Origin of the sequence: Promicromonospora sp. NPDC060271 (genome assembly GCF_042726755.1) — a bacterium.
Classification (GTDB): Bacteria; Actinomycetota; Actinomycetes; order Actinomycetales; family Cellulomonadaceae; genus Promicromonospora.
Genome location: NZ_JBHXBG010000004.1, coordinates 1 through 56225, shown reverse-complemented (window position 1 = coordinate 56225; position 56225 = coordinate 1). Strand labels below are relative to the sequence as shown.

Sequence of the window (56225 nt, the reverse complement as noted above, 5' to 3'; positions counted from 1 at the left end):
GGTGGTCTGGGACGGCTCCGGCACGACGAACGGTCTCTGCACCTCGGTGCTGCGGAACGGAGGCCCGTCGAACCGGATCTCCATGAGCCGGGTGCCCGGCCAGCTCATGCGCATCTCCAGCTGGGCATGGCCCGCACTATCGAGAGGGACGAAGTGCTGGGCCTGGAAGACGCCTTCGGTGTTGCGATAACCGATGCTTGCGATGCCCCGCGGTGTTACGCCACTGGACGAGCTGACCGTGATGTCGATTCGGGCGGAGGTGTTCATGTACCAGCGCTCAGGCACACCTGTCACGGAAATCTCTGCCGGCAGCGGCTCCGAGTCCATGAGCATCCACGTCGAGTTCCCTGGGCCGGCGAGGGCGCGGAAGACCGAGTGGCCTGGTGGGAGCTGTGGCAGCTGCCGATTCGCGCCCCACGCGAGCAGGGACCCGTCATCCAGCAACGCGCTGCCGGTCTTTTTCCAGGTTCCGTCAGGCATATGCACCTCGCCGCTCGAGAGGCCGACGACAGACCGGCCCTGCGGCACTGCGACAGGTGCAGGAGCGTTGCCGAACCGGACGATCACGCCGTCGCTCTGGGTCGCGTAGCCGTGCTGACGTGAAGCGTCGACACCAACGAACCGAGTCCCGGCAGCCGGAGTCGTGACCCGTGCCGTCGTGTCGATCCCGTCCAGGCACGAGACGACGGCGCCGTCGGACCGCACGGCCATCCAGCTCCTGTTGTCGACGTTGACGGCTTCGTACGTCGTACCAGCAGGTGGCGTCAGTCCTTCGGGGCATGGTGTCGTGACGGACCGATGCATCTCGGCCACGAGATTGCCGTCCGAACGCACTGCGAGCGTCATCATGCCGCCGGAGTCGATTGCGAGATAGCGCATGCCGGCTGGAGGGCCCGCGAACTTCGGCATCGAGTGCGTGCTCAACCCTGTTCCGACGACAGACCCGTCCGAACGTAGAAGTGCTGCGGAAGGTTGACTCATCCCCGAGATGAGGGAGACCGCCGAGTAGCGCAAGCCTGCTGGAAGTTCGGGAATGGGGAGAGCGTTCCAACGCTCCTCCAGCGAGAGGGCAGTCACTTGTCCGTCGCTGCGCAGGGCAACAATCGCGGAATAATCCGCGTCAAGACCGGTATGTTCCACACCCTCCGGCAGTTCCCATGGCCGTGAGCCGTCGGTGCGCACGAGGCTTCCGGAGCTGGCCCACGGCATAATGCGTCCGCCTTGACCGGCAGGGGTGCCCTCCTGGACAAATTCCGTGCCGGCGATCTCGGTGCCCACGCCTGCCGCGACGGGTGTGCTCGCGAATTCTTGCGTGGCCCAGGCAGGTGCGGCACCAGCGGTTGTCGCGGAGAGCCCGAGCACCAGTCCGGCGACCGTCAGTGATCCGCAGGCTCGTTGAACAGTGCGTAGATATCGCCGAACTACTGGGGTCAGCATCGAGTTCTCCAGCCGAAAAGGGCGCACGGTCCGTGCGCGAGCGACACGTCGCGTGACTCTATCGACGAGATAGCCGCGTTCCCCTTGAAATCGGCGGATCTCGGTCGTTATCACCCGGACGAAGCGCTATCTGTCACCCTTCGTGCGCGCCGCTGTCCGACCGGCGACGTCCGTGCTCCGACGGCCTAGGCCGACCGCAGGACTTCCAACCGCCTCGGCTGCCCGACGCCGACGGTCCGCCCCGGCGGAAAGCGACCGCCCGCGCCCGGTATCACCGAACCCAGTACGCTCGGCCGTCGCGCGCCCGTGGCCCCGGGCAGCACCCCGGGCAGGCCGTACCAGGTGTGCCAGCCCAGCACGGCGAACGCCAGCGCCTCCTTCGCCTGGCTCGGCACGCCCAGCTTGTCGGATGTCCGGACGGCGACGCCCGGCAGCTCCGCCCGGAGCGCGGCCAGCAGAACCGGGTTGCGGGTGCCGCCACCCGAGGCGACGACCTCGGTGGCGGTGTGCCGGACGGCGTCCGCCACGGTGCGAGCGGTGAGCGCGACGAGGGTCGCGAGCAGGTCCTCCGGCGTCGGCGACGTGGGGCCGAGGCGAGCCAGCAGGTAGTCGAGGTGGAACAGCTCCTTGCCCGTCGACTTCGGCGCCGGGCGTGCGTAGTAGGGCTCGTCGAGCAGGCGTGCGAGGAGATCGGGGAGCACCCGTCCGCGGGCGGCGAGTGCGCCGTCGGCGTCGAAGGTGAGGCGGCCGTTGGTGACGTGGCATGTTGCGGCGTCCAGCAGGGCGCAGGCAGGGCCGGTGTCGAAGGCGACCGGGGCGCCGTCTGACGTGGGCACCACCGTCACGTTCGCGATGCCACCCAGGTTGAGGGCGACCGGCGAACCCGGGCGGCCCGCGAGCCACAGCGCGTCGAACAGGCCGACCAGGGGAGCACCTTGTCCACCCGCTGCGACGTCGCGCGTGCGGAGCCCCGAGACGACGGGGAGCCCGGTCGCCTCGGCGATCCAGGCGGCCTCACCGATCTGCAGGGTGCCGAGCACGCCACCGTCGTCGGCCACCCAGTGGAAGACGGTCTGCCCGTGCGACACGACCAGGTCGGCACGGCCGGCGCAGAGCTCGGCGACGGCACGCGCGGCGACGTCGGCGAAGGCCTGCCCGATCCCCGTGTCCAGCCTGCACACGGTCCCCAGCGTGGTGCCGGCCGGGGGAAGCGCCGCGACGAGCTCGGACCGAAGAGCCGGCGGGTAGGGCACCGAGAGGTGTCCGAGCGGCGTCAGCGTCAGCGTGTCGCCGGTGAGCCGGAGCTCGCACGCGGCGGCGTCCACCGCGTCGTGGGACGTGCCGGACATGAGCCCGACCACACGCAGAGCAGCCGATGTAACTCCAGGTGAAAACTGGTTTTCAGGCAACGGCTCCACCATCAGATCGACTCCTCCGGTCGGGTTTACGCCACTGTTAGCCCGTTGGTCTACTTTGCGTCACAATCTCCACCATGCTTGACGTCTCGATCGCCCCAGCTCCGGCGCCGGACGCGCCGTTCGAGGACCACATCGAATGGGCGCGCAACGCCCCTGCGACTCCTTCGACGCCCGCGGCGCTGTTCACCGACGGGCTTGCCGACACCCCTGTCGGCGACCGTCTCACGATCGACGCACCCGAGTGGGACTACCCTGCCCTCGCTCGCGAGCTCGTGCTCAGGTCCCGGGGTGCCGTGCTCGACATCGGCACCGGCAACGGCGACTTCTTCGCGGGCCTCGGTCCGCTCCCGAAGGGTTCGGCCGCCACGGAGACCGGCCCGGCCTTCCTCACCGCGCGCCGCCGCCTGGAACCGCTCGGCGTCGACGTGCGCCGGGCGGAGCCGTCCTGGAACGGCGACATGCTGCTGCCCTTCTTCGACGGCCAGTACAGCGTCGTGCTCAGCCGGTTCAGCACCATCGACCCCGACGAGGTAGGTCGCGTGCTGGAGCCCGGCGGCACGTTCGTCACCGAGCAGGTGGACACGCGCGACGGCATAGTCCTCAACCGGGCGCTCGGCGTGCCGCTCGGCTGGGACCCGGACGCCGTCACCGTCGACGTGGTCTCCGACGGGCTCGTCGCCTCCGGGCTGGAGATCGTCGAGGCCAAGGAGTACGTCGGCAGCCGCACGTTCACCGACCTGTCCTCTGTGCTCTGGTACCTGCGGAGCGCTGCATGGCAGGTTCCGGACCTCGCCGGCCTCAGCCCGTCCGCCGTCGCGCGGCACGAGGCAGGGCTGCGCGCGCTGCACATGCACTTCGCGACGGGCAACCAGCTCGTCGACGAGGCCCCGCGCATCCTGGTCACGGCCCGCCGACCGTTCTGAGCAGGCTCGTCACCGCCTCCGCCAGCGCTTCCGGTGGCACGTCCGTCCCGTGCCCGGGCAGGGTCACCCGACGTGCCGCCGGCAGCACCGCCGCCAACGACTCCGCCGCGCGCTTGACGGACACGGCGCTCGCGGCGCCGTCCGCCACCAGGACCCGCTGGGTGATCTCGTGCCACCGGCCCATGAGCGCCCGGTGGCCCAGGGTGATGCCGGCGAGTATCCGACCGTCGTAGGCGATGGTCGGGGCGATCGCCTCGAGGCCGGCCCACGAGGGCGACTTCCGCATGCGCGGCAGGAGTCCGCACGGCATGCCGACCACGTCGAGGAACAGCTCGACGGCGCTGCCGGGGTCGCCCACCTCGACGCAGATCTCGACCCCGGCGATCATCCGGGGATCGGTGGGCGGCTCGCCGCTCGCGATGTCGTACGTCGGCTCGTAGCAGAGCACGCCCGTGACGCCGGCCCCCAGGTCGGCCGCCGCACGCAGTGCGAGGAACGCGCCGGAGGAGATGCCGAGCAGCGCTGCCGGACCGGTCACCTCCAGGAGGGCGGCGATGTCGTCGACCTCCCGGTCGACGCTGTACGGGGGAGTGTCCCCGCTCCCGCCGCGCCCCCGCCGGTCGTAGCGCAGCGTCGTCGCCCGGTCGCCCAGTGCGGACGCCACGGCGAGCGTGACGGGCAGGCGGTGGGCGAGCACACCGTCGACCACCACTATCGCGGGCGCCAGACCGGGCGTCGGTCCGGTCAGGTCGTACGCGATGCGGGTGCCGTCTGCCGACGTCGTGAAGGAGTCGACGGTGGTGGTCGTCATGCAGGGCAGACGGATCGGCGCCCCAAAAGTCGTCGCCCCGCGGGTGCCCGAGGCTCTTGGTCTCATTCCTGGTTTCGCCGCGAGGAAAAAACCTGGGCGGCTGCCACTTCGAGGCGTAAGTTCGTGGGCACATGAGAAAGGAGGTGATCCGAGAAGTGATTTCACATCGGACCCATGAGGTGGTCGCGCGCTAGTCGCGTGACGCGCAAGCGTTTCGCGCCGACGCCGGTCGGGGGGCTCAGCACGGGGCCTTCCTGATCTGCCAGGCGCAACGGGACAAGGTGGCGAATTTCTCGCGACCACCGGAGCCCGCGGGTGCCGTGCCCTCGTCCAGCACGGCTGACATACGTCGCCCCGCGGGCTTTCCCGCGCCTCCGGCCGGGGAGAATGCTCGCGTGACTGCCTACCGCGTGATGACTGTCTGCACGGGAAACATCTGCAGGTCCCCGATGGCCGAGATCGTGCTCCGTGACCGTTTCGAGGCCGCCGGCCTCGGTGACTCCGTTGTCGTCGACTCCTCCGGTGTGAGCGACGAGGAGCACGGCAACCCGGTGGACCGGCGGGCCCGTGCGGTCCTGGCCGAGCACGGCTACCGCACGGGTGGCGGACACCGCGCGCGCCAGGTGACCGCCGCCGACGTCGCCTCGCGGGACCTGGTGCTCGCGATGACCACCTGGCATGCGCGCAGCCTGCGAGAGCTCGCCGGGCAGGGTGGCCCCGTGATCCGGATGTACCGCTCGTTCGACCCCGCGGCCGACGGGCTCGCCGAGAACGAGCTCGACATCGCCGACCCCTGGTACGGCGGTCCGCACGACTTCGAGGTCTGCCTCGCGCAGATCGAGGCGGCCGCGGACGGCGTCGTCGACTTCGTCCGGGCGGAGCTCGGCGTGCCCTCCGGCGCGTGACCGGCGGACGTTTCACCCCACCCCGCCCGGCCCGGTGACCGTCTGCCGATTACGGTGAGGGGATGACCTCCGCGTCGTCAGACCGGCTGGTCGTCCTCACCGGGGCCGACGGCCGCCTGGGTTCCAGGCTCGCCTTCCGCGTGGCAGCGGCGGGCGGTCGGCAGCGCCTGCTGGTCAGCGGGGAGGGCACGGCGCCCCGTCTGCCCGACGGCGCCCCGCTGCCGGAGGCCGAGGTCGTCGCCGTGCCGTCCGACGTGGATTCCAGGATCCTGACCAGCGCGTTCGCGCACGCCTACGCGGTCTTCCTGGTGCCAGGCAAGGAGCGTCCGGGGCGGGTCGACAAGCACCGCGCGGCGATCGACGCGGCGGTGCTCGCCGGGGTGCGGCACGTGGTCTACGTGTCTTCCGTCGGCGCGGGACCGGACGCCGTCTCGTCGGCCGCGCGCGACGACTGGCTGACCGAGGAGTACCTGCGCGGCACCGACCTCAGGTGGACGATGCTGCGGATCGCCATGTTCCACCGCACCCTCACCCTCGCGGTCTACGACGAGTCGTACGGATCGACGCGGGGCACGGTGCTCCGGGCACCGGCTGGAGACGGTCGGGTCGCCTCGGTGTCGCACGACGACGTGGCCGACGTCGCCACCGCCGTCCTCCTCGACGAGGACCCGAGACGCCACGCGGGCCGGACCTACCACGTGACGGGGCCGGAGGCGCTGAACCTCGACGAGGTGGCCGCGGTGCTGTCGAGCGCAGCGGGCCGCGCCGTCCGGTACGCGCCCCAGACCGTCGACCAGGCACGCGCCCTGTTCTACCGGTCGACCGCCGGCGAGGTGGAGGACTGGATCACGCAGTGCCAGGCGATCGAGGCGGGCGTTCTCGCGGCGGTGAGCCCGGACGTCAGGCTGCTCGCGGGACGGGCGGCGCAGTCGCTCGAGGCGTGGCTCGACGACTATCCGACGGAGTGGGCGCACCTGCGATTACCGTCGGTCAGATGACGAGCCTCTCCCTGGGTGTGGACGACGGAACGACGCCCGAGCAGGCGTGGGAGCCGGACGTGCTGCCGGGTTTCGAACGCCTGACGCTGCCCCTGCAGCCGGACGAGGAGGAGCCAGAGGTCGTGGCGACGCTGGTGCGCCGCATCCGGTCGTCGGCGGCCGAGTCACCGGGGGACCGGCACGGGGACGAGCCGCGCCGGGGCCTCCGCCGGGTAGGCGCCGACAACCCGCAGGTGGCACGACTCTGGGACGAGCTGTCCGAGCTGGGCCGGAGGCTCCACCTGGGTGGTGCGGGGCGCGGACACGCCGAAGCGCGGTCAGCGGCCGACGACGAGGCGCAGGCCGCCGTGCCCGATGCCGGTGTGGACGTGCTGTACGTGCACGGCTGGCTCGACTACTTCTTCCAGACCCATCTCGCGGACTTCTGGGAGTCGCTCGGAGTTCGGTTCCATGCCCTTGACCTGCGGCGCTACGGACGGAGCCTGCGCGAGGGGCAGACCCCTGGGTACGTGCGCAGCCTGACCACCTACGACGAGGACATCGAGGCCGCGCTCACCGCCATGGGGCACGGCCGGGGCGCGGCGCCCGAGCGCAAGCTGGTGCTCATGGGCCACTCGACGGGCGGGCTCACGGTCAGCCTGTGGACGGCGCACAACCAGGAGCGGGTGGCCGGGCTCGTGCTGAACTCGCCCTGGCTGGAGTTCCAGCCCCGCGAGGCGGTGCGCAAGATCATGGAGCCCGGCATCCGGGTGCAGTCCGCGCTCGTACCGCGCAGCCAGCTCGTCAACCTGGATCGTGGCCTGTACGCCCGAGCGATCTCCGCACGGTTCGACGGGGAGTGGGACTACGACGTCGCCTGGCGTCCCGACGCCGGCTGGCGTGCCACGCCGGCCTGGCTCGCGGCGATCTTCCGCGGTCAGGACCAGGTGGCGCGCGGGCTCGGCATCGAGGTGCCGGTCCTGGTGCTGCTCAGCACGCGCAGCACCATCCCGACGCGGTGGAGCGAGGACATGAAGAGCACGGACTCGGTCCTGGACGTGGTCGGGATCGCCCGCCGGGTACCCGACGTCGGCTCCCTCACCACCCTCGTCCGCATCGCCGGCGGCCTGCACGACGTGACCCTCTCCGCCGAGCCCGTCCGCGAGCATGTCTGGCGCGAGACGCGGCGCTGGTTCCGCGGCTACGTGGCTCCCAGCGACTGACGCCGAGGCCGCCTGTTCGTTCGGTTCCGCGGCCTCTGGCGAACCACGAGCCGTGGTGGGATCCTGGGGAGAAGGTGCCCACACCGCCGTCGGGCACGAGGGGCGATGCGCCATGACAACGCACCAGGAGACCCACCCCCGGGCTCGCCGGGGCGGGCCGTATCTCGTTCGCAGCGAGACCGCCACAGGGATCGCCGCGCTGATCCTCGGGATGCTCATCTCGCAGGGAGCCGCCGAGGGGGTGACGATCGCGGGCTGTCTCGTCATGGCCGCCGGAGCGCTGTTCGGCAGGTTCGGCGCTCGCTGGGGGCGCATGGCCGTGGTGGCAGGACTGGGCTTCGTCGCCGGTTCCGTGCCCTACTGGCTGGTGACCGCCGTGGTCATCGTGACGGCCTACGGCTTCTGACCGGTTGCGGTCCGGTCACCAGAACTTCCACCACGGACGGCTTTCCGACGTCGTCGGAGCGCGACGCGAGGCCGTCGGCGAATCGGACGACGCCGTCCGCCGTGCCGCACGCCGGGCCCGCCACCGCGCGACCTCATCGTCCACGTCCCTGGTGGGCGTGACGACGGGCGGTCCGCCCTGGAGCTGACGCCGGGCGTCGACGACCCGCGCGTTGAAGTCCGCGACGATCTCCCGGACCCGGACCTCCATCGCCTCGAGGTCCAGCTTGTCGTCCAGCTCGGCGTCGTCCTTGCGGAGCTGGGCGGACGGCAGCAGGCCCGTGATGTTCTCGCGCTCGATCAGGCCCTTGATCCACCAGTCGGGGTCGTGCGTCCCGGTCAGACCGGGGATCGGCTTGCCCTGCAGAGGTAGGTTGTCGAACTCGCCGCGGCGCATCGCCTGGTCGACCACCACGTCGACGTAGCGGGAGCGCTCCTCGACGGTCATGCTGCCGAGCGACCGCTTGCCTTCGTCGCGTTCGTCCGGGTCGGCGGTGCCGGGTGATCCTGCCGGATCCGCTGCGCTCCCGGCTTCCCGGTCCACGCGGTACTGCGCGGCTCGGCGGAGAGGGTCGTTGTCTGCGTCATCGCGCGATCCCGGCGCCATGTCAGCATGTTACAACTTTCACAAGCGGCCCGAAAGGCCGCTGATCGTTTCCTTGCCGCCCACACTCAGGTCAGGTGGACGTCCAGAGCGTCGACGAGCGCGCGCGAGTTCCTGATCATCGTCAACGTCTCCGCGCCGCTCAGGTAGGTCGTCCCGTAGTGAGCGTTGGACTTCTCGGCCAAGACGCGGGCGAGCTTCTTGGCCAGCTCACGGCCGTCAGGTTGGACCGTGGCGATGAGATTCTCCGCCTGCGCGTGGTCCTGTCCGATGGCGCAGCGCCCGAGCCGCGCACCGCAGATCGCATCGGACGCAGCGATCGCGGCCAGTGCCGCCAGCCCGCCGGCCACCTGCCGTTCGTCAGGCGCCTCGCCGAGGACCATCTCGCCCACCTCCTGATACTTGCGCGCCGTGGCGGCTCGTACGCGGACGTCGCCACCGGTCATTGGTCGCGTTCGGGGCTGCTGGCGGGGTGTCATCGATGCTCCTGGAGGTACGTGCGGATGTCCGGGCCGGACACGGCACGCGCATCCGAGCGGAAGGAGTCGACGATCGGGTCCGCGAGACGTACGGCGTCGTTCAGGCGTGCGGGCGTCGTGAGGTAGACCTGGACGGCTTGTCCGGTGGCCGCGCTGAGCTCGCTCCGGAGCTCGTCGGCCAGGTTCTCGGCGACGTCGTCCACCTCGTTGACGACGACCGCAAGGTCGACGTCTGAGTCCGGCCGGGCCTCGCCACGCGCGACGGAACCGAACACGGCCACCGTCACGGATAGAGGATCGTCGGGAATATGTTCCGCTATCACCGCGGTGACGCGCGACCGGAACTGGGTCCATGGGTCGAGCGCGCTGAAGGCCGCGTCGACAGCGGCGAATCCGAAATGCTCTCGGTTCAAGGTGTGGGTGGTCGCTGTCCCGACACGGGAGGACACGATGATTCCCTGGAGCGAAAGTCGGGAGAGCGCCAGTCGAATGCCGCTGGGAGAGCCCTTGCCAGCGACCTGGTGGACTTCCGCACCGGTCATCGGCGCACCCGCTCGCCACAGGACACGCAGAACGACAGGCTCGAGGCTCGATCCGAAGATGTGCTCCGGGTGGTTCCAGTCCACGATGCTCCTCCCGGCGGCATGGCCTGCACGTCCCACACAATTATATCGGCTACCGCACAATTGTGTTGGATCGCTCATAATTGTGTGGGACCGGTCTGAGGTCGGTCAGGCTGGCTCCGCCAATGGGCGGGGCGGTGGGTCATGATGGCCGCATGAAGGTCTCTCGCCGGTCACACGTGCCCCCGTTCGCCGTCATGGAGGTGCTCGCCGCCGCGAACGCGCGGCGTGCCACCGGGGCGGACGTGCTCAACCTCTGCGCGGGGGAGCCGTCCACCGGCGCGTCCGACGTCGTGCGGGAGCGTGCCATCGCGCTGCTGCGTGAGGGCACCCTCGGCTACACCGAGGCGATGGGCGTCCCCGCCCTGCGCGCGGAGATCGCCGGCCACTACAAGCGCTGGTACGACGTCGATCTCGACCCCGCGCGGATCGCCGTCACCACGGGCTCGAGCGGCGGGTTCGTGCTCGCGTTCCTCGCGGCGTTCGACGTCGGCGACCGCGTGGCCCTCGCCCGGCCCGGCTATCCCGCCTACAAGAACATCCTCTCGGCCCTTGGCTGCGAGGTCGTGGAACTCGATTGCGGCCCAGAGACCCGCTACCAGCCCACGGTGTCGCAGCTCAACGAGGCCTACTACGGCGGCGGGCTCGACGGCGTCATGGTCGCTTCGCCCGCCAACCCGACCGGCACGATGATCACGCCCGCCGAGCTGGCCGCGATCGCCGAGTGGTGCGCCGACCACGACGTGCGGCTGATCAGCGACGAGATCTATCACGGCATCGCCTACTCGGACGAGGTGGCGCAGGCGACGGCGGCGACGTTCGTCGGCCAGGGCGCGATCGTCGTGAACTCGTTCTCGAAGTACTGGGCGATGACCGGCTGGCGCCTCGGCTGGCTGGTGCTGCCCGACGAGCTGGTCGCGTCGGTCGACGCGCTCGCGGGCAACGTCGCGCTCTCGCCGCCCGCGCTCGCGCAGCAGGCCGGTATCGCCGCGTTCACGCCCGAGGGGTACGCGGCCGCGGCCGAGAACGTGGCCCGGTACGCGGCGTCGCGCACCCTGCTCCTGGAGCGGCTGGGCGAGCTCGGCTGGCGCCCCGTCGCACCGGCTGACGGCGCGTTCTACCTGTACGGGAACATCGCCGAGTTCGGCCTCGACTCGGTGACCTACTGCGCCCGCCTGCTCGCGGAGGCCGACGTCGCCATCACGCCCGGCACCGACTTCGACGGGGTGCGCGGCGGGGACTGGGTGCGGCTGTCGTTCGCGTCGTCGCTCGACACGGTGTCGCGTGCGGTGGACCGGATCGTGGCCTGGCACAAGACGCTCTGATCAGCCGCGCCGGCGCAGCACCTCCGGCAGGACCACCCACACGATCGCCAGCACCACGAGCACGCTCGCGCCGACGACGATGCCCTCGGTCCGCCCGACGACGACGTCGAACACCAGCAGGCTCGCGCCGGTCATCACGAGGGCGAGCACGGCGAGCGCTACCCGCGTGAGCCGGTCGGCCAGCGTGACGATGTGGCGCTTCATCTGCTGGCGGAACAGCGACCGGTGCACGCTGACGGGAGCCACGATGAGCGCCGTGGCGATCACCGAGGTCACGACCAGCGCCAGGTAGACCGTGCGCTGGTAGTCGTCGAGATCGGCGAACGTCGGCTGGAACGGGAGCGTGAGCAGAAACCCCGTGAGGATCTGCACGCCCGTCTGCATCACGCGTAGTTCCTGGAGCAGCTCGTTCCAGTTTCGATCAGCGCGTTCGTTCGGCGTTTCCTTGCGTCCGTCGGCTTCCACGACCCCATTGTCGCAACTGTCGGGTACGTCGCAGCGGATGGAAAAATTTCACCCCTTCACATCACTGCCTCCCGTTGGCCCTCAGGTTTCACCCGGGGGAACATGCGGCTGGGGCGGGACGCGTCCGCGTCCCCGGGATGAGGGGCCTGGGCTGATGAGAACCAAGATGCGTGTGCCGCTGAGCATGGCGCTCAGCGCGGTACTGATGATGACCGGCGTAGCTGCATCGAGCGGCGCCGTGACTCCTGACGGTGCGGCTTCGCCCGGACCTTCCGCAGGGCAGAGCCAGTCCATGACCATGCGGGTGGCGGACGTCGTCGTCACCGCCAAGATCTCCCTGCCGCCGGGTTCGGAGGTGCAGGGCTCGATCCTCGGGACGCTCAGCATCACGCACAACGGCACGTCCGCATCGATGCGGTCGGGGCGCATGACGATGGTCGACCCGGACGACAGGACGCTCGTGGGCGCACAGTTCGCCGCTACCAGCGCTGCGAACACCTGGACCTCCAGGGTGCCCCTGTCCGCGGACGCGAAGCCGGGCATCTATCAGGTCAGCGTGACCGCGGAGATCGCGGTCACCACGTCCAACGGCAGTGTGGTCAACGTGCCGATCCGCACCGAGAACCCGGCCCTGGTGCCGTTCCGGGCGCAGCGGAACATCCCAGCGATCTGGACGTCTCCGTCGAGCGCGCCCGCCGGCTCCACGATCTCGGTCTCGGGCGCCGCGAACATGCGGAGCCTGGGCACCGGCGAGTACCACCCGGCTACCGGTCAGCAGGTGAAGGTGTACTTCGACCCGACCGGTGACGCACCGGAGACGCTGCAGGCCACCCTCACCACCGACTCACGGGGCTTCTTCACGACGCGCCGGACGCCGGTCGGGTCCGGCAAGTGGCGGGCCGAGATGCCGATGACCGATGCGGGCGCGAAGACGGTGTGGACGATCACCTACTCGTCGCGGGAGCGCACCACGACGCTGCGCCAGGGTCAGGTCAGCGCTACCCAGAACGGCTACACCGCGGGTGACCACCTGATGACGCACGACGTCGTCGTCGGCCTGGCCCCTGTGTCGCGGCGGGTCGACGTCGGCAGCCTCGGCTTCACCGTCGGCGGCAAGTCGGGCTTCGTGAGCGCCGACAGCCGCCGCGGCGAGGGCAGCTTCCCGGACGGGTACCACGTCGAGCGCGAGATGACGCACGCCGGTGTCGGCACCAGCGCCGTGAACCTCACCTTCAACCCGACCATGCCTGCCGGCATCTACGACATCGGCATCCGGGACGCGATGAAGGCCTGTTCCGCACCGGACTGGGACGCCAACGATGCCGCGAGCGGCATCAGCAACTGCACGCACGACGTCCTGGTTCAGGACGACACCGTCACGACGATCGTGGTGAAGCGGGCGAGCACCACCACCCTCGCGGCGTCGGAGACGTCGTTCACCGGGCCGAAGACCATCACGCTCAGCGGTGAGGTGCGCAAGGTTCAGCTCGTGAGCGGCGGCGGTGCCGCGGACAAGCCGGCGCCCAACACGTCGGTCGGTCTGTACTTCGACCCGGCAGGCTCGGAAGGGGCGACCCTCCAGAAGACCGTCACCACCGGCACGAACGGGACGTACTCGACGACGGCGCTGACGAGCACCTCGGGCACGTGGATCGCGAAGTACGCGGGCACCACCCTGCAGGCTCCGTCGCAGGCGACGGTGGCCATCACGGTCAACTAGGTCTTCCTGGCCGACGACGGACAGAGGTCCGCCTTCGCCAGATGGTCAGGCATGGGTTCTCACGCGAGTCCATGCCTGACCGTCTGGTGGGGGCGGACCTCTGTGCTGGAAGGATGTTCACCCGGCGTGAGGCTAGACCCAGACCAAGGAGAACCCCGTGAGCACTGATGTCCCGCAGCGGTTCGTGCTCGACCTGGCCGACCCTGCAGCCACCGACCTCGCGACGGCCGGCGGCAAGGGCTCGTCCCTGGCTTGCCTGGCTGCGGCCGGCCTACCGGTTCCCGAGGGCTTCCACGTCACCACCGGCGCCTACGGTGCGGCGGTAGTGGGCGCCCCGCAGCGGGCGATCGTCGAGGCCACGGCACAGGTGGACCCGGACCGGCCCGAGACCCACGAGGCCGCGGCCGCCCGCATCGCCGAGGTGTTCGCGGACCTGGAGGTCCCGACGGCGGTGGCCGACGCCGTCCGGGCCGGGTACTCGGGCCTGCGCGCCCAGGCCCGGAGCGGGCCCAGCGCGAGCGACCCGGCCGTCGCCGTGCGCTCCTCGGCGACGGCAGAGGACCTGCCGGGCATGTCGTTCGCCGGCCAGCAGGACTCGTACCTCAACATCCGCGGCGAGGAGGCGCTGCTGCGCGCGGTACGGGACTGCTGGGCCTCCCTGTGGACGGCGCGTGCCATCGGCTACCGCGCGAGGCACGACATCCCGGCCGAGGAGGTGAGTCTCGCGGTGGTGGTGCAGCAGATGGTCCTGGCTGACGCCGCGGGCATCCTGTTCACCGTCGACCCGATGACCGGATCGCGCGACTGGGTGGTGATCAACGCGGCGTGGGGGCTGGGGGAGGCCGTCGTCGGCGGGCAGGTCAACCCCGACACCTTCCTGGTGGCGCGGGTGGGCGATGCCGTCCGGGCCACGGTGAGCGACAAGGAGGTGCGCACGGTGCGGACCGACGACGGGACCCGGAACGAGCCGGTTCCGGACGAGCTGCGGCGTCGCCCGTCGCTCACCGACGGGCAGGCCGCCGACCTCGCCGCGATCGGTGTCCGCATCGAGGAGCTGTACGAGGTGCCGGTGGACGTCGAGTGGGCGGTGAGTCACGGCCGGCCGTTCGTCCTGCAGGCGCGACCTGTCACGGGCGCCGCAGGCCGCCGGCCGGTCACCGAGGTGTGGAACGACAGCCTGCTCGGGGACTACCTGTGGACGAACACCAACCTCGGCGAGGCGCTTCCGAGCGTGATGACGCCACTGACCTGGTCCCTCATGCAGATCTTCATGGCGAACGCGATGGCGGACGCCGGCCTCGGGTTCCCCGGGCACGGCAACATCGGTGGCCGGTTCTACCTGAACCTCAGCGCCACCGAGACTGTCGCTCGCGCACTCGGGATCCAGAAGACCGTCGACGCCGCACACCAGGAGGTCCTCGGGCGGAGGCCTGGCCAGGTGGAGATCCCTGTGATCCCCATGGGCCGCGGGGAGCTGGTGGGGCGGTTGCTGCCCATGGTCGCGCGCAACGTCGGCTCTCTGGTGCGGGACGTCCGGGCGGTCGAGGGATTCCTTCGCACCGCCGAGCAGGACGGAATCAACCTGCGGCACCGCGCGGCCACGGTGGACGACGCCGGCCGGCTGGCGTCGTTCTGGCGCGCGGAGCTCGGTCCGTACCTGGTCGAGTCGTCACGGGTGCTGCGTGGCGCGGGCCGGCGAGGCGGCGCCGGTCTGCTGACGCTGCGCCGGGACCTGAGGCCCCTCGTGGGTGACGCGGACACCGAGCTCCTCGCGTCGGGCCTGTCCGCCGGCCCGCAGGGGCTCGCGAGCATGGAGACCCTCGTCGGACTGCGCAAGGTGGCGCTCGGGGAGCTCGACGAGGAGACGTACGTGGCCCGCTACGGGCACCGGTGCGCCGACGAGTTCGAGGTCTCGGTCCCGCGCCCCGCAGAAGATCCCGACTGGCTCGCCCGGCAGCTCCGCGCGGCGGCCGAGACCGACGTCGACGCGCTGCTCGCCAGGCAGGAGCGCGCGCGAGCCGGTGCGTGGGAACGGCTGGAAGCCCGCTCGCCGCGCAGGGCGCGCGCCGTCCGCGGCAAGCTCGACCGGTGGGCCCGCACCGCACGGGACCGCGAGCGTGCCCGGTCCGAGGTGGTCCGAACGTTCTGGGCGCTGCGCACCTTCGCGGTGTGCGCCGGCGAGCTCACCGGCCTCGGCGACGACGTCTTCTTCCTGACGATCGACGAGCTGCTCGACGTGCTCGACTCCGCGGCGGGGCCGGGAACACCAGGGACCTCAGCAACCAAGAGGCGGGTGACGATCCGCCGGGCGACGTACGAGCAGTACCGCGCCCTGCCCGCCTATCCGGCGGTGATCCGGGGCCGGTTCGACCCGGTCCGGTGGGCGGCTGATCCGGCACGGCGGACCGACGTGTTCGACGAGCACGGCCAGGAGACCGCGCCCGACGACCGGGTCAGGGGCTTCCCCGGCGCCGCGGGGGTCGTCGAGGGGGTCGCCCGGGTGGTGGGTACCGTGGACGACGGCGACGCGCTGCGAGCCGGTGAGGTGCTGGTCACGTCGGTCACCAACGTCGGCTGGACGCCGCTCTTCCCACGTGCGGCGGCCGTCGTGACCGACGTCGGCGCGCCCCTCTCGCACGCCGCGATAGTCGCCCGCGAGCTGGGCATCCCGGCCGTCGTCGGGTGCGGCAACGCGACCATGCGGCTGCGTACCGGTGACCGGCTCCGGGTGGACGGCGAACGCGGGACCGTCGAGGTCCTCGAACCTGGTCAGAACACCGGCGCGCTCTCGGCGGACCCCCTGCACACCTTCTGATCGCTCGTGCCCTGAGGGGTCGCACATCCCGTACCCTCAGAGCACCGGTTCTGCGCAACTGTTCTGGAAGGAGTGTCGTGACCTCCCCAACGACTCCCAGCGAGCCACCGCTCGACGAGACACTGGAGCAAGTGCTTGCAGGGGGCGCCCGCCCGCCCGTCGGTCGATACCGGCTGGAGCTGGCGACCGGCCAGTGGGCATGGTCGGACGAGGTGTACGTGATGCACGGCTTCGAGCCCGGCCAGATCGTGCCGACGACGCCGCTGATGCTGTCCCACAAGCACCCTGACGACCGAGCGCGGGTCGACGGCCTGCTGCGCCGGGCCGCGGAGACCGGGCAGCCGTTCAGCTCGGTGCACCGCATCCGCGACGCCCAGGGCAAGACCCGCACGCTCGCCGTCACGGGCCAGGGCCGGCGCGACCCTGCGACGGGCCGGGTGACCGAGCTGTTCGGCTACTTCATCGACGTCACCGAGTCGCACCGCGAGGCGGCGGCACGCGACGCGACGGCGTCCATCCAGGCCTCTGCCGAGCGCCGGGCGGTCATCGAGCAGGCGAAGGGCGTGCTCATGGTGGTCTACGGCATCGACGAGGAGGCGGCGTTCGACCTGCTGCGGCAGGCCTCGAACCTGGCGAACATCGCGGTGCGAGACATCGCCTACTCCCTGGTGCACCTGTTCTCGGGGCCCGGAGTCACGGTGTTCCCGACCCGCGAGGCCATCGACGAGTTCCTGGAGAAACCGGTCCTGCCGGAGGATCTCTGACGCACGCCGGCCGAGCTGCCGTGGCCGCGGTGCGGTAGCGGCAGCGAGCTGGTTGGGCCCAAGATCGGGACGTGCGCATAGCCACGTTCAACGTCCAGCACGGCCTCGGCCCCGACGGCCGTGTCGACAACCACCGACTGGCCGACGCGGTCGCGGCGCTCGACGCCGACGTCGTCGGCCTGCAGGAGGTCGACCTGCGGCAGGCGCGGTCCGGTGGCGCGGACCAGGCGCGGCTCTGCGCGGAGGCCATGGGTGCCGTCGACCACCGGTTCCGGCCGGCGCTCGCCGGGCCGTTCCGGTATCCCGGCGTCCGGCGTCGTGCCCGCCGCGCGGAACGGCCGGACGTTCCCGGCTACGGCATCGCGCTGCTCTCCAAGTACCCCGTGCGGAGCTGGCACACAGTGCTCCTGCCGCCCGCCACCCCGTGGGTGTGGGGCCGGCTCCAGCTCGGCACGGACGAGCCCCGGGTGGCGCTCGCCGCCGAGATCGACGCCCCGTCGGGGCCGCTCACCGTCGTGTGCACCCACCTCAGCGTGTACCGGTTCCCCACGGTCACCTGGGCGGCCGGGATCGCACGGCGCACGGCCGGATACCGCAGCGGCACACCCGGGGAACGGCATGCGGAACGGCAGGTCGACCACCTCCGGCGTCGGCTCGCCGGGCTGCCCCGGCCGCTGGTGCTGCTGGGGGACTTCAACCTCCGCGGGTCGGTACCGGCCGATCGCACGGGCTGGCGTCCGCTCGCGACCGACGACACCTTTCCCCGGCACGATCCCCGGTTCCAGATCGACCACGTCTTGTGGGACGCCGGTGCGGACGCCCGCCAGCCGGCAGCGGTCGGCCGGGCGGTGGACACCGGGGTATCGGACCACCGGGCGCTCGTGGTGGACCTGTCGTTCACACCGCCGGCTGGGTAGCGGCCGATCCGGTCACCCGACGAAGACGCAGAACGGGTGGCCCATCGGGTCCGCGAAGACGTAGAGCGGTTCGTCCGGGTCGTCCGTCCGGTCGAGCAGCAGGGTGGCCCCGAGCGCGAGGGCGCGGTCACGCGCCTCGGTGAGCGCGGTGACGTCGGGCACCGTGGTGTCCAGGTGGAGCTGCTGCGGGATGTCGGGCTCCGGCCACGTCGACCTCGGCAGCTCGTCCACCTGCTGGAACGCGAGGGACACGCCGTCGTCGTTCCGCAGGACGAGCCAGTCCCTGCCGTTCGGGTCGGGTTGTCCGGTCGCCGGGGCCTCGTCGCCGGTGCGGTACGAGAGCCCGAAGAGCTGCCGGTAGAACTCGGCGAGGGCACGGGCGTCCGTGGTGTCGAGCACCACCGTGTTGATGCGCGGGTTCATCACGACAGCGCACCACATGTGGCGCCACCCGCAAGACGTCGCGAGGCCCGGCGCACGCGGCGCCGGGCCTCGGGGCGGATCCCAGGAGACAAGGACGGTCAGGCGGCCTCGGCGTACGCCCGGTGGCTGACGGCGGGCTGCGCCGCGGGCTCGCGGTCGTCCTGCGCGATGTCCTCGACGACCGTCAGGGTCGGTGCGCTCTGCGCCTTCCGCTTCTTCGCGCGGAGCATGGTCGTCACCGCGTGCACGCCGATCAGGATGGCGGCGATGTTCGCGGCGGCGGACGGCCAGACGCCGTTCGTCGCGGCGACCGTCAGCATGGTCACGCCGGCCAGCATGTTGGTGCCCTGGAACGCGAACGAGTCGGCGTTCCAACGCCCGCGGCTGACCATGGCGTAGGCCACGAGGCCGGCGACCGCGCCAACCCAGCCGAGAGCGGTGGCAACCATCATGAGGGTCATGGCGAATACTCCTGGTACTTGAGATCCGAAGAGGGATCGAAACGATTCGAGAGGGCGAGGAGTCCGTGCGCCGGAGTCCATCAGGGGGTGTGGCGCGGGGCCTGGGAGAACTGGGCACGACCGCCGCCACGACCAAGCATGAGCCAGATTTGCCTTCAGCACAATCGAACGTTCGTGACTCCGGGATGTAGCATTGCTACATGCCGACCGACCCGCGAAGACTCGCTTTTCTCCTCGCCGTGCACCGCGCGGGCGGAGTGCTCGCGGCCGCTGACCTCTTGCACGTCACGCCCTCCGCCGTCTCGCAGCAGATCTCCCGCCTGGAGGCCGAGGAGGGTGTCGACGTGCTGGACCGTGGGCCTCGTGGCGTAACTCTCACACCGGCCGGCCGGGTGCTGGCCGATGCGGCGGAGAGCATCGAGGCGGAGATGGTCCAGGCGCGCCAGGCCATCGCCGCCCTGGGCGGAGAGCTCACGGGCCGGGTGTCCGTCGGGTCCATCCAGACCGCCATCCGCACGGTGGTCGCGCCGATGCTCGTCTCGCTCGCCGAGCGCCACCCGCACATCGAGGTGGACGTGCAGGAGTACGACCCACCGGACGCGACGCGTCGCCTGCGTGCCGGCGACCTGGACGCGATAGTCCTGGAGCGCGACGTCGACGTCGACGCCCCTGCCCCGCGCGGCGCCCATGACGTCCCCCTGCTCGACGAACCGTGGCGGATCATCGTGCCGACCAGCCTGCCCGCGCCCGAGCGCATAGATGACCTCGCGGGGCTCATGTGGGTGGGCCCACAGGCCGGATCGGCCGCTGATCGCGCGCTCGGTCGTCTCGCCGCGCAGCTCGGCACGGCCTTCGAGACCCGCCACGCCTACAACGACTTCGACACGGCGATCTCGCTCGTCGCCGCGGGCCAGGGCGTCGCCATGCTGCCCGCGCTGGCCCTGCAGCAGGAGATACCCGACAGCGTCGCCGTGGTGGCGCTCGCCGGTCTCGGCTCGCGGCGCATGGTGGTGCGGCACCGCCAGAACCGGCACGAGCCCGGACCCGCGGTGGGGGCGGTCGTTGACGCAATGGTCGTGGCGGCACGCGAGATCGACCTGGGGTAGCCGGAGCCAGGGGAGGCCCAAGGTCGGCTGCCGACCTCGGCGCAGGCCTGCCGCGAGGTCCCGAGGGACCGTCCACGCCGCTACGATGAGCCCATAACTGAAGATCTTCAACGGTCCCGGGCCTCGACGAGCTCGATCACCAGGACCGTGCCGCCAGAACCGTGACGGGAGAGTCCGGCCGGGTGCGCCCCTCCGCCGTCCGGCAGAGAGGACCCGGAGAACCGGCGCCGAAGGAGCAATTTCCTCCCCGGGAATCTCTCAGGCCCCCGTACCGCCACGGTGAGGCAACTCTGGAAAGCGAGCCGCTCCGCCGTCAGGCAGAAGGGCTCCACCGACGGTGCAAGCCGGCGCGTCCCGCCCTCCTCCCGGATTCCGGGCGGAGAACGACGGACCGGCAAAACTCTCAGGTAGACGCACGCCCGGGTGGGCAGGGTGTCGGATGACAGAGCGGGGAGGGACCGCAGTCGTCCCCACGCCCCCGGACAGCCAGGAGCCCGCCGTGAGCACGCCTTACCACCCCGACGTCTTCGCCGACCGGCATCTCGGCCCTCGCGGCCGCGAGGTCAGCACCATGCTGGACCAGCTCGGCATCGACACCATGGACACCCTCGTCGACCGGGCCGTCCCCAAGGCGATCCGCAGCCAGGCGCCGCTGAACCTGCCCGCCGCCCGCACGGAGCCCGAGGTGCTCGCCCACCTGCGCGAGCTCGCCGGCAAGAACCAGGTCAAGACCCAGATGATCGGCCAGGGCTTCTACGGGACGCACACGCCCGCCGTCATCCGCCGGAACGTGCTCGAGTCGCCCGCCTGGTACACGGCCTACACGCCCTACCAGCCGGAGATCAGCCAGGGCCGGCTCGAGGCGCTGCTCAACTTCCAGACCGCCGTCGAGGACCTCACCGGGCTCGAGATCGCGAACGCCTCCCTGCTTGACGAGGCGAGCGCCGTCGCAGAGGCCGTCGCCCTGATGTGGCGGGCGTCGCGGGCCAAGGAGGGGTACGTCGTCCTCGACGCCGACCTGTTCGGGCAGTCGCTCGCGGTGGCGCGCGGTCGCGCCGAGGCGATCGGCCTTCCGGTGGTGGTGGCCGATCTCACCGACGGCCTGCGCGCGGGACTTCCGGCCGAGCTTCCGCCGGGTGAGCTGGTCGGCCTCGTGGTCCAGCAGACCGGCGCATCGGGCCGCGTGCTCGACGCGCGCGGCGTGATCGCCGAGGCCAAGGCGGCCGGTGCGCTCGTGACCGTCGCGACCGACCTGCTCGCCCTCACGCTCCTGGTCAGCCCTGGCGAGCTCGGCGCCGACATCTCGGTCGGTTCCGCGCAGCGCTTCGGCGTCCCCCTCTTCTACGGCGGGCCGCACGCCGCCTACATGGCGGTCAAGAAGGGTCTGGAACGGCAGCTCCCCGGCCGCCTCGTCGGTGTCTCGATCGACGTCGACGGCGCCCCCGGCTACCGCCTCGCCCTGGCTACCCGCGAGCAGCACATCCGCCGCGAGAAGGCCACGAGCAACATCTGCACGGCCCAGGCGCTGCTGGCCATCGTGGCCAGCATGTACGCGGTCTACCACGGCCCGGACGGTCTGAAGGCGATTGCCCAGCGCGTCCACCAGCACGCAGCGGACCTCGCGGAGACCCTGCACACGGCGGGCGTCGAGATCGAGCACGACACCTTCTTCGACACCATCCGCCTGAACACTCCGGGCAAGGCCCTCGAGATCGCGGCGGCAGCGGCCGACGCCGGCTACAACCTCTACGTCCCGGACGCCGACCACGTCCAGGTCAGCACGGACGAGACGACGACACCGGCGCACGTCGCGACGGTCGCCACCACCATCCTCACCACCCTGGGTCTGGACCCGGTGCCAACCGCAGAAGCCAACAAGGTGCAGGGAGCGTTCGCCGACTTCTCCGCGGAGGTCACCAGGACGACGCCGTACCTGACGCACCCGATCTTCCACACGCACCGCTCCGAGACCAGCATGCTCCGCTACCTGCGCAAGCTCTCCGACAAGGACCTTGCGCTCGACCGCACGATGATCCCGCTGGGCTCCTGCACCATGAAGCTCAACGCGACCGCCGAGATGGAGGCCATCTCCTGGCCCGGCTTCGCGGACATCCACCCGTACGCACCCGTCGACCAGACCCAAGGCTACGAGGAGCTCGTCCACGCGCTGGAGCAGCAGCTCGCCGAGATCACCGGCTACGCCGCCGTGTCCCTCCAGCCCAACGCGGGCAGCCAGGGCGAGTTCGCGGGCCTGCTCGCGATCAAGGGCTATCACGCGTCGCGCGGCGAGGAGGGGCGCGACATCGTGCTGATCCCGGCGTCGGCCCACGGCACGAACGCCGCCTCGGCGGCGCTCGCGGGCCTGCGGGTCGTGGTGGTGTCGACGGCGGACGACGGCGAGATCCTGCTCGACGACCTGCGCGCCAAGCTGGACCAGCACGGCCCCCAGGTGGCGGGCATCATGATCACGTACCCGTCGACGCACGGTGTCTACGAGGAGCACGTGCGCGAGGTCTGCGACCTGGTGCACGACGCGGGCGGCCAGGTGTACATCGACGGCGCCAACCTCAACGCGCTGGTGGGGCTCGCCCGGCCGGGTGAGTTCGGCGGCGACGTCTCGCACCTGAACCTGCACAAGACGTTCTGCATCCCGCACGGCGGCGGCGGCCCGGGCGTCGGCCCGGTAGCCGTGGCGGAGCACCTGGTGCCGTTCCTTCCCGGCGACCCGACGCCGGGGGTCTCGACCAGCGGTGCCGACAACGCGGCGGGCATCCCCGTGGCTTCGACGCGGTACGGCTCCGCCGGCATCCTCCCGATCTCCTACGCCTACGTCGCGCTCATGGGACCGGACGGGCTGACCGAGGCGACCAAGGCCGCCGTCCTCACCGCCAACTACGTGGCGAGCCGTCTCGACCCGTACTTCCCCGTGCTGTACACGGGCCCGAACGGGCTGGTGGCGCACGAGTGCATCCTCGACCTGCGCAAGATCACCGCCGAGACGGGCGTGACCGCGGAGGACGTCTCGAAGCGGCTCATGGACTACGGCTTCCACGCGCCCACCCTGGCGTTCCCGGTGCCCGGCACCCTCATGGTGGAGCCCACCGAGTCGGAGGACCTGGCGGAGCTGGACCGCTTCATCGCCGCGATGATCGCCATCCGCGGCGAGATCGACGCCGTCGGCGCGGGCACGTGGCCGCGCGACGACAACCCGCTGCACAACGCGCCGCACACGGCGGCGTCGCTCCTGACGGACGAGTGGACCAAGCCCTACTCGCGCGAGCTTGCCGCCTTCCCCGTGGCGAGCCTGCGGGCCACGAAGTACTGGCCGCCGGTGCGCCGCATCGACGGTGCCAAGGGCGACCGCAACCTGGTCTGCTCGTGCCCGCCGGTCGAGGCGTTCGCCGAGTGAGCTGTCAGACGACCCCGCACGTGTCAGACACCGAGGTCACACCGAGTGACCTGCATGTCTGACAACTCGCAGACGAGAGGAACTATCCATGGGTGAGGACCGGAAGACACCGCTGTTCGACGAGCATGTGGCGCTCGGCGCCTCGATGACGCCGTTCGGCGGCTGGCTCATGCCGCTGCGGTACACGTCCGACCTGGCCGAGCACCGCGCCGTGCGCGAGGCCGCCGGCCTCTTCGACCTGTCGCACATGGGCAACATCAACGTGACCGGTCCCGACGCCGCCACGTTCCTCGACCATGCGCTCGTCGGGTACATCTCCAAGGTCCGCGAGATGGGTGCGCGCTACTCGATGATCTGCGCCGAGGACGGCAGCGTGCTCGACGACCTGATCGTCTATCACGTCGCCCCCGGCGAGTACTCGGTCATCGCGAACGCGGCCAACGCGGAGCTCGTCCTCGCGAAGCTGCAGGAGCGCACCACCGGCTTCGACGTCGCGCTCAGGGACGTCCAGGCGGGCCAGGCGCTGATCGCGGTACAGGGCCCGCGAGCCGTCGAGACCATGCTCGCCACGGCGGGGCTCGCCGAGGACGCCGAGATCTCCGGCGGCACCGCGTTCGCCGACCTCAAGTACTACGCCTGCATGCGGATGCGTTTCGAGGGCGTCCCCGTGCTCGTTGGCCGCACCGGATACACGGGCGAGGACGGGTTCGAGATCTGGGTCCCGGCGGACCAGGCCGTCGCGCTCTGGCGCGCGCTGCTCGCGGCGGGCGAGCCGCTGGGCCTCGTCCCGGCGGGCCTGTCGGCGCGCGACTCGCTGCGGCTCGAGGCCGGCATGCCGCTCTACGGCCACGAGCTCGACACCACCACCACGCCCTTCGAGGCGGGGATGGGGCGCGTGGTGCGCCTCGACAAGGTGTCCGACGACGGTACGCCGCTCCCCTTCGTGGGCCGCGATGCCCTGGCCGCGCGCAAGGAGTCGGCGCCGGCCCGCGTGCTCGTCGGGCTGCGCGGTGAGGGCAGGCGCCCTGCGCGCGCCGACTACGACGTCGTGCTGAGGGCCGAGGGCACCACCCCGGGAGCGGTGGTAGGCAAGGTCACCTCCGGGGCGCCGTCGCCCACGCTCGGCTACCCGGTCGCGATGGCGTACGTGACGCCGGAGGTGTCGGCGGAGGGCACCGAGCTCGCCGTCGACGTCCGCGGACGGGCCGAACCGTTCGTGGTCGTGCCCATGCCGTTCTACCGTCGTCCCCACGACTGATCGAGTACTGAAACCCCCATCCCGCAAGGAGCTGTCATGGCTGACTTCCCCGAGAACCTGAAGTACACCACCGAGCACGAGTGGCTCGACGGTTCCACCCCCGCCGTCATCGGCGTGACCGACGTCGCCGCCGATGCGCTCGGTGACGTCGTCTACCTGGAGCTCCCCGAGGTGGGAGCCACCGTCGAGGCCGGAGCGGTGGTGGGCGAGATCGAGTCCACGAAGTCCGTGTCCGAGCTGTACTCGCCGGTCAGCGGCACCGTCACCGAGGTCAACACCGAGGCGGTGGAGAACCCCGAGATCGTGAACAAGGACCCGTACGGCAAGGGCTGGCTCTTCAAGGTCGAGGTGACCGGAGCGGGCGAGCTGCTCACCGCCGCGGAGTACGCCGCGCACACCGGAAGCTGACTTCCGCGGCCCCCGGAGGTCGCCGTCGAACCGCCCCTCAGGTCACCCTTGTGTGCATCTGGGGGGCGGCTTCGGTATCGGAACGGTAACAGTCGAAAAGTAGCGTCAGAACCGCGTCATGAACTCCATGCAGGGGGCTTAAGCCCATAGCAGCAACCGTAGGCCGGAACCCCAGAACCGGCCGCTGTGTGGAGGAAAACGACCATGAGCGTAATGACCCTTGACCACCGTGTGCCCAGCCTCACCCGCCGTGAGCGGGTAATCCTGGCGAACCTCACCGAGGACGCCACCCTCGAGCAGATCGCTCGACGCCTGTACGTCACCCGTAACACGGTGAAGACGCAGGTCCGTAGCGTCTACCGCAAGCTCGGCGTGTCCTCGCGTGCGGAGGCGATTGCCAAGGCGAACGAGTTCCAGCTCGCTGACTGACACACAGCACACCCGACGACGGCGCACTCCCCAGAGGCGCCGTCGTCGTTCTTTGTCCGTCCCCGGGTGGGAGACTGCTCCGCATGCAGGAGCCCCTCATCGACGTGGTCGCCGCCGCGATCGTGGACGACCTGAACCATCCCACCCGGCTGCTCGCCGCCCGCCGCTCTGCTCCGGCGGCGCTCGCCGGCCGCTGGGAGTTTCCCGGCGGCAAGCTGGAGCCGGGCGAGGACCATCTCTCCGCGCTGCACCGCGAGCTCGACGAGGAGCTGGGCGTGACGGTGGCCGTCGGTGCCGAGCTGCCAGGGCCGGACGGCGGCGTGTGGCCGATCACCAGCAAGCACCGCATGCGGGTCTGGTTCGCGCAGCTGCAGGACGGCGCGCCCGAACCGCTCGAGGACCACGACGAGCTGCGCTGGCTGACGGAGGCCGAGCTGGACGACGTCCCCTGGCTGGACGGGGACGTCCAGATCGTCACGGCCCTGCACGGGCACCTCGGGCCCGACGGGTCAGTGCGCGCCGGCTGAGACGTTCCTGCGGTTACGAGCCGCGGCGACCCGGTGCCCCAGGGGCACGAACGCGCCGTCCATCAGCACCGGCACCACATCGGTGGCGTCGACCTCTGTGGCGATCGTGACGTCGTCGGCGAACCCGGAGTCAAGGAGCTCGCGACCGCTCGCGGTCCCGCCCACCGTGTCCATGACGTCCTTGGTGCCCCGCCAGAGGGTCGTGGTCGCAGCGGTCTCGGGCGAGATGCTGACCTTGGGCAGCATCGTCGTGAGCCGCGCCGCGACCGCACCGACGGCCAGGTAGTCCTCGAGCGCGGGGCGCAGCGTGTCGTCGGGCCACCGCTCACCCACGGGGACCAGCACGACGTCGTGCTTCTCCGACGCGTCCAGGTGTGCCGCGGCGAGGCCGGCCACCGCCTTCGCGTTGCGCAGGCTGCCCGCGACGATGAGGGCGCCCCGGTTGGCGATGGTGTGGCAGATCTGCGCCGCGCCGGGCGAGGGGATGACGAGGCGTTCGGCGTCGAGGTCCTGCAGCGACGCGGGGGAGATGCTGATGCCGTCCTCCCACCGTGGTCCGGCGAGGGCTGCGCGCATGGTGCGCGCGAGCCGGGCCGCGCCCGCGGGATCGTGGTACGGGAACGGGTACACCCCGGCACCCTGCTCGCAGGCGACGGTGACAGCGGTGGAGAAGGAGAGCACGTCCACGACGACCACGAGCGACGCGCGCGCATCCGTGGCGGTGAGGGCGAGTGCGCCGGAGATGCCCCAGTCCGTGCGCACACGGGCAGGACGCTGGTCGAAGGCAGGGGACGTGTTTGCCACGAACGCATCGTAGTGTCACCCGAACTAGCCCATGTTTCGCGCTGAGCGAACACGGTTGCGGTTCGGGCGCTCTGCACACTCGCGGTGTCGGGTCATGGGCTGGCTGCGACCCTCCCCTCGGACGCTCCTTTCGAGGTCAGGGCCGTAACGACGGGCTTCGGAACCCTGGGCGAGCACACCGTCGCGCGTCGGCACGCCTGCCGAAATTTCCGGAGATGTCACCCGCCCGGACCTCGATGACGTCGCCGCTGCCATGGTCGCCCGACCCGATGGGCGCCGAGACGAGCCTGCCGAGGCCTGATCTGCGAGCCGGCCGTCAGCACGAGCCGACAGGGCGGTAGATTTGGCCCATGAGTGATTTCGAAGTGGCCCGTAGGCAGAAGCAGGAGCCCACGGCGACCCTGCTGGTACGCGCGATCGTGTGCTTCGCGCTCTTCCTCGGCGGGTTCGCGTTGATCGCCATCGGCGGGGCCGACCAGGGCGCATCGGCGCCGTACCTGTTCGTCGCCGGCATCCTCGCCGTCGGGCTGTCGTTCGGTCTGCCGATGATCGGTGCCACCGAGCGGTAAGCACGCCACAAGCAACGGAACCGAAGAGCGCCTGCCCGTGGTTCGGGCAGGCGCTCTCGTGCGTCGCCACGCTTTGTCACGCTCCAGGGCGTCGGCGAGACCCAGGTGCGCCGGTTCCCGGTCACCCTGGACGCCGACGGCGACACGTCCGTGGAGGTCCCGCTCCCCGAGCGCATCAGGCCCGGGTTCTATCACGTGGGCATCGAGTACACCGCGGCGGTCGAGCGGCCCGACGGACGGCTGGTCCTGCACCACGTCGACGTCGACCAGGCCAAGAAGATCTCGCTCCGGCGCGAGGTGCGCTTCCAGGGCGAGATCACGCATCCCACGGCGACCGACGGACGGCCGTCCCGGATCACCGCCCAGTTCACGTGGCTGCGCGTCAGCGCCGACGGCACCCCCTCGTGGAGCCCGGTGCGGAACACGACGGTGGGGCTGTACCACGACCCGGACGGCTCCCTCGAACGGGAGGAGGAGCCCGTGTTCGTGCGCACGCTCACCGTGGGCCCCGACGGCAAGATCTCCACGGTCGTGCCCGCTCGCGAGGGGGCGTGGGAGCTCCGGTACGCAGGGAGCGACCAAGCCGTCAGGAGGTACGGCGCGATCGCGCAGGGCAGCAATGGCGGAGGGTGCGGCTGCTGACCGCATGAGGCCTGGCGGCAGCTTCGCCGTCGGGGCCCGGAGACGTGCCCAAGGAGGGTCGCAGCCCCGCGCTGCGGCCCTCTTTTTGGCTTCTCCACTGGCCTCGCGGGCCGCCTCGGGACACGCTGTTACCCGTATGTCACAGGTTTGTTAGAACCCTTGACAGATTCAGGGGCAAGTGAAAACGTGACCTGCACCACGAACGAGCAGGACAAGCCCAAGGAGTAGCAATGGCGCAGTACAGGAGGCTCGGCGGGATCCTCGTGATCACGCTCGCCACGACGACCGGCCTGACGGCCTGCGGGTTCGGCGGCTCCCCGTCGGACGGCGGAGCGGAGGGCGGCGCGACCACGCTCGACCTGCTGGTCCCCAGCTACTCCGACGCATCCCAGGGCCTGTGGGAGGACGTGATCGCCGGGTTCGAGGACGCCAACCCGGACATCGACGTGAACCTGCAGGTCGAGTCGTGGGACAACCTCGAGTCGGTCATCGCCACCAAGATCCAGGGCGGCGAGGCCCCGGACATCTACAACGGCGGCCCCTTCGCCGGCTTCGCCGCTGACGAGCTGCTGTACCCGGTCGAGGACGTCACCTCCGACGAGACCTACGCCGACTTCCAGCCCACGTTCCTGGAGAACGCCGCGGTGGGCGACACCACGTACGGCCTGCCCTGGATCGCCTCGGCCCGTGCGCTGTTCGTCAACGACGCGCTCCTCGAGGAGGCGGGCGCCGAGGTCCCCGCCACGTGGGACGAGCTGCTCGAGTCCGCGACGAAGGTCTCCGAGCTCGGCGGCGGTGTGGCCGGCTACGGCATGCCGCTCGGTTCCGAGGAGGCGCAGGCCGAGGCGGCCGTGTGGCTCTGGGGCGGTGGCGGCACCTTCGGTGACTCCGAGGCCATCACCATCGACACCCCGGAGAACGTCGCCGGCGCCGAGTTCATCAAGAAGATGATCGACGAAGGTGCCACGCAGGCCGACGCCGGTGCGACCGACCGCAGCCCGCTGTTCGACATCTTCGTCCAGGGCAAGATCGGCATGCAGATCGGCCTGCCGCCGAGCGTGGGCCAGATCGCGTCGGACAACCCGGACCTCGAGTACTCGATCCACCCGATCCCCACCGAGGACGGCAGCCCGTTCACGCTCGGTGTGGCCGACCACCTCATGGCGTTCAAGAACGACGGTGACAAGCAGGAGGCCATCACCGCCTTCTTCGACTACCTCTACACCGCCGACGTCTACGTTCCGTGGGTCCAGGGCGAGGGCTTCCTGCCCACCACCCTCTCGGGCTCCGAGCAGCTCGCCGACGACGAGGCGCTCGCCCCGTTCCTCGAGGTGCTGCCGGACGCGCAGTTCTACCCCAGCACCAACCCGGACTGGTCGGCGGCGGACTCGGCGTTCAAGGCCCTCTTCGGCCAGCTCGACAGCGACAAGTCCGCGCAGGACGTGCTCGCCGAGATCCAGGAACAGGTCGACGCCGGCTGACGCCTCGGCGCTGACCGCTCGAAGCAAGCACGCGTCGACGACACCCGACGCTGAACCGAAAGCACGAGGAACCTCTGGTGAAGGACCTGTTGAAGGCCCTGCCATGGATCGGGCCCGCGGTCGCGCTCATCGCGGCCGTGGTCCTGTTCCCGGTAGGCCTGATGTTCTGGAACTCGACCCGCGACATCAGTCAGAGCGGCGTGGACGACGGGGGCGTTGGCCTCGCGAACTTCGCGACGGTGGTCGGCTTCCAGTACTTCTGGCCGATCCTCGGGCGGACGGTCGTCTGGGTGGTCGTCGTCGTCGGCTGCACCCTGCTCGGGTCGCTCGCCCTCGCGGCGCTGCTGAACAAGGCGTTCCCCGGGCGTCGCCTGGTGCGCATGGCCGTGATCGTGCCGTGGGCCGCCAGCGTGGTCATGACCACGCTGGTGGTGCACTACGGCCTGGAGCCGTACTTCGGCATCATCAACTCGTTCCTCGTGGACATCGGCCTGATCGACACGCCGGAGGGCTACGGCTGGACCCGGCACCCCGGGACCGCGTTCGCGTGGGCGATCGTGGTCGCCGTGTTCGTGTCGCTGCCGTTCACGACCTACACGATCCTGGCCGGCCTGCAGACGGTTCCCGGCGAGACCGTCGAGGCCGCGCGCCTCGACGGCGCAGGCGGGCTGCGCACCTACTTCAGCGTGGTGCTGCCGCAGCTCCGCGGTGCGGTGTCGGTGGCGGTGCTGATCAACATCATCAACGTGTTCAACTCGCTGCCGATCCTGCGCGTCATGACGGGGTCCATCCCCGGCTACGACGCCGACACCGTCATGACCATGATCTTCAAGTACATGCAGAACCAGCGGCAGATCGACCTGGCCAGCGCGCTGTCCGTCATCGCGTTCCTGGTGGTCATCGGGATCGTCGCCGTCTACGTGCGGGTCGTCCGCCCCCTCGAGGAGGTCTGATGACCGTGACCACCGCCTCGGCGACCGCGCCGCGCAAGGCGACCCGGCCGCCGTCGGACAACCGGAAGCGCGTACGGAAGTACACAGCGGACCAGGTACCGATCGGGTCCCTGCTGCTGCGCATGTTGGCAGGCCTCGTGGTTCTGGTGGTGTTCATGCTGCCGTACCTGATCATGTTCTTCGGCTCGGTGAAGACCAAGGCCGAGATCAGGTCGGTCGATCCCACGTACTTCCCCACGGAGTGGCACTGGGAGAACTACGTCACGATGTGGGCGACGCCCGAGACGCCGCTGCTGCAGAACCTGATCTCCACCCTGGTGATCTCGCTGTGCGCCACGCTGCTCGTGCTCGCCGTCGCGCTGCCCGCCGCCTACTACACGGCGCGGTTCCGGTTCCCCGGCCGGCTCGTGTTCCTGTTCCTCGTGATCGTGACCCAGATGGTGCAGCCGGCGGTGCTGACGTCGGGCCTGTTCCGCCAGTTCATCGCCCTCGGGATCCTGGACACGTGGGCCGCGATGATCCTGGTCAACGCGGCGTTCAACCTGTCGTTCGCGGTCTGGATCATGCACAGCTTCTTCGCGAGCATCCCGAAGGAGGTCGACGAGGCCGCGCAGATCGACGGCGCGGGCACCTTCACAGTCCTGACGAAGATCAACCTGCCGCTGGTGTGGCCCGGGATAGTGACGGCGGTGGTGTTCACGTTCGTCGCGTCCTGGAACGAGTTCGCGGCGTCGCTGGTGCTGCTGTCGACGGCCGGCAACCAGCCGCTGTCCGTGGCGCTGACGAAGTTCGTGGGTCAGTACGAGACGTCGTGGCACTACGTGTTCGGGGTGTCCATCGTGGCGATCGTGCCCGTGGTCCTCCTGTTCATGGCCATCGAGAAGCGGCTCGTGGGCGGCCTGGTGGCCGGGTCGGTGAAGTAGGCGAGCAGGGGCGCGCACAGTCGGTGAGCCAGGTCGTCTCGACCGTCGGACGAAATCTGTCCCAGTGGTGGACATTCGCTTAGCATGGTGGCGAACCCATCCAGAGCGGTCGAGAGTCCTGGCTCCCTGACACCGCAGCAACCTGCCGACTTCCTGCCTCGAGGCCGTGGCGTGAGGACGTAAGGTGCTCACGCCAGGTTCGATGGAGCAGCCATGGTCGCCGAGGTACACCCGCACCGCCCCACGGTGTCGTTCGAGCTCATGCCACCGCGTCGGCCCGATGCCGCACCGAACTTCTGGGAGACGGCACAGCGCCTCGTCGCGGCCCGCCCGGACTTCGTGTCCGTCACGTACGGCGCGGCGGGCGGCGACCGGGCGACGTCGCGCGAGGTGCTCGCCACGCTGCTCAGGGGCACGCCCGTGCTGCCGGTGGCCCACCTGACCTGCGTGGGTGCGTCCCGCGAGGACGTTTCCGAGGTGATCGACGAATTCCTCGAAGCCGGCGTGCGGTCGTTCCTCGCGCTGCGGGGGGACCCGCCGCGCGACGAGCCGGACTGGCGTCCCGCCGACGACGACGTGCGTTCCAGCATCGACCTGGTCCGGCTGCTGCGGCAGGTGGACGAACGTCGCTGTGCGGCGGACGCCAGCACCGCCCTGCGGTCGGCCGCGCGCCCGCTCACGATCGCCGTCGCGACGTTCCCGGACGGCAATCCCGGCGCCGGCACCACCCGCGAGCAGGAGGTGCGGCGGCTCCTGGAGAAGCAGGAGGCCGGCGCGAGCTTCGCGATCACCCAGTTCTTCTACCGGGCCGAGTCCTATACCGGGTTCGTCGAGTCGGCGCGCTCGGCGGGGGTGACCATCCCGATCCTCGCCGGGATCCTGCCCGCCACGGAGGCCCGTCGCCTGCGCCGCGTCGAGGAGCTCACGGGTGTCGCCGCGCCGCCCGGCCTCCTGCGGGAGCTCGACCGGCTCACGGGGCCCGGCGGCGATGTCGACCCAGAGGCCCAGCACGAGCGCGGCCTCCAGTACTCCACGACGCTCGCGCGCGACGTGCTCGACGCCGGTGCCCCCGGCGTGCACGTATACACGTTCAACAAGCATCGCCCAGCCCTCGACCTGCTGGAACGGGTGGGCCTGACGGGCCGCGCGGCCGCCTGACCCATCGCTGAGTGCTGGCTATTTGCGGGTTTCACGGGTCTGGACCCACAAATAGCCAGCACTCAGCGGTGTCGAGGGGTTGGCACTCTCGGGGGGAGAGTGCCAGAATTATGGCGTAGCCGGACGGCGGCCAGCCCGCCGTCGATCGCTGCGGCCCTGGAAGGGCCAGGGCCGCACCGTTGTAGGAGGTGATGCGCGATGGCTACCTACTGGGACCCGTTCCAGGAGATGGACCGGCTGTTCAGCACGTTCGCCGGCAACGCACGGCAGTCCGGCGGCATGCCGATGGACCTGTTCCGCACGGGTGACCACTACGTCCTGTCGATGGACCTGCCCGGCGTCGACCCCGGCACCATCGACGTGTCGGTCGAGGACCGGACGCTCACGATCCGCGCCGAGCGCACGCAGCGGTCCGACGGCGACGCCCAGTGGCTGGTCCGTGAGCGGCCGACGGGGACGTTCGCGCGGCAGCTGACGGTGGGCCGCGGTCTCGCCCTCGACCGCATCTCGGCCTCGTACGCCGACGGTGTGCTCTCGCTGACGATCCCGGTCAGCGAGGACGCGAAGCCGCGCAAGGTCGAGGTGTCGCACACCAGCAGTGCGACGTCGATCGGCCAGGGCGCGTCGCAGACGCAGCAGACCATCGAGTCCTGAACCTCACCTGTCAGACGCCCAGGTCACTGCGGTGGCCTGGGCGTCTGACGTGCCTGACGGGGCGGGCGGCGGCCTGAGCGGCGTCGCCGGACTACTTCGGCAGTCCGGCCTCAGCCGGGCGCATGGGGAGTTGTCCCCTTGCCGCCCGTGTGGCTCGTCGTGAGACTTGGCGCGTTCCGGCGTGACCCCGTCTCATGGAGGTTCAACCGTGCACTCACATGACCACTCTCACGACCACTCGCTCGGTCTCGGCCCTGAGGGTTGCGATCCTGACCGCCGGGACTTCGGCGAAGGCGCCAAGCTCGGCCGGCGCGACCTGCTGCGCGGCGCCGTCGTCCTCGGCATCGGTGCCGCGGGCGCGACCATGGCCGCTCCGGCGAGTGCGGCACCTTCGGTGGTGCGGGCGTCCGACACCCGGCAGTCCCTCGCGCCCGACCCCGAGGCGCCGTCCGACGCACCGCCGGGCGCGCTGGCCGGGGTGGAGGTCGCCGCGCCGGTCATCGCGAGCTGCGCCACCTGGGGCGCGGCCGCGGCCCGGGGCACCATCGAGACGGTCTCGACCAACCCGAACAAGATCCTGATCCACCACACGGCGTCGGCGAACGTCACCGACTACTCGCAGGCCGCCGGTTACCAGATCGCCCGCGACATCCAGCAGTGGCACTTCGACAACGGCTGGGTCGACACCGGCCAGCACCTCACGGTGAGCCGCGGCGGTTACGTGATGGAAGGCCGCCACGGGTCGCTGGGCCGGCTCCAGAGCGGCAGCGGCACCGTCGTGGGCGCGCACGCCCCGGGGCAGAACAGCCAGGCCATAGGCATCGAGAACCAGGGCACGTACACGAGCGCCACGCCGCCGGCGCAGCTCTGGAGCCGCCTGGTCGAGCTGTGCGCCTACATCTGTGACCAGTACGGGATCGCGCCGACGCAGATCTACGGGCACCGGGACTACACGGCGACCGCCTGCCCTGGCGACGTCCTGTACTCGATGCTGCCGCAGCTCCGGTCGGAGGTGGCGGCTGCCCTGGCCGGCTCGAGCTGGTCGGTCATCGTCGACAACACGTCGTCGGGCTTCGCGGCGGGCGGCTCATGGCTGACGTCGTCCTTCTCGGCCGAGCGGTACGGCGCGAACTACCGCTATGCGACGCCTGCCGAGGTGAGCGACCTGGCGACGTTCTCGGCGACGATCCCGTCCAACGGTTCGTACCGGGTGGAGGCGTGGTTCCCGGGGATCGCGGGCTACAACACGTCCACGCCGTTCATCGTCTACACGGGGACCGGCTCGTCGACCATCAGGGTGGACCAGTCCACGGGTGGCGGCGCGTGGCTGTCGCTCGGTACGTACTCCATGACGGCCGGCACCCGCACGGTGGTGGCCGTCAGCCGCTGGACGCAGGGCACGGCGTACGTGATCGCGGACGCCATCCGCATCACCCGGCTCTAGCCTCCGTGTCAGACGCCCAGGTCACTCCGGTGACCTGGGTGCCTGACACCTCGTCAGTCGTCCGCGCGCTCCTGGCCGCTCATCGCCTGGATGGACTGCATGACCTGCTCCGTCAGCTCGCGGCGGGCCTGTGCGGGCTTGGTGCCCGCCGCGATCTGGCGGGACGGGTCGATGGGCACGCCGAAGTGCAGCTCGACCTTGGCGAACCGCGGCATCTTGCCGATGGGCTTCACCTTGTCCGTCCCGAGCAGGGCAACAGGCACGACGGGCGCCTTGCCGGTCAGGGCCAGCCAGGCCACGCCGGTGTGACCCTTGTGCAGCTTGCCGTCGCGCGAGCGCGTGCCCTCGGGGTAGATGCCGAACGCGCCGCCGCGCTGCAGCACGGCGAGCGCGTCCTCGAGGGAGCGCTGGCCGGCACGCGGGTCGTCCCGCTGCACCGGGATGTCGCCCATCTTGGTGAAGAACCAGCGGGAGAAACGCCCCTTGATCCCCTTGCCGGTCCAGTACTCGGCCTTGGCCAGGAACGCGACGTGGCGCGGCGCCATGATCGGGATGAGCAGCGAGTCGATGAACGACAGGTGGTTGCTCGCCAGGATCACGGCGCCGCGCTTCGGGATGTTGTGCAGGCCAGTGACGCGCGGGCGCAGAAGCACTAGCACGAGGAGCGAGAGGATGAGCTTGAGGAACCGGTACGTCACCGGCCTATTGTGCACCCCTCAAGCGAACCTGTGGACGGGGTGATATGTGGTGAAAAAGACTAAAGAGACCCACAAGAAGCCCGTCTCCGGCCACCACGTCTAGCCGGCTGTCGCCTCGGCGTTCTCCGCCGCCTCCACGGCCGCCACCTGGACCTGGACCTCCCGCACCCGGGCGACGTCGAGCTTCTCACTGCGGTCGAACCGGTAGATCCCGTTCTCCTCCTGGAACACGTCGGTGAGCTGCGTGTAGCAGTAGGCGAACATGCGCGGGTCGCCGAGCAGCGCCTCCGTGAGCCCGCGGAACCGGGCGTGGAACTCCTCCTCGTCGGCCACCCGCTGGCCGTAGCCCCAGGAGTCGGGCGAGTTCCCCGACGCGGTCGCCGCAGCGTCCGGGTTCCACCAGATGCCGCCGTACTCGCTGACGAAGTACGGCTGACCGCGGTAGGGCACCGACATCTTGGTGCCGTCGTCGCGCGTGTTCTCGTAGGGCTGCCCGTCGGCGAGGTTGCCCACGAGCTCCGCGAACCTCGCAGGCTCCTGCTCGTACAGGTGCGAGTCCCAGATGTCGGTCTCGAGGACCCGGTGCGAGTAGCCGCTGGCGTCCAGCACCGGCCGGGACGGGTCGGCCACCTTGGTGGCGAGCCACATGGCGCGGGTGACGTCGTCGAGCTGCGTCATGCGGTCGTGCAGGTCCTGGTGCGTCTCGTTGAGCGGGCACCAGCCGATGATCGACGGGTGCGAGTGGTCGCGCTGGAGCGCCTCCATCCACTCGGCGACGAACGACGTCGTGGGCCGCTGCCCGTCGGCGGGCGTGCCGTAGCCGCTGACGCCCCAGTCGCCGAACTCGCCCCAGACCAGGTAGCCGAGCCGGTCCGCGTGGAACAGGTACCGCTCCTCGAAGACCTTCTGGTGCAGGCGGGCCCCGTTGAAGCCGGCCGCGAGGCCGAGCTCGATGTCGCGGGCCAGCGCGGCGTCCGACGGCGCGGTCATGAGCGACTCGGGCCAGTAGCCCTGGTCCAGCACGAGCCGCTGGAACACGGCCTGGCCGTTGATCCGCACGGCCTGTCCGTCGATGGACACGGAGCGCAGGCCGCCGTAGGAGCGCACGGAGTCCACGACGGCGCCGTCGGCGTCACGCAGCTCGATGTCTATCCCGTACAGGTGGGGGTCGCCCGGTCCCCAGGTGCGGACGCGGTCCGCGGGGACGACGACGCGCAGGGCGGGCGCCAGGTCGAGGTCGGCGCGCGCGGTGGCGGTCGCCACCTCGCCGTCGGCGTCGGTCACGGTGACCGTGACCGTGTGGCCGCGCCGGTTCGCCGACAGCGGCACCACGACGTCGAACGCCGTGCTGGCCAGGTCGGGCGTGATGCGCGGACGGCGCAGGTGCGCGGCCGGCACCGGCTCCAGCCACACCGTCTGCCAGATTCCCGTGGTCCGGGTGTAGTTGCACTCGAAGTTCGCGTAGCGGTTGCTCTGCTTGCCGCGGGCCTGCGGCCCGTGCCGCGTGTCCCGGGCCCGCACGACGACGGTGACCGTGTCCCCGGGGCTCGCGATCCCGTGCAAGTCGGCCGTGAATGGGGTGAACCCGCCGCGGTGTCGGACGACCTCCGTGCCGTCGACCCACACCGTTGCGTCGTGGTCGACGGCGCCGAAGTGCAGCAGGACGTGCGGGTCGTCGCCCACGGCGGCCCACTCCGCCGGGACGGTCACCTCGCGGCGGTACCAGACCGCCTCGAGGAAGTCGGTGTTCTCGATGCCGGAGAGCTGCGACTCGGGTGCGAACGGCACGACGATCTCGCCCTGGAGCGGGCGGTCGACAAGGCCGCGTTCCAGGCCGGAGTCGCCCGCGTCGACCTCGAACTGCCAGGTGCCGTTGAGGTTGAGCCAGCGGTCGCGGGCCATCTGCGGGCGGGGGTACTCGGGGCGAGGTACGGCGGTGGCCGTCGGTTCGCCGGCGGGCGAGAAGCGGTCGAGGAAGGTCATCAGCTGCTCCGTTGCGTCTACGACAGGTGCGCGGTGATTCAACACGGCTTCACTGCGGAATGCAACGTTGTATCAGGCGAGGCCGCCCGTGTGGTCGGTATTTCGTCAGGTGATCGGCATTCCGGGGTGCCGATCACCTGACATCTTGCCGACTGCCCGACGGGCTCAGCCGTGACTGCTCTCCCGGACCAGCAGGCGGTGCGGCACCAGCGCGTCGACCGGCTCGACGGTGGGGTTCTCGAGCTGCGCGAGGATCCGGTCCACGGCGGTCTCCGCGATCGCGCGCAGGTCCGGCGCCACGGTCGTCAGCGACGGGTTCGAGTACCTGCCGTCCTCGGTGTTGTCCCAGCCGGTGACGGCGAGGTCTGCAGGGACCCGCACCCCGTTCCGGCGCAGCGCGTAGAGCGCGCCAAGGGCCAGCTCGTCGTTGGCGCACACCAGCCCGTCGATCTGGCCGATCCGGGGCAGCACCTGCTCGATGGTCTCCGCGCCCGCCGGCCTCGAGAACTGAGGGCACTGGAGCACCCATCGCTCGTCGACCTCGATGCCGGCGGTGGCGTGGGCGTCGAGGAAACCCTGCACGCGCTGCGCGCCGGTGCGGCCGGCGCCGGGCGGCTCTGCGCCGAGGAAGCCGAGCCTGCGCCGTCCCGAATCCAGCAGGTGCGCCGTGACCTGCGCCGCGGCGTCCACGTTGTCGATGCTGACGTGGTCCGTCCGACGTGTGCGGGTGGGGTCCGGGTCGGCCCGCTCACCCAGGAGCACGAGGGGTACGGGACCGCGCACCTCGTCGATCTCGGCAGGAGACAGCTCCAGCGGCGAGAAGATGATGCCGTCGATCGCCTGGACGTCGAAGCCGCGGGCCACCTCGAGCTCGATGTCGCGCGAGGACCTCGTCTCCTCGATGAGGACACGGTACCCACGGGAGCTGCCGACCTCGATCACCTCGTGGGCGAGCACCGAGAAGTACGGCGCGTGCACCCACGGCACGGCGAGCGCGAGCGTGTTGGTGCGGCCCCGCCGTAGCTGACGTCCGGCGAGGTTGGGCCGGTAGCCCAGCTCGGCGATCACGGCCTCCACCCGTGCCCGGGTCGCCTCACCGACGCGTCCCGTGTCGTTCACGACGTTGGAGACGGTCTTCCAGGAGACACCCGCTGCGGCTGCTACCTCCTTGATACCGACGCGGCGACCCACATGCTCCGACAACCCATCACTTCCTTCCACACCTGTGCCCGACCCTTGCCCCTTGACGGGACGCTCGGCCTAGTCCATCGTGATCCAACGTTGGATCGCAACGTTGCACCATTGGAGGTCGACGATGACCGTGCTACGAGGACGTGGCGCCCCAGGGCGGGAAAGTTCTGTGATCGCGTCAAGAACCCGCAGTCGTGCGGAGAGCTCCGGCGGCCTGAGCCGCCGTGATCTGCTCCGCACGGCGCTGGTCGGCGCAGGTGGGATCGCGCTGGGCGGGACGCTCGCCGGCTGCGCCGCACCAGGCGCCGTCGGTGCGGGCCGGACCCCGGTCATGATCTGGGACCTGTTCTCGGGCGGTGACGGCGCGCTCATGCAGGAGATGGTCGGTGCGGTCGCGTCGGCGAACCCGGACATCGCCGTCGAGTCGACGACGCTCGCCTGGGGGCCGCCGTACTACACCAAGCTGGCGATGGCGTCGTCGGGCGGGCGGCCGCCGGAGGCCGCCGTCATGCACATGTCCCGGCTGGCCGGATACGCACCGGGCGGGCTCCTGGAGCCGTTCGACCTGGACGCGCTCGCGCAGCTCGGGGTGCGTGAGGAGCACTTCGCCCCCGCCGTCTGGCAGAAGGCCCAGTACGACGGCCGGCTCTACGCGCTGCCGCTGGACACCCACCCGTACATCACGTTCCACAACCCGACGATCATCAAGGACGCGGGCCTCGCGCGACCGGACGGCAAGCTCGACCTGGACGCCGTCGCCGGCGCGGACGCCTTCCTCGCGGCCGGCCGCGCGATGGCCGAGGTCACGGGCGAGACCGGCGTCGGCTGGGGCTATCAGCGCGACCCCGCAGGGTGCTGGCGCATGTTCTGGGGCCTCTACTCGCAGAACGGCGGTGAGTACGAGCTCACGCCGGGCCGTCCCGCGGCGCTCGACGAGGAGGCCGCCGCGGAGGTCTTCGAGTTCCTGCAGGAGATGGTCGACGGCACGGTCGCCGCGAAGAACCAGGACGGCAACGCCGCGGCCGCCCGCTTCATGTCGCAGCGCACGGGCATGATGTTCGCCGGCGAGTGGGACCTGCCGATGTTCCGCGACGCGCTGCCCGACGTCGGGGCCACGCAGTTCCCGGCGATCTTCGGCACGCCGGCCAACTACGCGGACTCCCACGCGTTCGTGCTGCCCCGGCAGGGACAGCCCGACCCCGCCGGGCGCGAGGCGACCTACCGTGTCCTCGCCGGGCTCCTCAAGGAGGGTCTGACCTGGGCCTCGGCGGGACACATCCCCGCCTATCAGCCCATCGTCGAGGAGCCCGCGTACCAGGAGCTCACGCCGCAGCGCGACTACGCACCCGCTGCAGAGATAGCCGTCTTCGACCCGGACGCCTGGTTCACCGGCGGCGGCAGCGACTTCCAGAACCGCATGGCGGACGCGATGACGGACACCCTCGCGGGCAAGGCTCCCGGCCGCACGGCCGTGACCCGGATGCTGAGCGAGATGGACCGGTTCCTCGCCCTGCCCAACCCCGCCTGACCGAGAGGACGACGATGACTGTCTCGAACACCGGCGTCACCGCGCCCGCGGGGCCGGCACTGCCAGAAACCCCCGCGAGACGTTCCGGCACGGCCGCTGGGACGCCCCGCAAGTCCATGCGCGAGCGGGACAGGTCCGGGTACCTGTTCGTCGCGCCGTTCGCCGTCGCCACGGGCCTCTTTCTCGTGGTGCCGACGCTCTACGGCCTGTGGATGAGCTTCACGAACCAGAGCCTCACCGGGGCCGGCAGCGAGTTCATCGGCTTCGCGAACTACGTGGAGGCGTTCGGCGACCCCCAGGTCTGGCAGACGCTGTGGCACACCGTGTGGTTCACGATCCTCAGCACCGTGCCCCTGGTGCTCGTGGCCCTCGTCATGGCGCTGCTCGTGCACACCGGCCTGCCCGGCCAGTGGGTGTGGCGCATGTCGTTCTTCGCGCCGTACCTGCTGACCAGCGCCGTCGTCTGGCACCTGAGCAACTGGATGTTCCAGCCCGACATCGGCCTGCTGGACACCTGGATCTCGGGCCTGGGCCTGGGCCCCATCGGCTGGCTCACCGACGAGAACGTCGCGATGTTCTCCATCGCCGGGGTCACCGTGTGGTGGACCGTCGGCTTCAACTTCCTGCTCTACCTGGCGGCGCTGCAGGGCATCCCGGCCCAGCAGTACGAGGCCGCGACCATCGACGGCGCCGGCGGCTGGCGGCGGCTGTTCTCCATCACGCTGCCCCAGCTCCGCACGATCACGGGCGTCATCGTCGTGCTGCAGCTTCTCGCCTCGCTCAAGGTGTTCGACCAGATCTACATGCTCACCGCGGGCGGACCCAACGGCAGCACGCGGCCGATCCTCGAGTACATCTACGACACCGGCTTCACCAACTACCGGCTCGGCTACGCCTCAGCGATCTCCTACGTGTTCTTCGCCCTGATCCTCGTATTCACGCTGGTGCGGCTGCTGCCGGCCCGGAAGGAGGCCTGAGATGGCCGTCGCCGACATCGCCGAGGTCCGCCGGACGAAGGCACTGCAGGAACGGGCCGAGAACCAGGCCCTCACCAGGCTGACCATCGGCCCGTCGCCCTGGGCGCGCGCCGGGGCGCTCGCGGCGCTCGTCGTGCTCGCCGGGGCCTGGCTCGTGCCCATCGTCTGGGGCGCCGTCACCAGCTTCAAGCACGAGGCCGAGGCAGCGCTTCCGGCGGAGCTGCTGCCCGCGACGGGCTGGACGCTCGACGCCTACCAGAAGGTGCTCGGCAACAGCGACCTGCTGCTGTGGATGTGGAACAGCCTGGTGGTCGCCGTGCTGGTCACGGCGCTCACGGTGCTCATCTCCGCGATGGCCGCCTTCGCGTTCTCGCAGACCCTGTTCAAGGGCAGGGCGCTCATGCAGTGGCTGACCCTCGCGGCGATCATGATGCCGGGGCAGATCCTCATCGTCCCGCTGTTCCGGGAGATGCAGGTGCTCGGGCTCGTCGACACGGTCGCCGGCATCGTGCTGCCGCAGGTGGTGGCGCCCGTGATGGTGTTCATCCTCAAGCGGTTCTTCGACGCGATCCCGCAGGAGCTGCTCGACGCCGCCCGGATCGACGGCGCGGGCCCGTGGCGGCTGTTCTGGACCATCGTGCTGCCGCTCTCGCGGTCGATCCTCGTGGCGGTGGCGATCTTCGTGTTCATCGGCGCGTGGAACAACTTCCTGTGGCCGTTCATCATCACCACCGACCCGCAGTTCATGACCCTGCCCGTCGGCCTGTCCACGGTGAAGGACGCCTACGGCGTGCAGTACGCGCAGAACATGGCGTCCGCGATGATCGCGGCGTTGCCGCTGCTCATCGTCTTCATGTTCTTCCAGCGCCGCATCGTGCAGGGTGTCGCGACCACGGGCATGGGTGGGCAGTAACAGGCGACAATCGGGTGTGGCCACTCCTACCCCGCACCCCTCACAGCGCCCGCACCTCGCCGCGGTGGTGGAAGACCATTTCTACGCCGCGGCGGGGCGGGTGCTCCGCCGCGCCGGCTGGCACCCCCGCCTCGAGACCTACAGCGGCTACGGCACGCCGGACCAGGTGCGGGTGCTCGCACGCGTGCTGCTCTCCCGGCCGCGTCCCGCTGCCCCGGACCTCGAGGCGCTCCGCGCAGGGCGGCGCGGGTTCCGCCACTTTCTCACCGTGCCGGTGCCGCACTGCCGCGTGCGGCTCCAGGTCGGCGGCCACGTCTCCGTCGTGACGAGCGACCGCGCCGGCTACATCGACGTCGAGCTGCCCACCGACGCCCCGCTGTCGGCCGGGTGGCACTCCGCGAACCTGACGGTGCTCGACGAGGCCGACCCGTGGGAGGCCGAGGCGCTGATCCGGGTGCTCGACGAGCGGACCGAGTTCGGCGTCATCAGCGACATGGACGACACGACGATGGTGACCGCGGTGCCGCGGCCCCTGCTCGCGGCATGGAACACGTTCGTGCGGCACTCCAGCGCGCGGCGAGCCGTACCCGGCATGCCCGAGCTGTACCGGGCCCTGCAGCAGGCGCACCCCGACGCCGGCTTCTTCTACCTGTCGACCGGTGCGTGGAACACCGCGAACACGCTGCGCGCCTTCCTCTCGCGGCACTCCTACCCGCGCGGGCCGCTGCTCCTGACCGACTGGGGACCCACCCTCACCGGATGGTTCCGCAGCGGACCGGCCCACAAGGAAGCGAGCCTCGAGCACCTGATGTCGTGGTTCCCGCACGTGCGCTGGCTGCTCATCGGCGACGACGGACAGCATGACCCGCAGATCTACGCGAAGGCCGTGGACCGCCGTCCCGACCGCGTGCGGGCGGTGGCGATCCGGCAGCTCACCGGCGGGCAGCAGGTGCTCGCCGGGAACCTCCCGGACGGCGGCACCCCGGACGCCGACCTCGAGGTGCGTCCGGTGCCGACCGTCTACGGGCGGGACGGCGGCGAGCTGACCCGTCAGCTCGCGGCGATCCCCGGTGTGCTCGAGCTCAGGCGGTGACGAGGTAGTCGTCCGCGTCGTCGTCCCAGGCCAGGGATACCGCGCCTGCGGCCTCCGCGGCCTTCGCGAACTGCAGGAACCCGCGGAAGCCGAGCGCCTTCTCCGAGAAGTCGGGACGCTTCTTGCGCACGGCGTTCTTCAGCCCGGACAGCGCGGCCGAGCCGTTCGACTCCCGAACCACGTCACGCAGCAGCACGAAGGCCGCATCGGTGTCACCCTGCTCCGGCAGCGAGACCTCCGGGTCACCCGTCGACGGGCCGGTCGCGAGCTCGACGAACCCGCGGTCGGCGAGGAACCGCAGGAACTCACCGAACGTACGGAACCCGTAGTCGGACTCGCTGAACGTCGGGTCCTTGCGCAGCAGCGTCCGCTTCAGGGCGGACGCCGTCACGGCGCCGCTCGTCGAGGACTGCAGGTCGGCGAGGGTCTGCGCCACACGTACCTCCATGGGCACGTCGCTCGGCTCCGGGGCCTCCTCCTCCGGCTCGCGCACGTCGATCTCCACCTCGGCCTCCGGCGCGACCTCGACGGGTGCGGGCGCGGGGTCGGCCTTCCTGCGGCGGCGGGTGGCGGGCTTCGCCTCCGGCTCGACGACGTCCGGCTCGACGACGTCGGGTACGACGACGTCGGGCGCCGCGGCCTCGGCGACGGCCTCGGCAACCGCCTCGGCGGCCTTGGCGCGGCGCGAGGTCGTCGGGGCCTTCTGCGTGGTGGCGGGGGCGAGGGCGGCGGCTGCGGCGGCGCGGTCCGGCGCGGCGGCCGGCCGGCGCGAGCGGGAGCCGCGCTTCGGGGCAGGGGCGCCCTGGTCCTCGTCGGGCACCTCGACGCCTTCGAGGCGGTCGTAGAAGAGGAACTCGTCGCAGGCGGCGGGCAGCAGCCGCGACGTCGACTTCTCGACGCCCACGCCGATCACGCGCTTGTTCAGCTCGCGGAGCTTGTGGACGAGCGGCGAGAAGTCGCTGTCACCCGTGCACATCACGAACGTCGAGATGTAGTCGCGCTCGAAGGCCATCTCGATGGCGTCGACCACCATCTTGATGTCGGCCGCGTTCTTGCGGGACGCGCCCATCCGCTGGGTCATCTCGATCAGCTCGACCTGGTGCCGGGTCAGCATGCGGCGGTCCTCGTCGAAGTACGACCAGTCCGCGTAGGCCCGGCGCGCTACGACGCGGCCGCGCACGGCGAGGGCGTCGGCGATCGGGCCGAAGTCGAACTGCATCCCGCCCAGGTGCTCCCGGGCGCCGAGCGCCAGGTTCTCGTAGTCGATGAAGACTGCAAGGCGTTCTTCGAGGTCCATGCTCGCCACTCTAGGGGGTTTCCAGGTCGCCGAGCGAAAGGGTGAAATCTGCCGTGTCGAGCGGTGCTGTCCGGGTCCGGAAGCAGCTTGTTCCCTACTATCGATCACATGGCCGAGGTAACCGCCGAGTACGAGGATCCGATCTCCAGCCGGAGTCGCATCATCGCCGCCGCGGTGCGTCTCACCTGTGCCGACGGCTGGTCGAAGGTGACGATGGGCCGTCTCGCCGGCGAGGCGGGCGTGAGCAGGCAGACCGTGTACAACGCGGTCGGCAGTCGCGAGGACCTGGCCGAGGCGATGGTGCTCACCGAGTCGGCGAAGTTCGTCTTCACGATCGTCGAGGGCTTCGAGAACCACCCGGACGACCTGCTGTCGGCGATCCACGCGGCCGTGGAGAACACGCTGGTGCTCGCGGAGGGGAACGCGCTGCTCCGCGCGGTGGTTTCGGCGACGCACGGCGCGGACACCGAGCTGCTGCCCTTGCTCACGACCCACTCGGAGCCGCTGCTCGGCACGCTGATGGTCGTGGTGCAGGACCGGGTCGACCAGTACGAGATCGACCTGGAGCCGGAGCGGATCACGGCGATCATCGACATGGTGGTGCGGTCCGCGCTGAGCCACGTCATGCAGCCGACGGCGACACCGCGCCAGACCGCCGACTCGATCACCTGGTTCGTCGCCCGGATCCTCGGTCGGACGGGAGAGCTCACCGGCTCCCGCGCTTGACGTCGCGCGTCGTGGGAGGAGGATCGGGGCATGAGAATCGGCACCCACTTCATGCGTTTCGACTCGATGGAGCCCGCCCGGATGCGTACCGAGCTGGCGGACGCAGCCCGGTACGCGGACGACGGTGGCGTCACGTGGGTCTCCGTGATGGACCACTACTTCCAGATGGAGCACCAGGGCTTCCCGGCGTCCGACCCGATGCTGGAGGCGTACACGACCCTCGGCTACCTCGCGGGGGTCACCGAGAAGGTGCAGCTCGGCGCGCTGGTGACCGGCGTGACGTACCGCTACCCCGGCCTGTTGGCCAAGATCGTCGCATCGCTCGACGTGGTCTCGGGTGGCCGCGCGACATACGGCATCGGCGCCGCCTGGTACGACAAGGAGCACGCGGCCCTCGGCGTCCCGTTCCCGCCGCTCAAGGACCGCTTCGAGATGCTTGAGGAGACGGTCCGGATCGCGCGCCAGATGTACGACCTGGACAACGACGGCCCCTTCGAGGGCAAGCACTACCAGCTCGCCGAGACGCTGTGCTCGCCGGCGCCGCTGTCCGGCCCGGAGATCATGATCGGCGGTTCGGGGGAGAAGCGGACGCTCCGGCTCGTCGCGCAGTACGCGGACGCGTGCAACCTGTTCGCCGAGACGCCCGAGCGGCTCCGTCACCTGCTGGACGTGCTGCACCGGCACTGCGACGACGTCGGCCGCGACCCCGCCGACATCCGCGTCACGATGCTGCACCGCGGCGCACCGATCGGCCCGGGTGACACCGCGGCGTTCGTCGAGGAGATGCGTGGCTTCGCCCGGCACGGGGTGGACACCGTGATCCTCCGCCCACCGGCGACCTCCCTCGCCGCGTGGGTCCGCGACGCGGTCCTCCCGGTCGTGGAGCCGTGCGCCGAGCTATGACGTTCAGCTGACCACCGCGTTCAGCTGACCATCACGCTCAGCTGACCCCGCCCGGCGCGAGCACCCGGGCGCGCCCGAGCACCACCGGGCAGGTGGCCACGTGGTCGTCCACGAGCCCGCAGGCCTGCATCGCCGCATAGGCGGTCGTCGGGCCGATGAACCGGAAACCCTGCTTCTTCATCGCCTTGCTCATGGCCTTCGACTCGGCGGTCCACCCGGGGATGTCGCCGAAGGCGGCCGGGCGCTCGCGGGCGCCCGGTGCGGGGGCGAAGGACCAGAACAGCTCGTCGAGCGTGCGGCCGGAGTCGTGCAGGGCGATGACCGCGCGCGCGTTGTCGATCGTGGCCTCGATCTTCATCCGGTTCCGGATGATGCGGGCGTCGGCGAGCAACCGTTCGACGTCGTCGGAACCGAAGGCCGCGACCTTCTCCGGGTCGAACCCCTCGAAGACCTCCCGGAACGCCGGACGTTTGCGCAGCACGGTGATCCAGGAGAGCCCGGACTGGAAGCCCTCCAGCGCGATGCGCTCCAGCAGGGCCTGCTCGCCGTGCACGGGCCGGCCCCACTCGTCGTCGTGGTACGCCTCGTAGAGCGGGTCGCCGTCACCGAAGCAGCGCAGCGCACCCGGAGCCGCTGTCCCGCCGTCTGTCATGGGATCACTTGTCACGGCACCACTCTGACGCACGCCTCCGACAGTCCGCCCCTCCCGGCCGCTCGCCTGTGGATGACGTCCGAAAATCGCCGCCTGTGGTCGTGCCAGAACCGGTGTGCCACCGTGTGACGGGCTCAGGACCGGTCGTCGGGCAGCGCGCCGCGGCGCCTGAAGTAGGCCTCGACGCCGTCGAGCACCACCGCGATCCCGAACGCGATGTCGTCGTCCGTCGGCGCGGTGGTGGAGCTCTCCGGCCACGTGGCGAACGCCTCGAACAGGTTCGGATACGTCTGCGGGTCGGCGTAGCGGGCCAGCGCGGTCTCGAAGTCGGCGTAGGGGTTGGCCGCCTCGATAGCGGCGGGGTCGAGCTCGGACTCAGGGGTCCTCTCGGGCAGGCCGGCCTCGCGGCGTACGTGCTGGACGGCCGCACGCCTTGACTCGATGTGCACGCGAGCCTCGCCCAGGACGTGCTGGGCGAGCAGGCCGACCACCGCGAGCTTCTCGTCGGGAGGCAGGTCGAGCGGGCGCAGCACGCCGAACGCCTGGTCGAGCCAGCGCACCCGGTTCGGCCCGGGCGGTGCGGCGGACAGCGGCAGCTCGAGCATCCACGGGCGGGCGATCCCCAGCTCGATCTGGGCACGCGTCCAGCGCTCGAGTCCCGCACGCCAGCCGGTGCCGTCCGGGATGTCGGGCAGCTCGGCCGCCACGGCGTCGGACATCAGGACCAGCAGCTCCTCCTTGCCGGAGACGTGCCGGTAGATGGCCATGGGCGTGTAGCCGACGGCGTCCGCGACCCGGGCCATCGAGACGGCGGCGAGCCCCTCGGCATCCGCCAGGTCCATGGCGGCCTGCACGATCTGCGCGGCGGACAGCGCTGGTCTGGGGCCGCGCCGGCGGGGTGCGGCAGCGCCCCACAGCCGCTGCACGACAGCGGGCAGCTCGCGCGCCGGCCCCGTGCCGTCCGGCTGTCCGGGCGGCGTCTGCGGCTGCTCGGCGGGTTCGGGCGTGGTGTCGGTGCTCATCGGATCCCATCCTGCCCTGATCAGCCGTCCGAGCCGATCCGAAACTCTCTTGACCACATACTGTTTACGCCCCACACTAAAACGCGTAGGCCATACACAGTAACTGGCTGCCGCCAGGAGGAGAGAGACGATGACAGCGATCGTGACGGCCGAAGGCCTGCACAAGTCCTTCGCCAGACGAGGTTCGTCGGGCCCGCCCGTGCTGGACGGACTCGACCTGGAGCTCGAGGAGGGGCAGGTGCTCGCGCTGCTCGGCCCCAACGGTGCGGGCAAGACCACTACCGTCCGCATCCTGGCGACGCTGCTGCGGCCCGACGCGGGCCGCGCGACGGTCGCCGGGTTCGACGTGGTCCGGGACGTGCGCCGGATCCGCGAGCTCATCAGCCTCACGGGACAGCAGGTGGCCGTCGACGACAAGCAGTCGGGCGCCGAGAACCTGACGATGATGGGCCGCCTCGCGCATCTCCCGCGCCGCGTCGTGCGCGACCGCGTGGCGGAGCTGCTGACGGCGTTCGACCTGTCGGACGCGGCGCACCGGCAGGTCGGCACGTGGTCCGGCGGCATGCGTCGGCGGCTCGACCTGGCAGCGGGCCTGCTGACCAGGCCACGTGTCATGTTCCTCGACGAGCCCACCACGGGCCTCGACCCGAGGTCGCGGCAGGCGCTGTGGGACGTCGTCCGCGACGTCGTCGACGAAGGCACCAGCGTGTTCCTCACCACCCAGTATCTGGAGGAGGCGGACCGGCTCGCGCAGCGGGTGGCGCTCGTCGACGGCGGCCGGATCGTCGCCGACGGCACCCCCGCTCAGCTCAAGAGCCAGGTCGGGGAGGCGGGCGTCGAGCTGACGTTCGCCACCCTGTCCGACGTCGGCCGCGTGGCCCCCGCCCTCGGGGTCGCGACCCTCGACGGAACGCGGGTACGCGTGCCCACCGACGGCTCGGTCGGGCACGTACGAGCCGTGCTCGCCGCGGTCGAGGCAACGGGAGTGACACCGGAGCACTGGGAGGTGCGGGTGCCCAGCCTCGACGACGTCTTCCTCACCCTGACCGGGCACGCGGGCAAGGACAGCTCGGCACGGACGGCGGGGGTGGCGGCATGACGCACCTCGTGAGCGATGTCTCGACCATGGCGGCGCGCAGCCTGCGCCTCGTCTCGAGGGACGTGGACGCCATGATCACGGCGGTCGTGCTGCCCGTGATCATCCTCCTGATGTTCGTGCTCGTCTTCGGCGGCGCCGTCGACATCGGCACGGACTACATCGACTACGTGACGCCGGGCGTGATCCTGCTGGCGGCCGGGTTCGGCGCGGCGAACACCGCGCTCGCCGTCGAGCGCGACATGTCGAGCGGCATGGTCGACCGGCTCAGGTCCATGCCCATGACCGCCTGGACCGTGCTCTCGGGCCACGTGGTCGCGAGCCTCGCGAAGAACCTGGTGACCACCGCGATCGTGTTCGGGGTGTCGATGCTGCTGGGCTTCCGGCCCGAGGCCTCCGTCCTGGAGTGGCTCGCCGCTGTGGGCATGATCCTGCTGTTCGTCGGCTGGATCACCTGGCTCGCCGCCCTGGTGGGCGTGCTCGTCCGGTCGCCCGACGCCGCCGGCGGCTTCTCGTTCTTCGTGATGTTCCTGCCCTACGTGTCGAGCGCCTTCGTACCCGTCGACGAGCTGCCGTCGTGGCTGCGCGGCTTCGCGGAGCACCAGCCGGTGACGCCGGTGATCGAGACGGTGCGCAACCTGCTCTCGGGTGACGTCGCGGCGACCGCGGACCCGACGGGCGTGGCGATGCTCGCCGTCAGCTGGTGCGTGGGGCTCGGCCTGCTCTTCGCGGTGGCGGCCGGCCTGGCGTTCCGTGCCCGGCGCTGACGTGGTGCACGTCCCGACCTTCCGACCCGACGAAAGCAGGCAGGACATGGCGACCGACACGACCACCGCACCGGCACCGGCCGGCGCGCCCAGGAAGATCCGCTGGTGGCGGCGTCCCTGGATCGCGCCCCTGGCGATCATCACGGCAGTGTTCCTCGCGACCGCCCTGCCACGCTACGTGGGCCTGGACCCGGCACAGTCCCTCGTCCCGACGGACCGGGGTCCCGCGTTCTACTCGGCGCTCGTGACCCATATCTTCGCTGGGTCGATCATGCTGAGCGCCGGCGTGCTGCAGCTCTGGCCGTGGCTGCGCGCGCACCATCCGCACGTGCACCGCTGGAGCGGCCGGGTCTACGTGGCGTCCGCGATCCCGACCGCCGTCGCGGCGCTCGTCGTCGCACAGTTCCCGAGCGCCGGCGTGGCGCAGCAGGTGGCGAACACGGTGATGGGCACCCTGCTCCTGACGTTCACCCTGCTCGGTTACCGCGCGGTACGACAGCGGCGCTTCGCCGATCACCGGGAGTGGATGGTCCGCAGCACGGCACTGGCCTTCTCGATAGTGGCCAACAGGTTCTGGTCCACCTTTCTCATCGCCGTCTACGTCCCGGGGGCGCTGACCGACCCGAACATCGGCTTCGGCTCGCCCGAGATCGAGGGGGCCGCGATCGCGTCGGCCTGGATGTCGTTCGTCGCGAACCTGCTGTTCGCCGAGTGGTGGCTGCACCGCAAGCCGAAGAAGCGCGGCCGGGCGCAAAAGGCTGGGTGAGTGTCAGTGCCTGAGGACACACTGTCCCCATGGCGCAGACGACTGACAGCGTGACCGGCCCGGGTGAGCTCGAGCAGAAGCAGGTCCTGAAGAAGTACCTGCAGGAAACCCGTGAGGCCCTCCTGTGGAAGCTGGAGGGCCTCACGGAGAAGCAGGCGCGCTGGCCCCTGGTGCCCTCGGGGAACAACCTGCTGGGCCTCGTGAAGCACTGCGCCAACATCGAGATCGGCTACTTCGGGCCGACCTTCGGCAAGGAGTGGCCCACCCCTGAGGAGGTCGTCTCCGAACAGCGGTGGGAGGAGGACCCGCAGGCCGACTGGTACGCCACCGCCGACGAGTCCGTCGCGTCCGTCACCGACCTCTACCGCCGGGCCTGGGCGTTCGCGGACGAGACCATCGACACGCTCCCGCTGGACGCCCCGGGCCGGGTGCCGTGGTGGTCGAACAGCGAGGTCACGCTGTTCCGCATCATCATCCACGTGAGCGACGAGATCGCCCGGCACGCCGGCCACGCCGACATCCTGCGCGAGCTGACCGACAGGTCCGTCGGCCTCCGCGCCGACAACACCAACATCCCGGACTGGGAGAAGAGCGAGGTCGAGCTGTACGTCGACAAGCTCAAGAACCTCGCGGAGCGCGCGGGGAATTAGCGTCCCGGCCGTAGATTCGCCAAACTTCGGGCCATGCCCCTCAACGCGGAGCCGCCCGCACCCGCCGGACCGCCACTCGACCCCGCCCTCGAGTCGAGCCCGCCCCATGGCACCACGGCCGAGGCACCGGACGAGGCCCGGCACCAGGGCGCGACGCCCGGCAGGGACCGTGCCCCGTCGGACGGCGGGTCGATGCGACCGCTGGTGGTCTTCCTGGTCGCCGCGGCAGTAGCGCTGGTGGTCAGCATCGTCTTCGCGCTCGTCCACGTGGGCAACGAGCGGGAGCGCACGCAGCTCGCCGACGCGCACGCCGACGTCGTCCAGGCGGTCGACGAAGGGCGCGCGACCCAGGAGGGTCTGGCCCAGCAGATCGCGACGGCGGAAAAGGTCCTCGCGGCCTCCGCGGGCAAGGTGGTCGACGCCGGCGTCCGCGACGACCTCGCCGGCCACATCGCGGCCGCCAGGGAGCTCGGCGCGACGCAGCCGCCGGCCGTACCCGAGCCCGGCACCGCGGCCCTCGACGCGCCCGAGGACATCGACGCGCTGGAGGCCGCGGCGACCGAGTGGGCGATCACCATGCACACGACGGCGACCACCCTCGTCGCGGCCACCGAGGACGTGCAGGCGTCGAACCGGCAGTGGCGGCAGAACCGCAAGGACGCGCAGGCCGAGGCCACCGCGGCGGCGGAACGTGCGAAGAAGACGGCCGCCCGGCTCAAGACGGCGAGGGCCACGCTCACCTCGGTCACCGCCCAGCTCGAGATCTCGGTGCGCGACTCCGCGTACACCCTGACCTGGACCGCCGAGACGGGCGCACCATCGGCCGTCCGCAAGGACCTCATGACCCGTCGCGCCGAGGGCAAGGCGGCGCTCGCGGCCGGGGCGAACCTGGACGACCTGCGCGCCGTCCAGGCGCTCGGCGAGCGGCGCGAGGCAGCGCGAGCCGCGATCGAGGCGGCGGCGTGGGACGCGCGCGCGACGGTCGCCGACGGCTCCAACGGTCGGCTCGACGTGGACGAGCTGTGCAAGGTCGGGGTCGGCCCCGAGGGACAGGACCAGTACCTGCGCTGCGACGCGGCCGAGGCCTGGAAGAAGCTCGGCGCCCGGTTCGAGGCGGAGTTCGGCAAGCCGCTGCGCGTGGAGTACGGCTACCGGCCCTACGACTGGCAGCTCCAGGCGCTCGACGAGTTCGGCAGCGGGCAGGTCGCGGCGCCGGGAACCTCGAACCACGGCTTGGCGCTGGCGGTGGACGTGCCGGTGGACGACGGCTTCCGCTTCGGCCGGCCGGAGTACGCGTGGCTCGCCGCGAACGGGCCAAAGCTCGGCTGGCACCACCCGGAGTGGGCGCGCGCGGGCGGTGGCCGCGAGGAGCCGTGGCACTTCGAGTACGCGGGCTGATGGCGGTGCGTCGGCGCTGATCAGGGCGTTTGCGTGCGGGTTGGATAATGGAGGCGTGCAGTGCCCTCACTACGACGCCGGCCGCTGCCACTCCTGCACCCTCCTGGAGATCGACTACCCCACCCAGGTGCTCGACAAGGAGCGGCACGTCGCCGCGCTCCTCGCCCCCGTCCTGGCAGGCAGGTCGGCAGCCGACCCAACGGCTGGTTCGTCGGTCTCGCCCACAGACTTGTCCACAGGTTCGGCCCTGACCTGGCTGCCCCCAGTCAGCAGCGCCGAGTCCGCCTTTCGCAACAAGGCGAAGATGGTGGTGAGCGGTACCGTGGCGGAGCCTGTCCTCGGCATCCTCGACAGGGCAGGCCACGGCGTCGACCTCACGGACTGCGGGCTCTACCCGGACGCCCTGCAGGCCTCCTTCGCTCCCCTTGCCGCGTTCGTCACGCGTGCGAACCTGGAGCCGTACCAGGTCTCGGGCGTCGGCAAGCGCGCGCAGCAGCGCGGCGAGCTCAAGTACCTGCTGGTGACCCTGTCGCCCGACCGCGAGCTCATGGTCCGGTTCGTGCTGCGCTCCCAGGAGGCGATCGCGCGGATCCGCAAGCACCTCGCGTCGCTGCAGGCTGAGCTTCCGGCGCTGGCCGTGGCCTCGGCGAACATCCAGCCGGCGCATGCCGCGGTGCTGGAGGGCGACCTCGAGATCCCGCTCACCGAGCGCACCACGCTCCCGATGCGCATCGACGACATCACGCTCGATCTGCGCCCGCAGAGCTTCTTCCAGACCAACACCGCGGTCGCGACCGAGCTCTACCGGCAGGCCAGTGCCTGGGTCTCCGAGCTCGACCCGAGCAGCGTCTGGGACCTGTACTGCGGGGTGGGTGGCTTCGCGCTGCACTGCGCCGCACCTGGGCGCGTCGTCACGGGTATCGAGATCAGCGCGGAGGCGGTGGCCGCGGCGTCGGGCACCGTGGAGAAGCTGCGCGACGGCGCAGGGGCGGCCCGCTTCCGGGACGTCACGTTCGCCGTGGGTGACGCGACCGCCTTCGCGGTCGGGCCGGACGCCCCCGACCTGCCCGAGATGGTGATCGTCAACCCGCCGCGCCGAGGTATCGGCGCGGACCTGGCGCAGTGGCTGGAGACCTCGGGGATCGAGCACGTCCTGTACTCGAGCTGCAACGCGACGACACTCGCCAAGGACCTCGCCGCGATGCCGTCGCTCCGGCCGGTGCGGGCGCGACTGCTCGACATGTTCCCGCAGACCTCGCACTACGAGGTGCTGGTCCTCCTGGAACGGGTGTGATCGGGCGGTACCGGCCGGTGGTCTCGTCCAGCGACCCACTCGATGCCTGGTCCGTGTGCGTCCAAGAGCTGGTGCGGGATGTCCGCTCCTCGGTCGGTCCTGGTCCAGGCGGCGGCGAATCCGTGGCTCGACGCAGAACCTGAGGTGTCTGGCGAGGCGTGGTTCCTCTTGGCCTGGCCCGGTGGCATCTTGTCCTTCTTCGCCTGGCCGGGCGGGACCTTGTCCTCCGCCTGACCCGGCGGGACCTCGTCCTTCTTGGCCTGGCCGGGCGGGATCTTGTCCTTCTTGGCCAGACCCGGTGGGACCCCGCCCTTCTTCGCGAGGCCGGGCGGGGTCTTGCCGTTCCCGGTTTCGCTCGGTGGGGTCGTGGCGTCCGGGGTGTCGGGGCCGCCCGAGCCGTCCGGGTCGTCAGCCCGGCCGGGCGGTACGTCGTCCTGCTTCACGAGGCCCGGCGGCTGCCCGGTCTTCTTCGTGAGGCCCGGGGGGAGGCCACTACCCTCCGCCAGGTCCGGCGTGACCGAACCGGTCGGCTCGGGAAGGTTCGTCGGGTCGGCCGCCCGGGAGGTCGGCGTCGCGTCCCGAACCGCCGTCCCCGCACGGTCAGGCGTGGAGACGGAGACCGTCCCGGTCTCGAGGGGAGCAGGCGTGCCCTCGATGCCGGTCACCCCCGTCGTGACGGCAGTGGTGAGGAAGAGTCCGCCGGCCACGGTGGCCGTCAGGCTCACCGGATCGGTCAGCGCGCTGCGGACGGTCAGGACCACTCGGGTGCCGAGGGCGGCGAGCCCGCCGCCCAGCCCGGCCCCGGTCGCGCCGGCGCCCGCTGCCGCGAACGCAGTGCCCGTCTCCGTCGCGGCCGCCGCGCCGAGCAGGAGAACGGGTGCGGCGGCGCGCAGCATCCAGTACGACTCCCGGACGTCGACGAAGGCCCTGGTACAGCCCGGGCACTGGACCATGTGGTCCTCGACCGTCTGCCGGCGGCCCGGCAGGAGACGGTTCCGCACGAAGTCGTGCATGGAGGCCCTGGTGGACTCGCACTCGGCGTTGTCGGCCGCGCCGGTGTGCGTCTCGGCGAAGCTGCTCGCGAGCCGGTTCTCGGCGCGACGGAGGCGGCGTTTGGCGGCGTAGGGCAGCACGCCTATCTCGTCGGCGATCGCGGCGACCGGGCGGGACCCCACGTGATGGTCCCACAGGAGCTGTTGATCACCGGCGGGCAGCCGCTCCATCGCCGTGGTCAGCACCTCGAAGTCCAGAGCGCGGCGGACCGGTGCGCTGAGGGCTTCCGCACGCGCGGTCTGCTCGTCCGCCGAGGGGTCCTCGTGCGCCATCTCGCGGGCCGCGTCCACGGCCGCTGCGCTCCAGAAGGCGACCGGGTCGGAGACGCCGCCTCTCATGAGCTCGACGCACAGCAGCTCGAGCCCGCGGCTCGCCGCCAGCTCCGGGTCGATACCGGGTACCCGTCGCGAGACCGTGAAGACGACAGCACGACGGTGCGCTGCCCACTGGCTGAGGTCCGCGCTGGTGACCGTCACGCCGACTCCCTCCCGCACGCGACAGCGCGCCGCGTGCCATCACGTTCCACGAAACCTCGGTCGTGCATGCTCGCAAAGAACGCACGCGCATGGAAGGTGCGGACGGCGTCGGTCGTCGATCTTGGGCTGTCGCCCAGCAATGCTGTGCGTTCGCACAGCGCTGCGGGGATGCGGGCCGGGTGTCGGGCCCGCATCGCCATCAGTTCCCTACCGCTGACTGAGCGTCGTCGGCGGCCTGGCCGGCGTTTCCGCCGACCGTGCCGAAGAACAGTGCCCAGATCTCGTCGAGCGTCATCGTGGCGAGGTCGATGCCGGGCAGGTCGGAGAGACCCAGGCTGAGGAGCAGGGCGTCCAGTGCCGCGCCGGGGCCAGGGGTCTCCGGGTCCGGGGTGTCCGGGGGATCCGTTGGATCCGGGGGGTCCGGCGGATCCGTAGGCTCGGGCGGGTTCGGCGGTTCGGTGGGCTCCGGCTCGGGCTGGGGCTGGGTCGGCGGCTTCACGGGGTCGGGCCGGTCCGCGCCGCCGCCAGGAGCCGGTTCGGCGGCCGGCGGGTTGTCGTCAGCGGGCTCGGGGTCGGCAACCTGCTGCTCGGGTGCCGGCGCCGGTTCGGCGTCCTCCTTGGGCGTGGTGGCCGGGCGCGGCGCCGGGTCGGCAGGCGGGATCGACGGCGGCCGCTCCTGTGTCGCCTCCTCAGGAGAGCCCGGCGCGCCACCGCCGCCACCGGCACCCCCACCACCCGTACCGCCGCCGGCTCCGTCACCGGCTCCGGCATCCTCGATCGCCTGGATCGGGGGCTGGTCGGCCTGGTTGGCGATCATCGCCGCGGCGGCGCCGCCGATCGCCAGCGCGGCCAGGACGCCGGCGGCGACGGCGGTCTCCTTCTTGCCGAACGAGCGTGGCCGCGCCCCACCGGCACCGGCACCGACGGCGCCGACCGCGCCAACGGCTCCGGTGGCCCAGCCGCCTGCGATGAGGTGTTGTCCGAGGTCGCGGAGCATCCAGGAGACCTCGCGGACGTCGACGAACGCGCGGGTGCATTCGCCGCAGCCGTCCATGTGGACCTCCAGGCGCCGTTGGCGGCGGGGTAGGAGGCGTCCTTTGAGGTAGTCGTGCATGGCGGCGCGGGTGGTGCGGCACTCGGGTTCGCCCACGCCTTGGGCGTGGGCGGCGGCGAAGGCGCCGGCGAGGCGTTCTTCGGCGCGGCGTAGGCGCATGGTGACGGCGTGGGGGCGGACGCCGAGGTG

54 protein-coding genes and 1 riboswitch (1 of these 55 running past the window's edge) are annotated in these 56225 nt (G+C 70.9%); of the genes, 36 read left to right on the top strand and 18 right to left on the bottom strand.

The window, feature by feature from the left end:
- On the bottom strand, nt 1–1278 hold the 5' portion of the coding sequence (locus ACFWE2_RS01360) for a hypothetical protein (RefSeq protein ID WP_377222405.1). The gene continues 1728 nt to the left of window position 1, outside the view; only the first 1278 of its 3006 coding nucleotides appear in the window; it begins with the start codon at nt 1276–1278; the stop codon falls past the left edge of the window.
- Between the two features lie 344 nt (nt 1279–1622).
- On the bottom strand, nt 1623–2858 hold the full coding sequence (locus ACFWE2_RS01355; protein WP_377222404.1) for an anhydro-N-acetylmuramic acid kinase: 1236 nt from the start codon (nt 2856–2858) through the stop codon (nt 1623–1625).
- A gap of 71 nt (nt 2859–2929) precedes the next feature.
- Here ACFWE2_RS01355 and ACFWE2_RS01350 point away from each other — a divergent pair, with 71 nt between their 5' ends.
- Nucleotides 2930–3778: a class I SAM-dependent methyltransferase gene (locus ACFWE2_RS01350; protein ID WP_377222403.1), complete on the top strand. Its 849-nt coding sequence runs from the start codon at nt 2930–2932 to the stop codon at nt 3776–3778.
- Here ACFWE2_RS01350 and ACFWE2_RS01345 read toward each other — a convergent pair.
- Nucleotides 3756–4589 carry an alpha/beta fold hydrolase gene (locus ACFWE2_RS01345; RefSeq protein ID WP_377222402.1) on the bottom strand — a complete coding sequence of 278 codons (834 nt, stop codon included), beginning with the start codon at nt 4587–4589 and terminating at the stop codon, nt 3756–3758. The two genes, ACFWE2_RS01350 and ACFWE2_RS01345, sit on opposite strands and share 23 nt — an antisense overlap.
- Before the next feature lie 413 nt (nt 4590–5002).
- On the opposite strand from ACFWE2_RS01345, the gene ACFWE2_RS01340 reads away from it, so the two are divergent.
- The 4 genes from ACFWE2_RS01340 (at nt 5003) to ACFWE2_RS01325 (ending at nt 8100) form a co-directional block, all read left to right on the top strand.
- Nucleotides 5003–5494 (top strand): low molecular weight protein-tyrosine-phosphatase, encoded by a 492-nt coding sequence (locus ACFWE2_RS01340; protein WP_377222419.1) that lies wholly within the window; start codon nt 5003–5005, stop codon nt 5492–5494.
- A 62-nt stretch (nt 5495–5556) separates the two neighbouring features.
- A complete protein-coding gene (locus ACFWE2_RS01335; protein WP_377222401.1) occupies nt 5557–6492 on the top strand; it encodes an NAD(P)H-binding protein in 936 nt (311 codons plus the stop codon).
- Complete coding sequence (locus ACFWE2_RS01330; protein ID WP_377222400.1) at nt 6489–7694, top strand: alpha/beta hydrolase; 1206 nt, start codon at nt 6489–6491, stop codon at nt 7692–7694. The genes ACFWE2_RS01335 and ACFWE2_RS01330 overlap by 4 nt, the downstream gene beginning before the upstream one ends.
- 112 nt (nt 7695–7806) lie before the next feature.
- The gene (locus ACFWE2_RS01325; protein ID WP_377222399.1) at nt 7807–8100 is read left to right on the top strand and encodes a hypothetical protein; all 294 of its coding nucleotides are present in this window, start codon (nt 7807–7809) and stop codon (nt 8098–8100) included.
- A 15-nt stretch (nt 8101–8115) separates the two neighbouring features.
- Here the strand turns inward: ACFWE2_RS01325 and ACFWE2_RS01320 are convergent, their stop codons facing one another.
- The 3 genes from ACFWE2_RS01320 to ACFWE2_RS01310 form a co-directional block, all read right to left on the bottom strand.
- Complete coding sequence (locus ACFWE2_RS01320; RefSeq protein ID WP_377222398.1) at nt 8116–8745, bottom strand: DUF1992 domain-containing protein; 630 nt, start codon at nt 8743–8745, stop codon at nt 8116–8118.
- Between the two features lie 65 nt (nt 8746–8810).
- Nucleotides 8811–9188, bottom strand: a complete 378-nt coding sequence (locus ACFWE2_RS01315) for a hypothetical protein (protein WP_377222397.1) — start codon at nt 9186–9188, stop codon at nt 8811–8813.
- Between the two features lie 29 nt (nt 9189–9217).
- A complete protein-coding gene (locus ACFWE2_RS01310; protein ID WP_377222396.1) occupies nt 9218–9634 on the bottom strand; it encodes a nucleotidyltransferase domain-containing protein in 417 nt (138 codons plus the stop codon).
- Between the two features lie 365 nt (nt 9635–9999).
- Between ACFWE2_RS01310 and ACFWE2_RS01305 the strand changes: the two genes are divergently transcribed.
- Nucleotides 10000–11169 (top strand): pyridoxal phosphate-dependent aminotransferase, encoded by a 1170-nt coding sequence (locus ACFWE2_RS01305; protein ID WP_377222395.1) that lies wholly within the window; start codon nt 10000–10002, stop codon nt 11167–11169.
- Here the strand turns inward: ACFWE2_RS01305 and ACFWE2_RS01300 are convergent, their stop codons facing one another.
- Nucleotides 11170–11634, bottom strand: coding sequence for a DUF6328 family protein (locus ACFWE2_RS01300; RefSeq protein WP_377222394.1), 465 nt, complete (start codon nt 11632–11634; stop codon nt 11170–11172). It lies immediately after the preceding gene.
- A gap of 154 nt (nt 11635–11788) precedes the next feature.
- On the opposite strand from ACFWE2_RS01300, the gene ACFWE2_RS01295 reads away from it, so the two are divergent.
- The 4 genes from ACFWE2_RS01295 to ACFWE2_RS01280 all read left to right on the top strand — a co-directional run bounded on the left by ACFWE2_RS01295 (nt 11789) and on the right by ACFWE2_RS01280 (nt 17850).
- On the top strand, nt 11789–13354 hold the full coding sequence (locus ACFWE2_RS01295; RefSeq protein WP_377222393.1) for a hypothetical protein: 1566 nt from the start codon (nt 11789–11791) through the stop codon (nt 13352–13354).
- A 157-nt stretch (nt 13355–13511) separates the two neighbouring features.
- A complete protein-coding gene (locus ACFWE2_RS01290) occupies nt 13512–16169 on the top strand; it encodes a PEP/pyruvate-binding domain-containing protein (protein ID WP_377222392.1) in 2658 nt (885 codons plus the stop codon).
- 77 nt (nt 16170–16246) lie between these two features.
- A complete protein-coding gene (locus tag ACFWE2_RS01285; protein ID WP_377222391.1) occupies nt 16247–16933 on the top strand; it encodes a PAS and ANTAR domain-containing protein in 687 nt (228 codons plus the stop codon).
- A 71-nt stretch (nt 16934–17004) separates the two neighbouring features.
- Nucleotides 17005–17850 carry an endonuclease/exonuclease/phosphatase family protein gene (locus ACFWE2_RS01280; RefSeq protein ID WP_377222390.1) on the top strand — a complete coding sequence of 282 codons (846 nt, stop codon included), beginning with the start codon at nt 17005–17007 and terminating at the stop codon, nt 17848–17850.
- Between the two features lie 12 nt (nt 17851–17862).
- Here ACFWE2_RS01280 and ACFWE2_RS01275 read toward each other — a convergent pair whose 3' ends face one another.
- Nucleotides 17863–18273, bottom strand: coding sequence for a VOC family protein (locus tag ACFWE2_RS01275; RefSeq protein WP_377222389.1), 411 nt, complete (start codon nt 18271–18273; stop codon nt 17863–17865).
- A 98-nt stretch (nt 18274–18371) separates the two neighbouring features.
- Nucleotides 18372–18734: a hypothetical protein gene (locus ACFWE2_RS01270; RefSeq protein WP_377222388.1), complete on the bottom strand. Its 363-nt coding sequence runs from the start codon at nt 18732–18734 to the stop codon at nt 18372–18374.
- A gap of 200 nt (nt 18735–18934) precedes the next feature.
- Between ACFWE2_RS01270 and ACFWE2_RS01265 the strand changes: the two genes are divergently transcribed.
- From ACFWE2_RS01265 to ACFWE2_RS01240, 6 genes are all read left to right on the top strand, one after another.
- A complete protein-coding gene (locus tag ACFWE2_RS01265) occupies nt 18935–19840 on the top strand; it encodes a LysR family transcriptional regulator (protein WP_377222387.1) in 906 nt (301 codons plus the stop codon).
- 155 nt (nt 19841–19995) lie between these two features.
- Nucleotides 19996–20124, top strand: a riboswitch (glycine riboswitch).
- A gap of 155 nt (nt 20125–20279) precedes the next feature.
- The gene (gcvP, locus tag ACFWE2_RS01260) at nt 20280–23249 is read left to right on the top strand and encodes an aminomethyl-transferring glycine dehydrogenase (RefSeq protein WP_377222386.1); all 2970 of its coding nucleotides are present in this window, start codon (nt 20280–20282) and stop codon (nt 23247–23249) included.
- Nucleotides 23250–23337: 88 nt separating this feature from the next.
- A complete protein-coding gene (gcvT, locus tag ACFWE2_RS01255; protein ID WP_377222385.1) occupies nt 23338–24507 on the top strand; it encodes a glycine cleavage system aminomethyltransferase GcvT in 1170 nt (389 codons plus the stop codon).
- A 36-nt stretch (nt 24508–24543) separates the two neighbouring features.
- Nucleotides 24544–24915 carry a glycine cleavage system protein GcvH gene (gcvH, locus tag ACFWE2_RS01250; RefSeq protein WP_377222384.1) on the top strand — a complete coding sequence of 124 codons (372 nt, stop codon included), beginning with the start codon at nt 24544–24546 and terminating at the stop codon, nt 24913–24915.
- Nucleotides 24916–25119: 204 nt separating this feature from the next.
- Entirely contained in the window at nt 25120–25344 is a 225-nt protein-coding gene (locus ACFWE2_RS01245) for a helix-turn-helix transcriptional regulator (protein ID WP_357448240.1), read from the top strand.
- Nucleotides 25345–25427: 83 nt separating this feature from the next.
- Complete coding sequence (locus tag ACFWE2_RS01240) at nt 25428–25871, top strand: (deoxy)nucleoside triphosphate pyrophosphohydrolase (RefSeq protein WP_377222383.1); 444 nt, start codon at nt 25428–25430, stop codon at nt 25869–25871.
- On the opposite strand, the gene ACFWE2_RS01235 is transcribed toward ACFWE2_RS01240, so the two are convergent.
- Nucleotides 25854–26675 (bottom strand): 2-phosphosulfolactate phosphatase, encoded by an 822-nt coding sequence (locus ACFWE2_RS01235; protein ID WP_377222382.1) that lies wholly within the window; start codon nt 26673–26675, stop codon nt 25854–25856. The genes ACFWE2_RS01240 and ACFWE2_RS01235 overlap by 18 nt on opposite strands.
- Before the next feature lie 350 nt (nt 26676–27025).
- On the opposite strand from ACFWE2_RS01235, the gene ACFWE2_RS01230 reads away from it, so the two are divergent.
- The 8 genes from ACFWE2_RS01230 (at nt 27026) to ACFWE2_RS01195 (ending at nt 34499) form a co-directional block, all read left to right on the top strand.
- On the top strand, nt 27026–27244 hold the full coding sequence (locus tag ACFWE2_RS01230) for a hypothetical protein (RefSeq protein ID WP_377222381.1): 219 nt from the start codon (nt 27026–27028) through the stop codon (nt 27242–27244).
- Between the two features lie 105 nt (nt 27245–27349).
- Nucleotides 27350–27886: a hypothetical protein gene (locus tag ACFWE2_RS01225; RefSeq protein WP_377222380.1), complete on the top strand. Its 537-nt coding sequence runs from the start codon at nt 27350–27352 to the stop codon at nt 27884–27886.
- Nucleotides 27887–28116: 230 nt separating this feature from the next.
- On the top strand, nt 28117–29367 hold the full coding sequence (locus ACFWE2_RS01220) for an extracellular solute-binding protein (protein ID WP_377222379.1): 1251 nt from the start codon (nt 28117–28119) through the stop codon (nt 29365–29367).
- Between the two features lie 77 nt (nt 29368–29444).
- On the top strand, nt 29445–30320 hold the full coding sequence (locus ACFWE2_RS01215; RefSeq protein ID WP_377222378.1) for a carbohydrate ABC transporter permease: 876 nt from the start codon (nt 29445–29447) through the stop codon (nt 30318–30320).
- Nucleotides 30320–31243, top strand: a complete 924-nt coding sequence (locus ACFWE2_RS01210; RefSeq protein WP_377222377.1) for a carbohydrate ABC transporter permease — start codon at nt 30320–30322, stop codon at nt 31241–31243. Before ACFWE2_RS01215 ends, ACFWE2_RS01210 begins: the two co-directional genes overlap by 1 nt.
- Before the next feature lie 213 nt (nt 31244–31456).
- On the top strand, nt 31457–32401 hold the full coding sequence (locus tag ACFWE2_RS01205; RefSeq protein ID WP_377222376.1) for a methylenetetrahydrofolate reductase: 945 nt from the start codon (nt 31457–31459) through the stop codon (nt 32399–32401).
- 198 nt (nt 32402–32599) lie between these two features.
- Nucleotides 32600–33055: an Hsp20/alpha crystallin family protein gene (locus ACFWE2_RS01200; RefSeq protein WP_377222375.1), complete on the top strand. Its 456-nt coding sequence runs from the start codon at nt 32600–32602 to the stop codon at nt 33053–33055.
- A gap of 208 nt (nt 33056–33263) precedes the next feature.
- Complete coding sequence (locus ACFWE2_RS01195) at nt 33264–34499, top strand: N-acetylmuramoyl-L-alanine amidase (protein WP_377222374.1); 1236 nt, start codon at nt 33264–33266, stop codon at nt 34497–34499.
- A 53-nt stretch (nt 34500–34552) separates the two neighbouring features.
- Here the strand turns inward: ACFWE2_RS01195 and ACFWE2_RS01190 are convergent, their stop codons facing one another.
- From ACFWE2_RS01190 to ACFWE2_RS01180, 3 genes are all read right to left on the bottom strand, one after another.
- Nucleotides 34553–35197 carry a lysophospholipid acyltransferase family protein gene (locus ACFWE2_RS01190; RefSeq protein ID WP_377222373.1) on the bottom strand — a complete coding sequence of 215 codons (645 nt, stop codon included), beginning with the start codon at nt 35195–35197 and terminating at the stop codon, nt 34553–34555.
- Nucleotides 35198–35296: 99 nt separating this feature from the next.
- Nucleotides 35297–37180: a glycoside hydrolase family 2 protein gene (locus ACFWE2_RS01185; RefSeq protein WP_377222372.1), complete on the bottom strand. Its 1884-nt coding sequence runs from the start codon at nt 37178–37180 to the stop codon at nt 35297–35299.
- Nucleotides 37181–37345: 165 nt separating this feature from the next.
- The gene (locus ACFWE2_RS01180) at nt 37346–38383 is read right to left on the bottom strand and encodes a LacI family DNA-binding transcriptional regulator (RefSeq protein WP_377222371.1); all 1038 of its coding nucleotides are present in this window, start codon (nt 38381–38383) and stop codon (nt 37346–37348) included.
- Between the two features lie 157 nt (nt 38384–38540).
- Between ACFWE2_RS01180 and ACFWE2_RS01175 the strand changes: the two genes are divergently transcribed.
- Genes ACFWE2_RS01175 through ACFWE2_RS01160 form a run of 4 tightly spaced genes read left to right on the top strand, consistent with a single transcriptional unit; the run spans nt 38541 to nt 42882 of the window.
- The gene (locus ACFWE2_RS01175) at nt 38541–39899 is read left to right on the top strand and encodes an extracellular solute-binding protein (RefSeq protein WP_377222370.1); all 1359 of its coding nucleotides are present in this window, start codon (nt 38541–38543) and stop codon (nt 39897–39899) included.
- 14 nt (nt 39900–39913) lie between these two features.
- Nucleotides 39914–40876 (top strand): carbohydrate ABC transporter permease, encoded by a 963-nt coding sequence (locus ACFWE2_RS01170; protein ID WP_377222369.1) that lies wholly within the window; start codon nt 39914–39916, stop codon nt 40874–40876.
- A gap of 1 nt (nt 40877) precedes the next feature.
- A complete protein-coding gene (locus ACFWE2_RS01165) occupies nt 40878–41789 on the top strand; it encodes a carbohydrate ABC transporter permease (protein ID WP_377222368.1) in 912 nt (303 codons plus the stop codon).
- Nucleotides 41790–41805: 16 nt separating this feature from the next.
- Entirely contained in the window at nt 41806–42882 is a 1077-nt protein-coding gene (locus tag ACFWE2_RS01160; protein ID WP_377222367.1) for an App1 family protein, read from the top strand.
- Here ACFWE2_RS01160 and ACFWE2_RS01155 read toward each other — a convergent pair.
- Nucleotides 42872–44179 carry an NYN domain-containing protein gene (locus ACFWE2_RS01155; RefSeq protein ID WP_377222366.1) on the bottom strand — a complete coding sequence of 436 codons (1308 nt, stop codon included), beginning with the start codon at nt 44177–44179 and terminating at the stop codon, nt 42872–42874. The genes ACFWE2_RS01160 and ACFWE2_RS01155 overlap by 11 nt on opposite strands.
- 108 nt (nt 44180–44287) lie before the next feature.
- Between ACFWE2_RS01155 and ACFWE2_RS01150 the strand changes: the two genes are divergently transcribed.
- Together ACFWE2_RS01150 and ACFWE2_RS01145 are read left to right on the top strand one after the other, a co-directional pair.
- Nucleotides 44288–44905 carry a TetR family transcriptional regulator gene (locus tag ACFWE2_RS01150; RefSeq protein WP_377222365.1) on the top strand — a complete coding sequence of 206 codons (618 nt, stop codon included), beginning with the start codon at nt 44288–44290 and terminating at the stop codon, nt 44903–44905.
- Nucleotides 44906–44935: 30 nt separating this feature from the next.
- Nucleotides 44936–45808, top strand: a complete 873-nt coding sequence (locus ACFWE2_RS01145) for an LLM class F420-dependent oxidoreductase (RefSeq protein ID WP_377222364.1) — start codon at nt 44936–44938, stop codon at nt 45806–45808.
- 37 nt (nt 45809–45845) lie between these two features.
- Here the strand turns inward: ACFWE2_RS01145 and ACFWE2_RS01140 are convergent, their stop codons facing one another.
- Together ACFWE2_RS01140 and ACFWE2_RS01135 are read right to left on the bottom strand one after the other, a co-directional pair.
- Nucleotides 45846–46460: a DNA-3-methyladenine glycosylase I gene (locus ACFWE2_RS01140; RefSeq protein WP_377222418.1), complete on the bottom strand. Its 615-nt coding sequence runs from the start codon at nt 46458–46460 to the stop codon at nt 45846–45848.
- 134 nt (nt 46461–46594) lie between these two features.
- A complete protein-coding gene (locus ACFWE2_RS01135; RefSeq protein ID WP_377222363.1) occupies nt 46595–47482 on the bottom strand; it encodes a TetR/AcrR family transcriptional regulator in 888 nt (295 codons plus the stop codon).
- Nucleotides 47483–47612: 130 nt separating this feature from the next.
- Between ACFWE2_RS01135 and ACFWE2_RS01130 the strand changes: the two genes are divergently transcribed.
- From ACFWE2_RS01130 to rlmC, 6 genes are read left to right on the top strand one after another with little or no spacing between them, the layout of a single operon-like run.
- Entirely contained in the window at nt 47613–48581 is a 969-nt protein-coding gene (locus ACFWE2_RS01130; RefSeq protein WP_377222362.1) for an ATP-binding cassette domain-containing protein, read from the top strand.
- The gene (locus tag ACFWE2_RS01125; RefSeq protein WP_377222361.1) at nt 48578–49345 is read left to right on the top strand and encodes an ABC transporter permease; all 768 of its coding nucleotides are present in this window, start codon (nt 48578–48580) and stop codon (nt 49343–49345) included. Before ACFWE2_RS01130 ends, ACFWE2_RS01125 begins: the two co-directional genes overlap by 4 nt.
- Nucleotides 49346–49391: 46 nt before the next feature.
- Nucleotides 49392–50111, top strand: coding sequence for a DUF2306 domain-containing protein (locus tag ACFWE2_RS01120; RefSeq protein WP_377222360.1), 720 nt, complete (start codon nt 49392–49394; stop codon nt 50109–50111).
- A 29-nt stretch (nt 50112–50140) separates the two neighbouring features.
- Complete coding sequence (locus ACFWE2_RS01115) at nt 50141–50761, top strand: DinB family protein (protein WP_377222359.1); 621 nt, start codon at nt 50141–50143, stop codon at nt 50759–50761.
- A gap of 33 nt (nt 50762–50794) precedes the next feature.
- Nucleotides 50795–52159 carry a M15 family metallopeptidase gene (locus ACFWE2_RS01110; RefSeq protein ID WP_377222358.1) on the top strand — a complete coding sequence of 455 codons (1365 nt, stop codon included), beginning with the start codon at nt 50795–50797 and terminating at the stop codon, nt 52157–52159.
- 55 nt (nt 52160–52214) lie between these two features.
- Nucleotides 52215–53453, top strand: a complete 1239-nt coding sequence (gene rlmC / locus ACFWE2_RS01105) for a 23S rRNA (uracil(747)-C(5))-methyltransferase RlmC (RefSeq protein WP_377222357.1) — start codon at nt 52215–52217, stop codon at nt 53451–53453.
- On the opposite strand, the gene ACFWE2_RS01100 is transcribed toward rlmC, so the two are convergent.
- Nucleotides 53420–54982 carry a hypothetical protein gene (locus ACFWE2_RS01100; RefSeq protein ID WP_377222356.1) on the bottom strand — a complete coding sequence of 521 codons (1563 nt, stop codon included), beginning with the start codon at nt 54980–54982 and terminating at the stop codon, nt 53420–53422. The two genes, rlmC and ACFWE2_RS01100, sit on opposite strands and share 34 nt — an antisense overlap.
- 199 nt (nt 54983–55181) lie before the next feature.
- A partial coding sequence (locus tag ACFWE2_RS01095) for a zf-HC2 domain-containing protein (RefSeq protein WP_377222355.1) occupies nt 55182–56225 on the bottom strand: 1044 nt, incomplete at its 5' end.

What these genes read in the sequence shown, in the direction of transcription:
- ACFWE2_RS01355 (WP_377222404.1), bottom strand. Translation starts at nt 2,858, where the DNA reads ATGGTGGAGCCGTTGCCTGAAAACCAGTTTTCACCTGGAGTTACATCG.
- ACFWE2_RS01350 (WP_377222403.1), top strand. Translation starts at nt 2,930, where the DNA reads ATGCTTGACGTCTCGATCGCCCCAGCTCCGGCGCCGGACGCGCCGTTC.
- ACFWE2_RS01345 (WP_377222402.1), bottom strand. Translation starts at nt 4,589, where the DNA reads ATGACGACCACCACCGTCGACTCCTTCACGACGTCGGCAGACGGCACC.
- ACFWE2_RS01340 (WP_377222419.1), top strand. Translation starts at nt 5,003, where the DNA reads ATGACTGTCTGCACGGGAAACATCTGCAGGTCCCCGATGGCCGAGATC.
- ACFWE2_RS01335 (WP_377222401.1), top strand. Translation starts at nt 5,557, where the DNA reads ATGACCTCCGCGTCGTCAGACCGGCTGGTCGTCCTCACCGGGGCCGAC.
- ACFWE2_RS01330 (WP_377222400.1), top strand. Translation starts at nt 6,489, where the DNA reads ATGACGAGCCTCTCCCTGGGTGTGGACGACGGAACGACGCCCGAGCAG.
- ACFWE2_RS01325 (WP_377222399.1), top strand. Translation starts at nt 7,807, where the DNA reads ATGACAACGCACCAGGAGACCCACCCCCGGGCTCGCCGGGGCGGGCCG.
- ACFWE2_RS01320 (WP_377222398.1), bottom strand. Translation starts at nt 8,745, where the DNA reads ATGGCGCCGGGATCGCGCGATGACGCAGACAACGACCCTCTCCGCCGA.
- ACFWE2_RS01315 (WP_377222397.1), bottom strand. Translation starts at nt 9,188, where the DNA reads ATGACCGGTGGCGACGTCCGCGTACGAGCCGCCACGGCGCGCAAGTAT.
- ACFWE2_RS01305 (WP_377222395.1), top strand. Translation starts at nt 10,000, where the DNA reads ATGAAGGTCTCTCGCCGGTCACACGTGCCCCCGTTCGCCGTCATGGAG.
- ACFWE2_RS01295 (WP_377222393.1), top strand. Translation starts at nt 11,789, where the DNA reads ATGAGAACCAAGATGCGTGTGCCGCTGAGCATGGCGCTCAGCGCGGTA.
- ACFWE2_RS01275 (WP_377222389.1), bottom strand. Translation starts at nt 18,273, where the DNA reads ATGAACCCGCGCATCAACACGGTGGTGCTCGACACCACGGACGCCCGT.
- ACFWE2_RS01270 (WP_377222388.1), bottom strand. Translation starts at nt 18,734, where the DNA reads ATGACCCTCATGATGGTTGCCACCGCTCTCGGCTGGGTTGGCGCGGTC.
- ACFWE2_RS01265 (WP_377222387.1), top strand. Translation starts at nt 18,935, where the DNA reads ATGCCGACCGACCCGCGAAGACTCGCTTTTCTCCTCGCCGTGCACCGC.
- gcvP (WP_377222386.1), top strand. Translation starts at nt 20,280, where the DNA reads ATGACAGAGCGGGGAGGGACCGCAGTCGTCCCCACGCCCCCGGACAGC.
- gcvT (WP_377222385.1), top strand. Translation starts at nt 23,338, where the DNA reads ATGGGTGAGGACCGGAAGACACCGCTGTTCGACGAGCATGTGGCGCTC.
- gcvH (WP_377222384.1), top strand. Translation starts at nt 24,544, where the DNA reads ATGGCTGACTTCCCCGAGAACCTGAAGTACACCACCGAGCACGAGTGG.
- ACFWE2_RS01245 (WP_357448240.1), top strand. Translation starts at nt 25,120, where the DNA reads ATGAGCGTAATGACCCTTGACCACCGTGTGCCCAGCCTCACCCGCCGT.
- ACFWE2_RS01240 (WP_377222383.1), top strand. Translation starts at nt 25,428, where the DNA reads ATGCAGGAGCCCCTCATCGACGTGGTCGCCGCCGCGATCGTGGACGAC.
- ACFWE2_RS01230 (WP_377222381.1), top strand. Translation starts at nt 27,026, where the DNA reads ATGAGTGATTTCGAAGTGGCCCGTAGGCAGAAGCAGGAGCCCACGGCG.
- ACFWE2_RS01220 (WP_377222379.1), top strand. Translation starts at nt 28,117, where the DNA reads ATGGCGCAGTACAGGAGGCTCGGCGGGATCCTCGTGATCACGCTCGCC.
- ACFWE2_RS01210 (WP_377222377.1), top strand. Translation starts at nt 30,320, where the DNA reads ATGACCGTGACCACCGCCTCGGCGACCGCGCCGCGCAAGGCGACCCGG.
- ACFWE2_RS01205 (WP_377222376.1), top strand. Translation starts at nt 31,457, where the DNA reads ATGGTCGCCGAGGTACACCCGCACCGCCCCACGGTGTCGTTCGAGCTC.
- ACFWE2_RS01200 (WP_377222375.1), top strand. Translation starts at nt 32,600, where the DNA reads ATGGCTACCTACTGGGACCCGTTCCAGGAGATGGACCGGCTGTTCAGC.
- ACFWE2_RS01185 (WP_377222372.1), bottom strand. Translation starts at nt 37,180, where the DNA reads ATGACCTTCCTCGACCGCTTCTCGCCCGCCGGCGAACCGACGGCCACC.
- ACFWE2_RS01170 (WP_377222369.1), top strand. Translation starts at nt 39,914, where the DNA reads ATGACTGTCTCGAACACCGGCGTCACCGCGCCCGCGGGGCCGGCACTG.
- ACFWE2_RS01165 (WP_377222368.1), top strand. Translation starts at nt 40,878, where the DNA reads ATGGCCGTCGCCGACATCGCCGAGGTCCGCCGGACGAAGGCACTGCAG.
- ACFWE2_RS01155 (WP_377222366.1), bottom strand. Translation starts at nt 44,179, where the DNA reads ATGGACCTCGAAGAACGCCTTGCAGTCTTCATCGACTACGAGAACCTG.
- ACFWE2_RS01150 (WP_377222365.1), top strand. Translation starts at nt 44,288, where the DNA reads ATGGCCGAGGTAACCGCCGAGTACGAGGATCCGATCTCCAGCCGGAGT.
- ACFWE2_RS01145 (WP_377222364.1), top strand. Translation starts at nt 44,936, where the DNA reads ATGAGAATCGGCACCCACTTCATGCGTTTCGACTCGATGGAGCCCGCC.
- ACFWE2_RS01140 (WP_377222418.1), bottom strand. Translation starts at nt 46,460, where the DNA reads ATGACAGACGGCGGGACAGCGGCTCCGGGTGCGCTGCGCTGCTTCGGT.
- ACFWE2_RS01135 (WP_377222363.1), bottom strand. Translation starts at nt 47,482, where the DNA reads ATGAGCACCGACACCACGCCCGAACCCGCCGAGCAGCCGCAGACGCCG.
- ACFWE2_RS01130 (WP_377222362.1), top strand. Translation starts at nt 47,613, where the DNA reads ATGACAGCGATCGTGACGGCCGAAGGCCTGCACAAGTCCTTCGCCAGA.
- ACFWE2_RS01125 (WP_377222361.1), top strand. Translation starts at nt 48,578, where the DNA reads ATGACGCACCTCGTGAGCGATGTCTCGACCATGGCGGCGCGCAGCCTG.
- ACFWE2_RS01120 (WP_377222360.1), top strand. Translation starts at nt 49,392, where the DNA reads ATGGCGACCGACACGACCACCGCACCGGCACCGGCCGGCGCGCCCAGG.
- ACFWE2_RS01115 (WP_377222359.1), top strand. Translation starts at nt 50,141, where the DNA reads ATGGCGCAGACGACTGACAGCGTGACCGGCCCGGGTGAGCTCGAGCAG.
- ACFWE2_RS01110 (WP_377222358.1), top strand. Translation starts at nt 50,795, where the DNA reads ATGCCCCTCAACGCGGAGCCGCCCGCACCCGCCGGACCGCCACTCGAC.